Origin of the sequence: Neorhizobium huautlense (assembly GCF_002968575.1) — a bacterium.
Classification (GTDB): domain Bacteria; phylum Pseudomonadota; class Alphaproteobacteria; order Rhizobiales; family Rhizobiaceae; genus Neorhizobium; species Neorhizobium huautlense.
Genome location: NZ_PVBM01000008.1, coordinates 173,015 through 230,517 on the forward strand (window position 1 = coordinate 173,015; position 57,503 = coordinate 230,517).

The 57,503-nt window shown below is 59.7% G+C and carries 55 protein-coding genes (2 of these 55 running past the window's edge); 28 read left to right on the forward strand and 27 right to left on the reverse strand.

Annotation, left to right across the window (positions count from 1 at the left end):
• From mnmG to hemE, 5 genes are all read right to left on the reverse strand, one after another.
• Positions 1–1,001 carry the 5' portion of a tRNA uridine-5-carboxymethylaminomethyl(34) synthesis enzyme MnmG gene (gene mnmG, locus C5L12_RS11630; protein WP_105372272.1) on the reverse strand. 880 nt of this gene lie to the left of the window's left edge, so 1,001 of the gene's 1,881 nt are visible here — the first part of the coding sequence; the start codon lies at positions 999–1,001; its stop codon lies off the left edge, out of view.
• 42 nt (positions 1,002–1,043) lie between these two features.
• The gene (gene mnmE, locus C5L12_RS11635; RefSeq protein ID WP_105372200.1) at positions 1,044–2,342 is read right to left on the reverse strand and encodes a tRNA uridine-5-carboxymethylaminomethyl(34) synthesis GTPase MnmE; all 1,299 of its coding nucleotides are present in this window, start codon (positions 2,340–2,342) and stop codon (positions 1,044–1,046) included.
• Between the two features lie 85 nt (positions 2,343–2,427).
• Entirely contained in the window at positions 2,428–3,693 is a 1,266-nt protein-coding gene (gene rho / locus C5L12_RS11640; protein WP_105372201.1) for a transcription termination factor Rho, read from the reverse strand.
• A 182-nt stretch (positions 3,694–3,875) separates the two neighbouring features.
• Positions 3,876–4,421 (reverse strand): protoporphyrinogen oxidase HemJ, encoded by a 546-nt coding sequence (gene hemJ, locus C5L12_RS11645; RefSeq protein WP_105372202.1) that lies wholly within the window; start codon positions 4,419–4,421, stop codon positions 3,876–3,878.
• Entirely contained in the window at positions 4,418–5,452 is a 1,035-nt protein-coding gene (gene hemE, locus C5L12_RS11650) for a uroporphyrinogen decarboxylase (RefSeq protein WP_105372203.1), read from the reverse strand. Before hemE ends, hemJ begins: the two co-directional genes overlap by 4 nt.
• Positions 5,453–5,855: 403 nt before the next feature.
• Between hemE and C5L12_RS11655 the strand changes: the two genes are divergently transcribed.
• From C5L12_RS11655 to dnaQ, 5 genes are read left to right on the forward strand one after another with little or no spacing between them, the layout of a single operon-like run.
• Positions 5,856–6,677, forward strand: a complete 822-nt coding sequence (locus tag C5L12_RS11655; protein ID WP_105372204.1) for a pyruvate, water dikinase regulatory protein — start codon at positions 5,856–5,858, stop codon at positions 6,675–6,677.
• Between the two features lie 32 nt (positions 6,678–6,709).
• The gene (locus tag C5L12_RS11660) at positions 6,710–7,303 is read left to right on the forward strand and encodes a Maf-like protein (RefSeq protein ID WP_105372205.1); all 594 of its coding nucleotides are present in this window, start codon (positions 6,710–6,712) and stop codon (positions 7,301–7,303) included.
• Entirely contained in the window at positions 7,296–8,156 is an 861-nt protein-coding gene (locus C5L12_RS11665; protein ID WP_105372206.1) for a shikimate dehydrogenase, read from the forward strand. Before C5L12_RS11660 ends, C5L12_RS11665 begins: the two co-directional genes overlap by 8 nt.
• The gene (coaE, locus tag C5L12_RS11670; RefSeq protein WP_105372207.1) at positions 8,153–8,755 is read left to right on the forward strand and encodes a dephospho-CoA kinase; all 603 of its coding nucleotides are present in this window, start codon (positions 8,153–8,155) and stop codon (positions 8,753–8,755) included. Before C5L12_RS11665 ends, coaE begins: the two co-directional genes overlap by 4 nt.
• Entirely contained in the window at positions 8,748–9,452 is a 705-nt protein-coding gene (dnaQ, locus tag C5L12_RS11675; protein ID WP_105372208.1) for a DNA polymerase III subunit epsilon, read from the forward strand. Before coaE ends, dnaQ begins: the two co-directional genes overlap by 8 nt.
• A 48-nt stretch (positions 9,453–9,500) precedes the next feature.
• Here the strand turns inward: dnaQ and secB are convergent, their stop codons facing one another.
• Together secB and C5L12_RS11685 are read right to left on the reverse strand one after the other, a co-directional pair.
• Positions 9,501–9,977 (reverse strand): protein-export chaperone SecB, encoded by a 477-nt coding sequence (gene secB, locus C5L12_RS11680; protein ID WP_105372209.1) that lies wholly within the window; start codon positions 9,975–9,977, stop codon positions 9,501–9,503.
• Between the two features lie 85 nt (positions 9,978–10,062).
• Complete coding sequence (locus C5L12_RS11685; RefSeq protein WP_105372210.1) at positions 10,063–10,584, reverse strand: FxsA family protein; 522 nt, start codon at positions 10,582–10,584, stop codon at positions 10,063–10,065.
• Positions 10,585–10,708: 124 nt separating this feature from the next.
• On the opposite strand from C5L12_RS11685, the gene C5L12_RS11690 reads away from it, so the two are divergent.
• From C5L12_RS11690 to gyrB, 5 genes are all read left to right on the forward strand, one after another.
• Positions 10,709–11,407: a Tim44/TimA family putative adaptor protein gene (locus tag C5L12_RS11690; protein WP_105372273.1), complete on the forward strand. Its 699-nt coding sequence runs from the start codon at positions 10,709–10,711 to the stop codon at positions 11,405–11,407.
• Positions 11,404–12,522, forward strand: coding sequence for a murein transglycosylase A (mltA, locus tag C5L12_RS11695; protein WP_105372211.1), 1,119 nt, complete (start codon positions 11,404–11,406; stop codon positions 12,520–12,522). The genes C5L12_RS11690 and mltA overlap by 4 nt, the downstream gene beginning before the upstream one ends.
• The gene (locus C5L12_RS11700) at positions 12,519–13,091 is read left to right on the forward strand and encodes a Smr/MutS family protein (RefSeq protein ID WP_105372212.1); all 573 of its coding nucleotides are present in this window, start codon (positions 12,519–12,521) and stop codon (positions 13,089–13,091) included. The genes mltA and C5L12_RS11700 overlap by 4 nt, the downstream gene beginning before the upstream one ends.
• Entirely contained in the window at positions 13,088–13,453 is a 366-nt protein-coding gene (locus tag C5L12_RS11705; protein ID WP_105372213.1) for a helix-turn-helix domain-containing protein, read from the forward strand. The genes C5L12_RS11700 and C5L12_RS11705 overlap by 4 nt, the downstream gene beginning before the upstream one ends.
• Positions 13,454–13,593: 140 nt before the next feature.
• A complete protein-coding gene (gyrB, locus tag C5L12_RS11710; RefSeq protein ID WP_105372214.1) occupies positions 13,594–16,029 on the forward strand; it encodes a DNA topoisomerase (ATP-hydrolyzing) subunit B in 2,436 nt (811 codons plus the stop codon).
• A 142-nt stretch (positions 16,030–16,171) separates the two neighbouring features.
• Here the strand turns inward: gyrB and C5L12_RS11715 are convergent, their stop codons facing one another.
• The gene (locus C5L12_RS11715) at positions 16,172–16,771 is read right to left on the reverse strand and encodes a nitroreductase family protein (protein WP_105372215.1); all 600 of its coding nucleotides are present in this window, start codon (positions 16,769–16,771) and stop codon (positions 16,172–16,174) included.
• A gap of 157 nt (positions 16,772–16,928) precedes the next feature.
• On the opposite strand from C5L12_RS11715, the gene C5L12_RS11720 reads away from it, so the two are divergent.
• The 9 genes from C5L12_RS11720 to C5L12_RS11760 all read left to right on the forward strand — a co-directional run bounded on the left by C5L12_RS11720 (position 16,929) and on the right by C5L12_RS11760 (position 26,347).
• Positions 16,929–17,771 carry a fumarylacetoacetate hydrolase family protein gene (locus tag C5L12_RS11720; protein ID WP_105372216.1) on the forward strand — a complete coding sequence of 281 codons (843 nt, stop codon included), beginning with the start codon at positions 16,929–16,931 and terminating at the stop codon, positions 17,769–17,771.
• 261 nt (positions 17,772–18,032) lie between these two features.
• Positions 18,033–19,316, forward strand: a complete 1,284-nt coding sequence (locus C5L12_RS11725; protein ID WP_105372274.1) for a polyhydroxyalkanoate depolymerase — start codon at positions 18,033–18,035, stop codon at positions 19,314–19,316.
• Between the two features lie 147 nt (positions 19,317–19,463).
• Positions 19,464–19,886 (forward strand): DUF2852 domain-containing protein, encoded by a 423-nt coding sequence (locus tag C5L12_RS11730; RefSeq protein WP_105372217.1) that lies wholly within the window; start codon positions 19,464–19,466, stop codon positions 19,884–19,886.
• A gap of 87 nt (positions 19,887–19,973) precedes the next feature.
• Complete coding sequence (locus C5L12_RS11735) at positions 19,974–20,735, forward strand: M48 family metallopeptidase (protein ID WP_105372218.1); 762 nt, start codon at positions 19,974–19,976, stop codon at positions 20,733–20,735.
• Between the two features lie 560 nt (positions 20,736–21,295).
• Positions 21,296–21,952 (forward strand): phosphoribosylanthranilate isomerase, encoded by a 657-nt coding sequence (locus tag C5L12_RS11740; RefSeq protein WP_105372219.1) that lies wholly within the window; start codon positions 21,296–21,298, stop codon positions 21,950–21,952.
• Positions 21,953–21,962: 10 nt separating this feature from the next.
• The gene (gene trpB / locus C5L12_RS11745) at positions 21,963–23,183 is read left to right on the forward strand and encodes a tryptophan synthase subunit beta (protein ID WP_105372220.1); all 1,221 of its coding nucleotides are present in this window, start codon (positions 21,963–21,965) and stop codon (positions 23,181–23,183) included.
• A 1-nt stretch (position 23,184) separates the two neighbouring features.
• Complete coding sequence (gene trpA / locus C5L12_RS11750) at positions 23,185–24,024, forward strand: tryptophan synthase subunit alpha (protein ID WP_105372221.1); 840 nt, start codon at positions 23,185–23,187, stop codon at positions 24,022–24,024.
• 41 nt (positions 24,025–24,065) lie between these two features.
• Positions 24,066–24,962: an acetyl-CoA carboxylase, carboxyltransferase subunit beta gene (gene accD / locus C5L12_RS11755; RefSeq protein ID WP_105372222.1), complete on the forward strand. Its 897-nt coding sequence runs from the start codon at positions 24,066–24,068 to the stop codon at positions 24,960–24,962.
• 41 nt (positions 24,963–25,003) lie between these two features.
• The gene (locus C5L12_RS11760; protein ID WP_425350779.1) at positions 25,004–26,347 is read left to right on the forward strand and encodes a bifunctional folylpolyglutamate synthase/dihydrofolate synthase; all 1,344 of its coding nucleotides are present in this window, start codon (positions 25,004–25,006) and stop codon (positions 26,345–26,347) included.
• 84 nt (positions 26,348–26,431) lie between these two features.
• Here the strand turns inward: C5L12_RS11760 and trxA are convergent, their stop codons facing one another.
• The 12 genes from trxA to C5L12_RS11820 all read right to left on the reverse strand — a co-directional run bounded on the left by trxA (position 26,432) and on the right by C5L12_RS11820 (position 44,070).
• Positions 26,432–26,752, reverse strand: a complete 321-nt coding sequence (gene trxA, locus C5L12_RS11765) for a thioredoxin (RefSeq protein WP_105372224.1) — start codon at positions 26,750–26,752, stop codon at positions 26,432–26,434.
• Positions 26,753–26,824: 72 nt separating this feature from the next.
• On the reverse strand, positions 26,825–30,367 hold the full coding sequence (addA, locus tag C5L12_RS11770; protein ID WP_105372225.1) for a double-strand break repair helicase AddA: 3,543 nt from the start codon (positions 30,365–30,367) through the stop codon (positions 26,825–26,827).
• Positions 30,360–33,554, reverse strand: a complete 3,195-nt coding sequence (gene addB / locus C5L12_RS11775; RefSeq protein ID WP_105372226.1) for a double-strand break repair protein AddB — start codon at positions 33,552–33,554, stop codon at positions 30,360–30,362. Before addB ends, addA begins: the two co-directional genes overlap by 8 nt.
• A 9-nt stretch (positions 33,555–33,563) precedes the next feature.
• Entirely contained in the window at positions 33,564–34,298 is a 735-nt protein-coding gene (locus C5L12_RS11780; RefSeq protein ID WP_105372227.1) for a nucleotidyltransferase family protein, read from the reverse strand.
• A gap of 22 nt (positions 34,299–34,320) precedes the next feature.
• Complete coding sequence (tsaE, locus tag C5L12_RS11785; protein WP_105372228.1) at positions 34,321–35,832, reverse strand: tRNA (adenosine(37)-N6)-threonylcarbamoyltransferase complex ATPase subunit type 1 TsaE; 1,512 nt, start codon at positions 35,830–35,832, stop codon at positions 34,321–34,323.
• Complete coding sequence (locus C5L12_RS11790) at positions 35,829–38,414, reverse strand: PAS domain-containing sensor histidine kinase (protein WP_105372229.1); 2,586 nt, start codon at positions 38,412–38,414, stop codon at positions 35,829–35,831. Before C5L12_RS11790 ends, tsaE begins: the two co-directional genes overlap by 4 nt.
• Before the next feature lie 220 nt (positions 38,415–38,634).
• Positions 38,635–40,035 carry an adenosylhomocysteinase gene (gene ahcY, locus C5L12_RS11795; RefSeq protein WP_105372230.1) on the reverse strand — a complete coding sequence of 467 codons (1,401 nt, stop codon included), beginning with the start codon at positions 40,033–40,035 and terminating at the stop codon, positions 38,635–38,637.
• 165 nt (positions 40,036–40,200) lie between these two features.
• Complete coding sequence (locus C5L12_RS11800) at positions 40,201–40,479, reverse strand: HPr family phosphocarrier protein (protein WP_105372231.1); 279 nt, start codon at positions 40,477–40,479, stop codon at positions 40,201–40,203.
• A 14-nt stretch (positions 40,480–40,493) separates the two neighbouring features.
• Positions 40,494–40,895 carry a PTS sugar transporter subunit IIA gene (locus C5L12_RS11805; protein WP_105372232.1) on the reverse strand — a complete coding sequence of 134 codons (402 nt, stop codon included), beginning with the start codon at positions 40,893–40,895 and terminating at the stop codon, positions 40,494–40,496.
• Positions 40,896–41,020: 125 nt separating this feature from the next.
• On the reverse strand, positions 41,021–41,485 hold the full coding sequence (locus C5L12_RS11810) for an HPr kinase/phosphorylase (protein ID WP_105372233.1): 465 nt from the start codon (positions 41,483–41,485) through the stop codon (positions 41,021–41,023).
• The gene (locus C5L12_RS11815) at positions 41,482–43,245 is read right to left on the reverse strand and encodes a sensor histidine kinase (RefSeq protein WP_245422861.1); all 1,764 of its coding nucleotides are present in this window, start codon (positions 43,243–43,245) and stop codon (positions 41,482–41,484) included. The genes C5L12_RS11810 and C5L12_RS11815 overlap by 4 nt, the downstream gene beginning before the upstream one ends.
• 102 nt (positions 43,246–43,347) lie before the next feature.
• The gene (locus tag C5L12_RS11820; RefSeq protein ID WP_105372275.1) at positions 43,348–44,070 is read right to left on the reverse strand and encodes a response regulator transcription factor; all 723 of its coding nucleotides are present in this window, start codon (positions 44,068–44,070) and stop codon (positions 43,348–43,350) included.
• 327 nt (positions 44,071–44,397) lie between these two features.
• Between C5L12_RS11820 and C5L12_RS11825 the strand changes: the two genes are divergently transcribed.
• The 3 genes from C5L12_RS11825 (at position 44,398) to C5L12_RS11835 (ending at position 47,159) form a co-directional block, all read left to right on the forward strand.
• Positions 44,398–46,008 (forward strand): phosphoenolpyruvate carboxykinase, encoded by a 1,611-nt coding sequence (locus C5L12_RS11825; RefSeq protein ID WP_105372235.1) that lies wholly within the window; start codon positions 44,398–44,400, stop codon positions 46,006–46,008.
• 103 nt (positions 46,009–46,111) lie between these two features.
• Positions 46,112–46,546, forward strand: coding sequence for an alternative ribosome rescue aminoacyl-tRNA hydrolase ArfB (arfB, locus tag C5L12_RS11830; RefSeq protein ID WP_105372236.1), 435 nt, complete (start codon positions 46,112–46,114; stop codon positions 46,544–46,546).
• Between the two features lies 1 nt (position 46,547).
• Entirely contained in the window at positions 46,548–47,159 is a 612-nt protein-coding gene (locus C5L12_RS11835; protein ID WP_105372237.1) for an alpha-ketoglutarate-dependent dioxygenase AlkB family protein, read from the forward strand.
• A 27-nt stretch (positions 47,160–47,186) separates the two neighbouring features.
• Here C5L12_RS11835 and coaA read toward each other — a convergent pair whose 3' ends face one another.
• From coaA to hisB, 7 genes are read right to left on the reverse strand one after another with little or no spacing between them, the layout of a single operon-like run.
• Entirely contained in the window at positions 47,187–48,176 is a 990-nt protein-coding gene (gene coaA, locus C5L12_RS11840; protein ID WP_105372238.1) for a type I pantothenate kinase, read from the reverse strand.
• Positions 48,173–48,496 carry a phosphoribosyl-ATP diphosphatase gene (locus tag C5L12_RS11845; RefSeq protein ID WP_105372239.1) on the reverse strand — a complete coding sequence of 108 codons (324 nt, stop codon included), beginning with the start codon at positions 48,494–48,496 and terminating at the stop codon, positions 48,173–48,175. The genes coaA and C5L12_RS11845 overlap by 4 nt, the downstream gene beginning before the upstream one ends.
• 14 nt (positions 48,497–48,510) lie before the next feature.
• On the reverse strand, positions 48,511–49,287 hold the full coding sequence (gene hisF / locus C5L12_RS11850) for an imidazole glycerol phosphate synthase subunit HisF (protein ID WP_105372240.1): 777 nt from the start codon (positions 49,285–49,287) through the stop codon (positions 48,511–48,513).
• A complete protein-coding gene (gene hisA / locus C5L12_RS11855; protein ID WP_105372241.1) occupies positions 49,284–50,027 on the reverse strand; it encodes a 1-(5-phosphoribosyl)-5-[(5-phosphoribosylamino)methylideneamino]imidazole-4-carboxamide isomerase in 744 nt (247 codons plus the stop codon). Before hisA ends, hisF begins: the two co-directional genes overlap by 4 nt.
• Positions 50,028–50,055: 28 nt before the next feature.
• Complete coding sequence (gene hisH, locus C5L12_RS11860) at positions 50,056–50,706, reverse strand: imidazole glycerol phosphate synthase subunit HisH (protein WP_105372242.1); 651 nt, start codon at positions 50,704–50,706, stop codon at positions 50,056–50,058.
• Positions 50,706–51,188 (reverse strand): DUF2628 domain-containing protein, encoded by a 483-nt coding sequence (locus tag C5L12_RS11865; RefSeq protein WP_157949037.1) that lies wholly within the window; start codon positions 51,186–51,188, stop codon positions 50,706–50,708. Before C5L12_RS11865 ends, hisH begins: the two co-directional genes overlap by 1 nt.
• 19 nt (positions 51,189–51,207) lie before the next feature.
• Complete coding sequence (hisB, locus tag C5L12_RS11870) at positions 51,208–51,816, reverse strand: imidazoleglycerol-phosphate dehydratase HisB (protein ID WP_105372244.1); 609 nt, start codon at positions 51,814–51,816, stop codon at positions 51,208–51,210.
• Positions 51,817–51,995: 179 nt separating this feature from the next.
• Between hisB and hslV the strand changes: the two genes are divergently transcribed.
• The 6 genes from hslV to C5L12_RS11900 form a co-directional block, all read left to right on the forward strand.
• Positions 51,996–52,523, forward strand: coding sequence for an ATP-dependent protease subunit HslV (hslV, locus tag C5L12_RS11875; RefSeq protein WP_105372245.1), 528 nt, complete (start codon positions 51,996–51,998; stop codon positions 52,521–52,523).
• Positions 52,510–53,034 carry a GNAT family N-acetyltransferase gene (locus C5L12_RS11880; RefSeq protein WP_105372246.1) on the forward strand — a complete coding sequence of 175 codons (525 nt, stop codon included), beginning with the start codon at positions 52,510–52,512 and terminating at the stop codon, positions 53,032–53,034. Before hslV ends, C5L12_RS11880 begins: the two co-directional genes overlap by 14 nt.
• Positions 53,031–54,338 (forward strand): ATP-dependent protease ATPase subunit HslU, encoded by a 1,308-nt coding sequence (gene hslU / locus C5L12_RS11885; RefSeq protein WP_105372247.1) that lies wholly within the window; start codon positions 53,031–53,033, stop codon positions 54,336–54,338. The genes C5L12_RS11880 and hslU overlap by 4 nt, the downstream gene beginning before the upstream one ends.
• A gap of 208 nt (positions 54,339–54,546) precedes the next feature.
• On the forward strand, positions 54,547–55,482 hold the full coding sequence (locus C5L12_RS11890; protein ID WP_170109084.1) for a DUF1402 family protein: 936 nt from the start codon (positions 54,547–54,549) through the stop codon (positions 55,480–55,482).
• 43 nt (positions 55,483–55,525) lie between these two features.
• Positions 55,526–56,944 (forward strand): cytochrome P450, encoded by a 1,419-nt coding sequence (locus tag C5L12_RS11895; protein WP_105372249.1) that lies wholly within the window; start codon positions 55,526–55,528, stop codon positions 56,942–56,944.
• Between the two features lie 51 nt (positions 56,945–56,995).
• Positions 56,996–57,503, forward strand: partial view of a hydantoinase/oxoprolinase N-terminal domain-containing protein gene (locus C5L12_RS11900; RefSeq protein WP_105372250.1) — the start only. Its footprint extends 1,496 nt past the window's final position; the window shows 508 of its 2,004 coding nt (coding positions 1–508); its start codon is at positions 56,996–56,998; the stop codon falls past the right edge of the window.

Below are 57,503 nucleotides of genomic sequence, written 5' to 3' on the forward strand. Positions count from 1 at the left end.
AGAACGGCGACCTTTTCCAACCCCGGGATGGTACGAATAAACGCATCCTGGACGTCGGCGGGAAGCGAGGTGGAAATGCCATTGGGATAAACAGCGAAATCGTCGAGCCCCTCCGGTTCCAAAAAAATCTGGTGACCGTCTCTCTCTCCGAAGCGGACAATCTTATCTTCGATCGACGGACAGTAGCGCGGCCCCACACCCTCGATCTGCCCTGAATACATCGCTGAGCGATGGATGTTGTCCGAGATTATCTTGTGGGTGGCTTCTGTCGTGCGGGTAACACCGCAGGCGATTTGCTGGGTTGTAATCCGGTCGGTCATGAACGAGAACGGGACGGGCTCCTCGTCGGCCTCCTGGCGACCGATACCGCCCCAATCGATTGTTCGTCCGTCGAGGCGGGCAGGGGTGCCCGTCTTCAACCGCCCGAGCCGTAACCCGCATCTCTGAAGAGTTGCCGAAAGACCGAGCGAAGGCTCTTCTCCGGCCCGACCGGCGGGGATCTTTTGATCTCCGATGTGAATCAGACCCCGGAGGAAGGTACCGGTCGTCAGTACAACCGTTCCGCATCCGAATCGGCGTCCATCCTTCATCTCCACCGCGGTTACTCGACCCTCCGCGGTCTGGATGTCGAAGGCGTCACCCTCAATGACGTCAAGGTTGGGATGGTTCAGGATTTCTCTCTGCATCGCAAGGCGGTAAAGCTTGCGATCAGCCTGAGTTCTCGGCCCGCGTACCGCCGGTCCTTTTTTCCGATTGAGCAGACGGAATTGTATGCCTGCCTCGTCAGCAACGCGACCCATCAGACCATCAAGGGCATCAACCTCCCGGACAAGGTGCCCCTTTCCCAACCCGCCGATGGCCGGATTGCAGGACATGACGCCGATCGTCTCTATCTTGTGGGTGATCAGCGCCGTTCTGGCGCCCATCCGCGCGGAAGCACTTGCCGCTTCGCAGCCCGCATGTCCCCCGCCGATAACCACCACGTCAAATGTCGCGTCCATTTCCATCACTCCACGAACACGCCACCGGGCGTTTCACGTGAATCACTTGCCGATGCAGAATTGCGAAAAGATGATATCCAAAAGCTGCTCGACATCCACATGGCCGGTTATTCGGCCAAGAGAGGAGGCTGCGGCGCGCAGGCTTTCAGCTCGGACGTCAAGCTCACTGCCGTTTAACGCTTCCTCCAGGAAATTGGAAGCCTCTTTAAGATGACGGCTATGCCTCAGGCGGTTCGGGACCAGAGAACCGGACCATAATTGTTGCAGGGTAGCAAGCAAATGCGCCCGTAGCGCCTCAAGTCCTTCCCCGGTGCGGCTGGAAATACAGAGGTCATAGGCGGACGAGGCGCCATGGCTGTCGACCTTGGTGCCGATCCGCAGCACGTTGGGCATCCCAAGAGGCATAGACTGTTGCGGTTCCGAATCGATCTCTTCGAGGTGCAGGATCAAGTCCGCCTGCTCAATGGCAGTCAAAGCCCGCCTAACTCCTTCCAGCTCGACGCGATCGTCGGTAGACCGCAAACCGGCCGTATCGAAAAATCGCACGAGATAGCCGTCTAGGTCGATATCCACATGCAGGATGTCTCGCGTGGTGCCGGCAATCTCCGTTACAATTGCAACGTCCCGCTTGGCCAAGGCATTCAGCAGACTGGACTTGCCGGCATTGGGCGGCCCAGCGATCACCACCTTATATCCGTCTCGGATAACCTCCCCCGCCCTGGCGGCGGCGATATGCTCCCTGAGCTCCAGAAGAAGATCTGCCATGTCCGACCACACCCCGTCAGAAACCGATCCTGGAACGTCGTCCTCGTCAGCAAAATCCAGTTCGGCTTCGATCAGCGCCCGCGCCCGGGTCAGCCTTTCGGCCCATTGATTGTAAAGCGCCGATTGGCCGCCCAGACTTTGTTCTACCGCCAGCCGGCGCTGCATCTCCGTTTCGGCGGCGATCAGATCGGCGAGGCCCTCTACCTCCACCAGATCCAGCTTGCCGTTCTCAAATGCCCTTCTTGAGAATTCTCCTGCCTCGGCCAGCCGCAGACCGAGCCGTTCGAGCTCCTCGTAAACGGCTGCAATAACGGCGCGACTGCCATGCAGCTGAAACTCGACACAATCTTCTCCCGTAAACGAATTGGGTGCTGGGAACAGAAGCACAAACGCTTGGTCGATAACCAAGCCGTCGGGGCTCCGAATTGTTCTTAAAACTGCCCGGCGGGCTTGCGGCAAATCTCCCGCCAGAACGCGCGCCGCATCGAAGGATCCAGGGCCACTGAGCCGCAGGACTGCGACACCCGCCGGCAACACACCGCTGGAAAGTGCAAAGATCGTATCGGATGAGATCATGGCATTGCCTTAACAAACCAGATCCGAAAAATCAAAAAGCGCCCAGACGAGCCGAGCGCTTCCTGTAATTGAATCCGGCTAACGATCAGGTGTTCATCGAATCGAAGAAATCGGCGTTGTTCTTCGTCTGTTTCAACTTGTCGATCAGGAATTCGATGGCGTCCGTCGTTCCCATCGGCGCAAGGATACGACGAAGCACGAAGATCTTCTGCAGGTCCTGGCGCGGCACAAGCAGGTCTTCTTTCCGGGTACCGGACTTGAGGATATCCATCGACGGGAAGATGCGTTTGTCGGCCACCTTTCGGTCAAGGACGATTTCCGAGTTGCCGGTGCCCTTGAACTCTTCAAAGATGACTTCGTCCATGCGGCTTCCGGTATCGATCAGAGCGGTTGCGATGATCGTCAACGAACCGCCTTCCTCGATGTTGCGGGCTGCGCCGAAAAAGCGTTTCGGACGCTGCAGCGCATTGGCGTCGACACCGCCTGTCAGAACCTTGCCGGACGAGGGAACGACAGTGTTGTAGGCGCGGCCGAGGCGGGTAATGGAATCGAGCAGGATCACGACGTCGCGGCCGTGTTCGACAAGACGTTTCGCTTTTTCGATGACCATTTCGGCGACCTGAACGTGCCGAACCGCCGGTTCATCGAAAGTCGAGGAAACAACCTCTCCTTTCACCGAACGCTGCATGTCCGTCACTTCCTCCGGCCGCTCGTCGATCAGAAGAACGATCAGGTAACATTCCGGATGATTGGCGGTGATCGAATGGGCGATGTTCTGCAGCAGAACGGTCTTGCCGGTCCGCGGAGGAGCGACGATAAGGCCGCGCTGACCCTTTCCGAGTGGAGCGACCAGATCGATGACCCGCGCGGACAAGTCCTTGGAGGTTGGGATATCGAGTTCCATCTTGAAGCGCTCGTTGGGATAGAGCGGCGTCAGATTGTCGAAATGGACCTTGTGGCGAATTTTTTCCGGATCGTCGAAATTGATCGTATTGACCTTCAGCAGAGCGAAATAGCGCTCGCCTTCCTTCGGGCCGCGGATCGGCCCTTCGACGGTGTCGCCGCTTTTCAGGGAGAAACGGCGGATCTGGGACGGGGAGATGTAGATATCGTCGGGACCCGGCAGGTAGTTGGCGTTCGCCGACCGCAAGAAGCCGAACCCGTCCTGCAAGACCTCGACCACCCCCTCGCCGATGATTTCGACGTCCTGGCTCGCCAGAACCTTGAGGATTGCGAACATCAGCTCCTGCTTGCGCATCGTGCTGGCATTCTCGACCTCAAGTGATTCGGCAAAGGTCAGCAAATCCGTAGGGGATTTGCTCTTGAGTTCTTGAAGCTTCATTTCAGCCATGAAGGGGGACCATATTGAGGATTTCAGGGAGATTGTAGGCGTGTCGGTGAAATTCGCTACCGCGGAAAATGATCCGGGGACGACGGGAAATTACACGCATGCCACGAGATGAGATGGGGGGAAAATAGCGATTCACGTGGAACGCCGCAAGAGGCTTCGCCAAATCTCGTCAAAGAAAGCGATCAGAAAGGTTTTACGATCACCAAAATGACGATTCCGATCATCAGCAAGGTCGGCAACTCGTTCATCATTCGCCAGTAACGCGGCGACCTTCTCGGACCGTCTGCGGCAAACGCCCTCACCGCTCGGCTGAACAGCACATGCACCGCCGTGAGAAGAACCACCAGGGTGATTTTCCCGTGCAGCCACCCGCCCCGGAGCTGATAGACATCCCAGGCGAGGTAAAGACCGAGTACCCATGTGATCATCATCGCCGGGTTCATGATGATCCTCAGAAGCCGCTGCTCCATGATCTTGAATGTTTCCGATTGTGCCGAGCTCGGCTCAGCGTCGCTGTGATAGATGAACAGCCTTGGCATGTAGAGAAGCCCGGCCATCCACGAGATCACGGCGATCACATGAAAAGCCTTGACGTAGAGGATGAAGTCATCCGGCCTGGCGAGATAGACTGCCCCAAGGATTGCGATGAATACGCCGAGAGCAACGACCGCCCTGAGAGCCGAGCGCCGTCCCGCCGGTTTTCCGGCCTGCAGCTCCTTCGGCCTCATGTTCTTGCCTCACGCACCCGCCTGATCAACCTCGTCACGTTTTCCGGATCAGCCTCCGGGGTGATGCCATGGCCGAGATTGAAGATCAGCGGCCCATGCCCGAGCTTGTCGAGAATAGCGTCGACCCCCTCATCGAGCGATTTACCACCCGCAACGACCCGCATCGGATCGAGATTGCCCTGGATCGGGCCTTCCTTCTGCAGCTCGGCCGCGAAGGAAAGCGGAACCGACCAATCGAGACCGATCGCGTCGGCCTTCGTCTTCTGGCGGTAGTGAAGCAGGTTGAGGCCCGCCCCTTTGGCGAATGCGATGATCTTTGCCTGCGGCCGACGGGCGCGGACGATTTCGATCATCCGCGCCACTGGTTTTACCGCAAAATCCTCGAACTCACGCTCGCCGAGCACACCCGCCCAGGAATCGAAAATCTGAACCGCATCGGCACCGGCATCGATCTGGGCGATCAGATATTCCGCTGAGATTTCCGCCAGGAAAGACAGGAGTTTTTCGAAAGCTTCGATATGCCGGTAGCCGAAAAGCCGTGCCGGCGCCTGGTCCGGCGTCCCATGTCCGGCGATCATGTAGGTCGCCACCGTCCAGGGCGCGCCGCAGAAACCCAGCAGCGCCGTTTCTTCCGGCAATTCCTGCCGCAGGCGACGTACCGTTTCGATCACGGGCGCCAGATGATCCAGCACGCTCTCCCCGTTAAGCTTTCCGATGCCGGAAACGTCGATGGGATCCATCTGCGGCCCTTCGCCCTGCACGAAACGAACGTTCCGTTTCAGCGCATCGGGAATCACGAGAATGTCTGAGAACAGGATAGCCGCGTCGAAGCCGTAGCGTCGGATCGGCTGCAAGGTTACCTCGACAGCGAAATCCGGCGTGTAACAGAGATCAAGGAAACTCCCTGCCTTAGCTCGGGTTTCCCGGTACTCCGGCAGATAACGTCCCGCCTGTCTCATGAGCCAGATTGGTGGCGGAGCAACGGTTTGGCCGTTCAGCACCTCGACGATCTTCCGGTATGGGCCGGTCAATGGGGTCTCCCTAAAATAAAAGAAATGAATCTAGAATAGGTTTCTATTTCTTAGAGTCGGTGAGTAGCAAGGATTAAAGTCAAACCACCGGCAACGCGACCATCGGCCGCCTTTTGCAAAGTTCGGGAGAGAAAAACGCGGTCACTGCGAGGTTTTTAGAGATAAGTCGATTCCTCAAGTTGCATCAAAGCGTTATGGTAGTGCTGGAGCGAATGCAGTTTGTGGATAAGCTGTGGAGCGAAAAGGTGCTTGATGCCCTTGTCCACAGAGTGCACAAGCATCCTCGATCTACATCCGCAGAACCAGCGAATGTGGAAAACTCGGAGGTTTTCCCAAGCCCGGAGCTTTGGCCCGGCCGAGTCGATCGTCTCTCCCGGGTTGTCAACAAAGGGTAAAGATTAGCGTGGAGAACCGAAAAAATTTCTTCCATCTGCATCTGATATCTGACTCGACCGGAGAGACTCTCATCTCCGCGGGCCGCGCGGCCGCCGCCCAATTTCAGTCCTCGCTTGCGGTTGAACATGTCTACCCGCTGATCCGCAACCGTAAGCAGCTGCTGGCGGTGCTCGAAGCCGTCGACCAGGAACCGGGTATCGTGCTCTATACGATTGTCGATCACGAGCTGGCCGGATTGATCGATGAACGGTGTCGGGACATGGGACTGCCCTCGGTTAATGTTCTGGAGCCGGTCATGATCACCTTCCAGGCCTATCTGGGCGCGCCGTCGCGCCGTCGCGTCGGTGCCCAGCACGCTCTGAATGCCGATTATTTCAAACGCATCGAAGCCCTCAACTTCACGATGGATCATGATGACGGCCAGATGCCGGAGAGTTATGATGAAGCAGACGTGGTGTTGATCGGGATCAGCCGCACCTCGAAGACGCCAACCAGCATCTACCTCGCTAATCGCGGCATCAAGACTGCCAATATCCCGATCGTTCAAGGCGTGGACCTGCCGGAAAGCCTCTATCGCGCCGCCCGGCCGCTGATTGTCGGTTTGATAGCGACGACGGATCGGATCAGTCAGGTGCGCGAGAACCGTGATCTGGGCGCCACGCAGGGTTTCGACCGACACCATTATACCGACCGGGCCAGCATCAACGAGGAACTGAAATATGCGCGGGCGCTTTGCGCCCGTCATAACTGGCCGGTCATCGACGTAACGCGGAGATCCATCGAAGAGACGGCGGCGGCGATCGTTGCGCTGCGCCCGAAGCTGCGTTAAGCGAAACCGCCTGCGGTTTCTGGGAGATATTCGTGACGTCGCCTCTCGTACTTGCCTCCTCCAGCCCTTTTCGTCGAATGCTGATGGAAAATGCCGGCCTGACCTTTGAAAGTCAGGCGGCGGATATCGACGAGCGGAAGATTGAAGCCAGCCTGGAAGGAGCAAGTCCTGATAAGGTCGCACTCACTCTTGCGAGAGCAAAGGCCCTGGAGGTCAGTCAGCGGCATTCGGGTGCGCTGGTGATCGGGTCGGACCAGACCATGTCGGTCGGCAATCGTGTTTTTCACAAACCGAAATCGCTTGGCGAAGCGAAGGAGAACCTTCTGTCGCTGTCGGGCAAGACCCACCGGCTGAACAGCGCCATCGCCATTGTCAGGGATCACGGCGTCTTGTGGGAGCACGTCTCCCACGCCGACCTGACGGTGCGCCCGCTGACGGAAGCCTTTGTTGACCGATATCTGGCGCGGGTGGGCGAAAAGGCATTTTCCAGCGTCGGGGCCTATCAGCTGGAAGGCGAGGGAATTCAACTTTTCTCTGAGATAGAAGGCGACTATTTCACCATCCTGGGTCTGCCGATGTTGCCGCTCCTCGATAAGCTGCGGGAGCTTGCTGCAATCGATGGCTGATTCACGTGAAACATTCTTGGTTAACGCCTTCGTCACCGGCTGGCCGGTCAAGCATTCCCGCTCGCCGATGATCCACAATCACTGGCTGAAGCAATTAGGCATCGCCGGCTCCTATCGGGCGGAGGCGGTGACGGAAGCGGACTTCCCAGCTTTTATCCGCTCTTTGAGGGATGGCAGTTCCGGTTATCGCGGCGGCAATGTCACCATTCCGCATAAAGAACTTGCTTTTAAGCTCGCAGACAGGCCGGATGAACTGGCCGAAGAACTTGGAGCATCCAACACGCTGTGGATGGAGGAGGCAATCCTCCATGCGACGAACACAGATGGTTACGGCTTCACCGCCAATCTCGATGATCGTCACCTTGGCTGGGACCGAGCCGATCGGGCGGTGATCTTCGGCGCGGGCGGAGCGAGCAGGGCGGTCATTCAGGCGGTCCGCGACCGCGGCATTGGCGAGATTCATGTGGTCAATCGCACATTGCCCCGAGCCAAAGAGCTCGCAGATCGCTTTGGCGCCAAGGTACATGCTCATCCGCTGGAAGCCCTGAACGAGGTGATGACGGGCGCGGGATTGTTCGTCAACACCACCTCGCTTGGTATGGACGGCAGTCCGGCACCTGACGTGAATTTTTCCCCTCTCCGTAGCGGTGCCGTGGTGACAGACATCGTTTACATACCGCTGAAGACTCCTTTGCTGACTCAGGCAGAAGAGCAGGGGTTCCCGATTGTCGATGGCCTTGGAATGCTTCTGCATCAGGCGGTGCCGGGTTTCGAGAAGTGGTTCGGCCGCCGGCCGACTGTCGATGCGGCGCTTCGAGATATAGTGATTGCCGATATGGAAAGACACGGATGATCGTCGTCGGCCTCACCGGCTCCATTGGCATGGGCAAGTCCACGACCGCAAAAATGTTTGCGGAGGAGGGTGTGCCGGTGAATGATTCCGATGCCGTTGTGCACGACCTTTACCGCGGCGATGCCGTGGCACCCATCGGTATTGCTTTTCCAGGTAGCGTCAGGGACGGCGCTGTCGATCGACAGGAGCTGTCGCGCCAGCTTTCTGCCGCACCAGAAAAATTCCAGATCCTCGAAGCGATCGTCCATCCGCTGGTCCGCCAGCGTGAAATCGCCTTTCTCGAGCGGCATCGGCAGTCGGAGACGGATATTGTTGTCCTAGATATTCCGCTGCTTTTTGAGGTGAAAGGTGCAGATCGGGTGGATGTGGTAGTGGTTGTCACCTGTGATCCACAGATCCAGCGGGCGAGGGTACTTGCGCGCCCCGGCATGACCGAGGAAAAATTGGCGATGATTCTCTCCCGCCAGCTGCCTGATTCAGAGAAACGAGAAAAAGCCGATTTCCTGATCGATACCGGCCTCGGTCTCGAGAGAGCGAAAGCAAGGGTGCGGGAAATCATCGCCTCTTTAAGATCCGGAAAGATGAGCGAGCATGCGTGAGATTATCTTCGATACGGAAACCACCGGCCTCGAGACCCGATTCGATCGCGTGATCGAAATCGGCGGCATCGAGCTGATCAACAATTTTCCGACAGGCAAGACGCTGCATCTTTACATCAATCCTGGCGACCGCAAGGTTCATCCGGATGCATTGGCGGTGCATGGCATCACCGATGAGTTCCTGAAGGACAAGCCAGGTTTTGCAGATATTGCCCACCAGATCGTCGAATTTTTCGACGGTGCCAAATGGATTGCCCACAATGCCAACTTCGATATCGGCTTCATCAACGCAGAATTCGAAAGGATAGGACTGCCCCCGGTGCAGACCGACCGGGTAGTCGACACGCTCGCCCTGGCTCGCCGCAAGCATCCAATGGGTCCGAATTCGCTGGATGCGCTATGCCGCCGTTATGGCATCGACAACGCCCATCGTACCAAGCACGGCGCCCTCCTCGACTCCGAGCTTCTGGCGGAAGTCTATATCGAGATGACGGGCGGGCGTCAGGCTGCCCTCGGCCTGATGGGTACCGAGCGGTCAACGACCGTCATCGAGGTGGACGAAATCGTAGTGACTGCTGTCGGCCGGCCACGGCCTTTGCCGAACAGATTGACGGAAGCAGAGGTCGAGGCGCATGCCGCAATGGTGGCCTCGCTCAAGGACAAGGCACTCTGGCTCAAATACAAGCCTGCCGAATAAAAAAACCGGGTTTTAGCCCGGTTTCTTTTTGATGATATGACGCTTGAATCAACTGTTCAGGGCCTGGACCTTCGAGCGAGCCTGCTCTTCAGCCATACGTTGGGTGAACATCTGGGCGAAATCGATCGGATCGATCATCAGCGGCGGGAAGCCGCCGTTACGCGTGACGTCGGCGACGATCTGGCGGGCGAAGGGGAAAAGCAGCCGCGGGCACTCGATGAAGAGAAGCGGCAGCATATGTTCCTGAGGAAAGCCGGTAATGCGGAAGACGCCGCCGTACACGAGCTCCGCCGCAAAAACCACCTTGTCGCCATCCTTGGCTTCGGCGTTCAGCGTCAGCACTACATCGAAATCGGCCTCAGAAAGCGGATTGGCATTGACATTGACATTGATCGTAATGCCGGGAGCCTTGTCGCGGGCCTGCAGCGAACGTGGCGCGCCGGGATTCTCGAACGAGAGATCCTTGGTATATTGCGCCAGAATGTTGATGGACGGCTGGGCGGCCTGGTTGTTTTCGTCTGCCATTGGGACTTCCTCGAGGCTCTGGAACGTTGAGGCCCTCTAACATTTCGGAATATGCCTTACAACCCTGGCAAACTTCCAGGCCCGTTCAAGGTTCCCGACTTTTGGGTCCGGCCCAAGGGGAGGTCGAACCGGAATTCGCAGAATTGTCGTCTCGATGAAAATCTTCCTCGTCGAGATCGACGACTGGACCTGGTTTCTGGCCGGCCGGTCCAGTTCGGCTACCCTCGTAGTGGCTGGTCGTGCGTGTGCGGATCACGACGATGCGCCTGCCGACCAGGGACCACAGAAAGCTGCGCACGAAGGGGATGAAGAGCGCGAGCCCGATAAGATCAGTCAGGAAGCCCGGCAGCAAAAGCAGGATACCAGCGACGACGATCATCGCACCGTCGACCAAGGTGCGTCCGGGCATCCGGCCGTCGCGGCTTTCGGCCGAAATCTGTTTCAGGATCTGCATGCCCTGGCTGCGAAGCAGGATGGCGCCGAGGATCGCCGTGCCGACCACGAGGCCTAGTGTCGCCCACAGTCCGAGTGCTCGGCCGACGAGGACAAAACCCGCAATTTCGGCCAATGGCCACAGAAGAAGAATTGGCAGCAGAAAGAAACGCATGATGTTCCCTGTTTTAATCTCGCCCCGCGCGTGTCGATACTGACGCCTTCGCTATTTGAATGATGGGCGGATGCGGACTATATGAGAAGCTGTACCAACGATTTAAACGGCATTGCGGGTCAATATGGGTTCCAACGACTTTATAACACTCTTTTTCCTCGTCGCCGCTGTGCTGATCTTCCTTCAGCTGCGCAGTGTGCTCGGCCGGCGGACGGGAAACGAGAAACCGCCGTTCGATCCTTACAGCCCGCGGGATGTGGCGAAGAATCCGGGCGGAGACGACAGCAAGGTTGTGACCTTGCCGCGCCGCGATGCTCCCGATGACGAGCAGCGTTATCTGGACATTGATGCCGTTGCCAAGCCTGACACGCCGCTCAATGCCTCCCTTCGGGAGATTTTGAGGGCGGATCCGTCCTTCCGCCCGCGCGATTTCCTCAATGGTGCGCGCATGGCCTATGAGATGATCGTGATGGCGTTTGCCGATAGCGACCGTAAGACCCTTAAAGGTCTGCTCTCGAAGGAAGTCTATGAAGGTTTCGATGCAGCGATCTCCGAACGCGAGGCGAGGGGGGAAGTGGTAAAATCCACATTTGTCGGCATCGACAAATCGGACATAACCCACGCCGTCATCAAGGATTCCGAAACGCAGATTACGGTCCGTATCATCAGCCAGCTGATCTCCGCTACCTACGACAAGGCGGGTACCTTGATTGATGGTGACCAGGAAACCGTGGCCGAGGTGACCGATATCTGGACTTTTGCCCGCGACATCCGCTCCCGCGACCCGAATTGGAAGCTGGTCGCTACCGAATCCGAGCAATGACAGGCGGTTCTGCTGGGTTTGCGCTGCGGCGGGTTGCCTTCACGGATCTGCCGGGATGGGAGGACGAGGACCCCCGTGCGCTTTTTCCCGGAATGAGGTCCTGTCTTGAGCATGTCCTCAAGGTCAAGCCATATCGTACCGGCTCGCTTGGCCTGACGGCCGGGGATCTGACGGTCCTTCTTGAAAAGGCGAGCGAGAGCCCTTCCAATGCGGCGTCGGCGCGTGCTTTTTTTGAAGCCCATTGCATCCCGTTTCAGATCGCCCGGCAAGACGGGCGGCGGGGTTTCGTAACGGCCTTTTACGAGCCGGAAGTGGAAGTCTCCGAGACATCCGACGGGACATGGCGCTATCCTTTCTACTACCGCCCTCCGGATCTGATCGATCTTGATGACTCCAACCGGCCGGCGGAAATGGACTCCGGCTACATGTTTGGACGTCAATCCGGAACCGGGATTGTCGCTTACCCGGACCGCGGCGAGATAGACCGTGGTTTTCTCGCGGGGCGAGGCCTCGAGATCGCTTTTGCCAGATCGAAGGTGGATGTCTTTTTCGCGCATGTGCAGGGAGCGGCGCGCCTGAGATATCCCGATGGAAGAGTGAGGCGCATCACATATGCCGCAAAGGCGGGCCATCCGTTTTCACCGATCGGAAAGCTTCTGATCGACCGGGGAGAAATCGACCCGGCTACGGTTTCGATGCAGAGCATCCGAAGTTGGCTTGAACGGAATCCGGCTAAGGTCGATGAGGTCCTGTGGCACAATCGCTCCTACATCTTCTTTCGGGAGGCGGATGTTTCCGATCCGTCGTTAGGACCGGTGGCGGCGGCTAAGGTGCCGCTGATCGCCCGCCGATCGCTGGCGGTCGACCGGCAGATACACACCTTCGGTTTTCCCTTCTTCATACGCTCCGAGACGCTGACCCATCTGGATGGTGGCAAGCCCTTTAGCCGCCTGATGTTGGCTCTCGATACCGGCTCCGCAATCGTCGGCCCTTCGCGCGGCGACATTTTTACCGGCTCCGGGTTCGAGGCAGGCGAGTTGGCGGGGACGGTTCGCAACGAAGCCGATTTTTATATTCTCCTGCCAAGGCATCTGGCGGACAGGTTCGGCGGATGAAGGGTGGCCGCAAACTCGATCCGGAAGAGCGAATCCTTTGGGGCAAGGTGGCTAAGTCTGCGCGTGCCTTGCCGGGCCGGATGAAGGAAATCGTCGAGTTTGAAGAGCAGGAAGCGGCCAAACTAATGGCGGAACAACCTGTCCGACCGAAAGCCATGCCTTTGCCGGGAAGCCCGGTGGCCGAAACCGCAAAGAAGCCGAAACGCTCCGTCGGTCATCATCATCCGCTCGAAAAGCCGGTCAAGAAGAAGCTCGCCAAGGGGCGGCTCCCGATCGAGGCGCGGCTTGATCTTCATGGCCTTTTCCAGGACGAAGCCCATGACCTGCTGCTCGATTTCCTGCTTCGGGCTTATGAGCGGGGTCTTCGTCATGTGCTGGTTATCACCGGAAAAGGCAGCTCGATGGGTAGTGAAGGTGCTTTGCGCCGCGCCGTGCCCCTTTGGTTTTCAAAGGCCGAATTCCGGTTTCTGATATCGTCGTACGAGTGGGCCGCACGCCATCACGGCGGGGAAGGTGCGATGTATGTCCGTCTTGCCCGCAGCCGGGCTCATGGGGAAGAGCGCGAATGACGCCCTTCGGTCAGGCGCTTCGTGAACTACGCCGCCGAAGGGGTATCACCCAGCGGATGCTGGCTGAAGCGATCGGCGTTACGCCAGCCTATCTTTCTGCGCTTGAACACGGGCGGCGCGGCAAGCCGACCTTCGAGCTCCTGCAGAGAATTGCCGGGTATTTTAATATCATCTGGGATGAGGCAGAAGAACTGTTCGGGCTCGCAGCGGACTCTCATCCGAAGGTGGTTCTGGACACGTCAGGCATGCCGGCCTCCTACACCGCCTTTGCAAACCGGCTTGCGCAACGGATTCGCACTTTGGCCCCGGATGTGATAGAAGGAATGGACATGCTGTTGAAGAAAAACCCTCCTCTGGATTGACTTTCGGCGCCCATCCACGGCTTTCATGCCGTGTTCCCAAGGACCAACCTTTAGAAACCGCCCCGGTTTGCCTATATTTCGGGGGTGGAATAGCTGGTGATTCGCATGGCCAGCATCTCAAAACGATTGGAAGAAAATTGATGACCGATACACCCGTCAGCGAGAATGACGCGAGTGCCGAATATGGTGCCGATTCGATCAAGGTCCTGAAGGGTCTCGATGCTGTCCGCAAGCGTCCCGGCATGTATATCGGCGATACCGACGATGGCTCCGGGCTGCATCACATGGTGTATGAAGTCGTGGACAACGCGATTGACGAAGCCCTGGCCGGCCATGCCGATCTGGTGACCGTGGCGCTGAACCCTGACGGCTCGGTCACCGTGACGGACAACGGTCGCGGCATTCCGACCGACATCCACACCGGCGAGGGTGTGTCGGCTGCGGAAGTCATCATGACGCAGCTCCATGCCGGCGGAAAATTCGACCAGAACTCCTACAAGGTTTCCGGCGGTCTGCACGGGGTTGGTGTTTCCGTCGTCAATGCTCTGTCGGTCTGGCTGAAACTGCGCATCCGGCGCAACGGCAAGGTCCACGAGATCTCCTTCACGCATGGAGTCGCCGATGCGCCGCTGAAGGTTATCGGGGAGTATGAAGGCCGCTCCGGCACTGAGGTTACCTTCCTCGCAAGCCCGCAGACCTTCACCATGACGGAATACGATTACAATACCCTCGAGCATCGTCTTCGCGAGTTGGCATTCTTGAATTCGGGCGTGAGAATCCGGCTAACGGACAAGCGCAAGCCGGATATCCGTGAAGAAGAGATGCTCTATGACGGCGGTTTGGAAGCCTTCGTCCGTTATCTCGACCGCGCCAAGAAACCGCTGGTCGAAAAGCCTGTCGCCATCAAGGGCGAGAAGGACGGCATCACCGTCGAAGTCGCGATGTGGTGGAACGACAGCTACCACGAGAACGTGCTCTGCTTCACCAACAACATTCCGCAGCGCGATGGGGGCACCCATATGGCGGGTTTCCGCGGCGCGCTGACCCGCCAGGTCACGTCTTACGCCGACACCTCCGGTATCACCAAAAAAGAAAAGGTCACACTGCAGGGGGAAGACTGCCGTGAGGGCTTGACCGCGGTGCTTTCCGTCAAGGTCCCGGATCCTAAGTTTTCGTCGCAAACGAAAGACAAGCTTGTTTCCTCGGAAGTCCGGCCAGTGGTCGAAAGCCTCGTTAACGAGGCTCTTAGCACTTGGTTCGAGGAACATCCGACCGAAGCAAAGATCTTGGTCGGCAAGGTCGTCGAAGCCGCCGTCGCCCGCGAGGCGGCTCGCAAGGCGCGAGAACTCACCCGTCGCAAGGGTGTTCTCGACATTGCCTCGTTGCCGGGCAAGCTCGCCGATTGCTCCGAACGTGATCCGGCAAAGTCCGAACTTTTCCTCGTGGAAGGCGACTCGGCGGGCGGTTCGGCAAAGCAGGGCCGTTCGCGCGAAAACCAGGCGATCCTGCCCTTGCGCGGCAAGATCTTGAATGTGGAGCGCGCGCGTTTCGACAAGATGCTGTCGAGCCAGGAAATCGGTACGCTGATCACGGCGCTCGGCACGTCGATTGGCAAGGACGAGTTCAACGTCGACAAGCTGCGTTACCACAAGATCATCATCATGACGGACGCCGACGTCGACGGCGCTCATATCAGAACGCTTCTGCTCACCTTCTTCTTCCGGCAGATGCCGGATCTGATCGAACGCGGACATATCTATATCGCCCAGCCGCCGCTTTATAAGGTGACGCGCGGCAAATCGGTCCAGTATCTGAAGGACGAGAAGGCGCTTGAGGAATATCTGATTGGCATGGGTCTGGAGGACGCGACCTTGACGCTCGGCTCCGGAGAGGTAAGGGCTGGTCAGGATCTGCGTGAAGTGATTCAAGATGCCCTTCGCCTTCGCTCCCTGGTCGAAGGGTTGCACTCCCGTTACAGCCGTTCGATCATCGAGCAGGCGGCGATCGCCGGCGCGTTGAATCCGGAGCTGACGGATAACCCCGAACGCGCCCGGCAGACGGCCGATGAAGTGGCCCGGCGGCTTGACATGATCGCCGAAGAAACGGAGCGGGGCTGGTCCGGCCATGTGACGACGGAAGGCGGCTTGCGCTTTGAGCGCATGGTGCGCGGCGTCAAGGAGGTCGCGGTCGTCGATGTTGCCCTGATTGGCTCGGCGGATGCCCGCCATATCGATCAGATGACGGCGCGCCTGCAGGAAATCTACCGCACGCCGCCGGTGCTCAGCCGCAAGGAAGGGGCGCAGGAGATTCCGGGTCCGCGTGCACTTCTGGATTCGATCTTCGCCTCCGGCCGCAAGGGCCTCTCCATGCAGCGTTACAAGGGACTCGGTGAAATGAATGCCGAGCAGCTTTGGGAAACGACGCTCGATCCGAACGTCCGTTCTCTGCTGCAGGTGAAGGTCAATGATGCGACGGACGCCGACGGTCTCTTCTCGCGTTTGATGGGCGACGAGGTCGAGCCGCGCCGCGAATTCATCCAGGAGAACGCGCTCAGCGTCGCCAACCTCGACATCTGACGTTTCGGCACCGGACGACAATAAAAGCGGCGGGTCGCAATGCCCGCCGCTTTTTCTATGTCCAGAGTAAAAATGTTTCACGTGAATCTTTCCTGTGGATAGGGATTCACGTGAAACAATTCTTAAATCTCGGTGCCAAGCCTCATGGTTCCCCCGCGAACCTGCCTTCGAAGGCAATTTCGGAAACGGGCTTCCGCTTGCTCGGGAATTCCCGTTCGGCAAGATCGTCGGGAAGCGTGCTCCGATCGGCAATCCGGCCGATCGCCGCCGCCGCCTCCACTCGATAGCCTTCCGGAATGCCGAGCGCCTCGATCGCCCTTTCCTTGTCGAAACCTTCCATGCCGTGAGCGTGATAACCAAGCTTCATCGTCTGGCAGATGACGGAAAACCAGGCAGCGCCGGTATCGTAGGAATGGGTATAGGCGGGCTTTCGTTCGCCGTCTTTGGAAACCCGATATGTTTTCGAGACGACGAACACGAGTGCGGCGGCATTCTTTGCCCAGCGCTGGTTGCCGGGGACAAGGATGTCCACCAGAATGGGGAACGAAGCAGTCCTGCGAAGTGCATAGATGAATCGCCACGGCTGGTTGTTGCCGGAGGACGGTGCCCAGTGGGCGGCATCCAGGATCGTCAGCATCGTCTCCTGGCTGATCGTCTCCTCCGTAAAGGCCCGCGGCGACCACCGATCCAGGAAAAAGGCATCGATGGGAAACTCGGATTGTCGGGAATTGCTGTTGGTCATGAACTTCCCTTGGCGGGTTGGCAAAAAATATCACAGACATCTACATAGTCGACAGCCGGCCGAGGGCAACAGGTCACTTTCCCGCGGAAACGGACGTGACAAGCAGTGGCTCTTGATCCATAAACGCGCCTTGTCTGACAACCGGAGGAGAGATTCCTTGAAACTGATGCGCGTTGGTGAGCCGGGCCAGGAGAAGCCGGCCGTGGTCGATAGCAATGGTAAGATTCGCGATCTTTCCGGCCACGTGGCCGATATAGCGGGTTCGGCGATATCGCCGGAGGGACTTGCTAAGATTGCGGCGATCGATCCGGAAAGTCTGCCCGAGCTTCAGCCGAGCCGCATCGGCGCCTGCGTCGCCGGCACTGGCAAGTTCATCTGCATCGGCCTCAACTATTCCGATCATGCCGCCGAAACCGGTGCGACCGTTCCGCCGGAGCCGGTCATCTTCATGAAGGCGACTTCCGCGATCTGCGGACCGAATGACGACGTCTTCATTCCGCGGGGTTCGGAAAAGACCGACTGGGAAGTCGAGCTCGGCGTTGTGATCGGGAAGACCGCCAAATACGTCTCCGAAGCCGATGCCATGGATTACGTCGCCGGTTATTGCGTCAGCCACGACGTTTCCGAACGCGCGTTCCAGACGGAGCGCGCTGGCCAGTGGACAAAGGGTAAGTCCTGCGACACCTTCGGCCCTGTCGGCCCCTGGCTGGTCACCAAGGACGAGATCGCGGATCCGCAGAACCTCGGCATGTGGCTGAAGGTCAATGGCGAAACCATGCAGAACGGTTCTTCCAGAACCATGGTCTATGGCGTCGGCTATCTCGTTTCCTATCTCAGCCAGTTCATGTCGCTGCATCCGGGCGACATCATTTCTACAGGAACGCCTCCGGGCGTCGGCCTCGGCATGAAGCCTCCGCGGTTCCTAAAGGCCGGAGACGTCGTCGAGCTTGGCATCGAAGGCCTTGGCAGCCAGCGCCAGACCTTTGTCGCCGATGTATAAGTGATTGACGGACTCCCATCCTTGCCTGTGGGAGTCCGTATCTGCCCGGCCATCACGGAACCTTAAGGCTTGCGTGCCATTCTATAGAGCACAGATGATTTGTGTTCCGCTCGTTCCGCCCTCAGGCATGTCCAGCCGGTTCTCTCCCAGATGTTGCATCGCAATAGAAAAGTGCTAGCCTGTTCCCCCATAAATAACGAACCGATTGGTTCGATGCCCCTGCCGAATACCCTGTCGGAAATCAAGAAAGGTGGCACCTCGATGTTCTATCAGCTCTATGAGATGAACCACGCCGTCATGGCGCCCTTCCGCGCCGCTGCGGATGCCATGCGCTTTTTCTATGCCAATCCCCTCAACCCCTTCTCGCAGACCACCATGGCCCGAACCGTCGCGGCAGGTTTGGAAGTTTTTGAGCGGGTGACCCGTCGTTACGGTAAGCCGGTTTTCGGACACGCCGAAACCACGATTGACGGAAAGCCTGTTGCGGTGACCGAGGAGGTCGTCTGGGCAAAGCCTTTTTGCAATCTTCTGCATTTCAAACGCCACGTGGCGGGCGACAGGGGGCAGGATCAAAAGATTCTGGTGGTTGCGCCGATGTCCGGCCACTATGCCACGCTTCTGCGGGGTACTGTCGAAGCGCTTCTCCCCCATGCCGATGTCTATATTACCGACTGGATCGACGCCCGGATGGTGCCCTTGTCCGAGGGACGGTTCGATCTGGACGACTATATCGATTACATCATCGAGATGTTGCATGTCATCGGACCTGGTACGCATGTGATCGGGGTGTGTCAGCCCTCGGTGCCGGTCCTGGCGGCGGTGGCCGTCATGGAGTCCCAGCAGGATTCGATGATCCCCGCGTCGATGACCTTGATGGGCGGGCCGATCGACACCCGCATCAATCCGACGGCTGTCAATGATCTCGCGCAGCAGAAGCCGCTCGAATGGTTCCGCGAAAACGTCATCATGAACGTGCCGTGGCCGCAGCCGGGCTTCATGCGCCGTGTCTATCCAGGCTTCCTTCAGCTTTCCGGCTTCATGTCGATGAACCTTGACCGGCACCTCGTCGCGCACAAGGAATTTTATGAACACCTTGTCAAGAACGACGGCGAGTCGGCTGAAAAGCATCGGGATTTCTATGACGAATATCTGGCCGTTATGGATCTCACCGAAGAATTTTATCTTCAGACGGTAGACACGGTCTTCATCAAGCATTCGCTGCCGAAGGGCGAGATGATGCATCGCCGCATCCCCGTCGATACGTCGGCCATCCGCAATGTGGCGCTGCTGACGATCGAGGGAGAAAACGACGATATCTCCGGTCTCGGCCAGACGCAGGCGGCACAGACCATCTGCGCGAACATCCCGGAGGACATGCGCCAGCATTACATGCAGCCGGATGTCGGTCACTACGGCGTGTTCAACGGGTCGCGGTTCCGTCGCGAGATCGCGCCCCGGATCGTTGCGTTCACCCAAAAGCACGCCCGCACACCATCCAGGACGACGCCGTTCAAACGGATCATCAAGGGCGGCAAGGCCGGCTGAGACCGTCTCGTTCCAATTTCCGGCATATATTTCAGCATCTTCTTGAATTTAATGATTCCCCTTCTTGAAGGGGGGTCATACGCTCACCAAATCGAATTCAGTCGGGCTGGCATGCGGCCACCCGCTGAAAACCTTAGGGTGTGACCTATGAACCAGTCAGCATTGATTCGTCCGGAGTGGACGCCGGCCACCATCGCTCTCATGGTGCTCGGTTTTGTGGTCTTCTGGCCGTTGGGCCTCGCCATGCTTGCCTATATCCTCTTCGGAGACAGGCTTCGCGGCTTCAAGCGCGACGCAAACGATCGCGCCGATCGCATGTTCGCCGGCTGCCGCCGGGCGAAGTCTCGTTACAACACGCATTTCTCGACGGGCAACGTCGCGTTCGACGATTGGCGCAAGGCTGAGCTCGACCGCCTCGAAGAAGAGCGCCGTAAGCTGGACGAGATGCGCGAGGAATTCGATTCCTACGTCCGCGAGCTTCGCCGAGCCAAGGACCAGGACGAGTTCGACCGCTTCATGCGCGAGCGCAAGAATCGGCCTTCCGGTGAGAACCCGGTCGTCGACCTGTAACTCCTGCTTGGATTCACGTGAAACAGAATGGAGCCGGCGTCGAAAACGCCGGCTTTTTTAGGGAAGGGAATCGGTTAGAAAGAAAGAATGTTCGCGCTTCTGAAAAAGCCCCCCCGCACAAAATCGAGACCCCTCGAAACGGTGAAGCGCACCCTGGATGTCGGCGATCGCGCAATGCCGCTGACGATCAGGGAAAATCGTCGGGCCACCCGCATCACGCTCCGGATCGAGCCGGGCGGTCGGGCTCTCAATCTCACGGTACCACTTGGGTTGCGGCGGCACGAGATCGAGGATTTTCTTGACCGTCATCAGGGATGGCTGCTGACACGGCTTGCGAAGTTTTCCACCGAAAACCCCATTCGCCCGGGCGGCTGCGTTCCATTTCGTGGCGTGTCTCACCGCATCGAGCATACTGGCTCCCTGAGAGGGATAACCGAGGCTCTGGTACTGGACGGTCAACCGGTATTAAAGGTGAGCGGACTTGAGGGTCACATAGGCCGACGGCTTTCGGCCTTTTTCAAGAAGGAGGCGCGCAAGGATCTGGAGGTTCTTGTTGCTCGCCATGCTGCCGCGATCCGCAAGCCGGTTCGGTCGATCACCATGAAGGATACCCGCAGCCGCTGGGGCTCCTGCTCCTGGGATGGAAACCTGAGTTTTTCCTGGCGCATCGTCATGGCCCCGCCACTGGTTATCGACTATCTCGCAGCCCATGAGGTGGCGCATCTGAAGGAGATGAACCACGGTCCGAAGTTCTGGGCGCTCTGCAAGGAACTCTGCCCGCGGATGGAAGAGGCCCGCAAATGGCTGAAGCAGCATGGGTCGCAGCTCCATGCAATCGATTTTGATTGATCGCCACGGGCCACATCTTCTCTTTATCTCAGCGGGAGAGGGGCAAAATACGGCTCCTGGTGCCGGATTTTTCAATAGCTTAACAAAAATCCCATCCCCGCCCCATGGGCTCCGCCTACAATTTCCCTGTCCCGCTTCGGCTACACCGGCCGGCATAACCGGCGAGGCGGGACCGGTGATCTGGCGAACCGCCCTTATGCAAGCGGATCGTCAGGGGCTGCGCAGAAAATGGTTCCCCTCTCGCCGGAACCGGCGGGGCGTGCGTGTGTCGCACACAAACCGGCCCTGATAAACATCATCGACAAACGGGCCGCCGCAGAGGAACCGGAGTTGCGCGGAAAAACACACCGAACGGGGCACGTCGCGTGTCACCTATAAATTTACTTACGAGGCACACGACGTGTCCCGGCCGATCCTCGCCTCAAGGCCGAGGATGACGAAAGACCAAACGCTCGTCCTCCCGGGCGAGCCCCGCAAGACCCGAAGATCGCCAAGGGGCCAATCCGTCTTGGCACGATTTGCCTCGACTTCGGCAAGATTTCGTGTCACTCCCGCACCTCATGAAACCTGATATCAAGATCTGCGGATTGAAGACCCCAGAGGCTGTCGATCGCGCCGTGGCGCGGGGCGCCACGCATATCGGTTTTATCTTTTTTCCCAAAAGCCCGCGTAATATTGCGCCGGAGGTTGCTGGCGAGCTGGCGGACCGTGTCCGGGGGCGCGTGAAGATCGTCGCCGTCACGGTGAATGCCGACGACGAGGAGCTGGACGACATCGTTTCACTGCTCCGTCCGGATATCCTGCAGTTGCACGGCAACGAAAGCCCGGAACGCGTCCTGCACTTGAAGGCGCTCTACGGCCTGCCGGTCATGAAGGTTTTTTCGGTCAGGGAGGCCGGCGATCTCGACCGTATCGACGCTTATATCGGCGTCGCTGACCGTTTCCTGTTCGATGCCAAGGCCCCGGCGGGATCCGAACTTCCGGGCGGCAACGGCGTTTCCTTTGACTGGAGTGTGATGGCTTCGCTTGACGAAAGCGTGGATTACATGCTTTCCGGGGGATTGAACAAGGATAATGTCGCTGCCGCGCTCGCGTCCACCCGCGCAACCGGTATCGATATGTCGTCCGGTGTGGAAAGTGCGCCGGGCGTCAAGGACCTTGGCATGATCGATGCGGTCTTCGATGCTATCGCAGCAGCGCGGCAGAAGATCGCCTAAGGAGTTGAGAGTGAACCAGACGCCACAACCCAATTCGTTTCGTTCCGGCCCTGACGAGGACGGCCGTTTCGGCATTTTCGGCGGACGCTTCGTCGCCGAAACGCTGATGCCGCTGATCCTGGATCTGCAGGGCGAATGGGAGAAGGCAAAGACCGATCCTGCCTTTCAGAAGGAGCTGGCGGATCTCGGCGCTCACTATATCGGCCGTCCAAGCCCGCTTTATTTCGCCGAGCGCCTGACCGAGCATCTCGGCGGGGCGAAGATCTATTTCAAGCGCGAAGAACTGAACCATACCGGTTCGCACAAGATCAACAATTGCATCGGCCAGATCCTGCTCGCCAAGCGCATGGGCAAGACCCGGATCATCGCGGAAACCGGTGCCGGCCAGCATGGCGTGGCTTCCGCGACGGTAGCGGCCCGCTTCGGCTTTCCTTGCGTCGTCTATATGGGCGCAACCGACGTGGAGCGTCAGGCGCCGAACGTCTTCCGCATGAAGCTCCTTGGTGCGGAAGTAAAGCCGGTGACGGCCGGCAACGGCACGCTGAAGGACGCCATGAACGAGGCGCTGCGTGATTGGGTCACAAATGTCGACGACACCTACTACCTGATCGGCACGGCCGCCGGCCCGCATCCTTACCCGGAAATGGTTCGCGACTTCCAATCTGTCATCGGCGTGGAAGCCCGGGAGCAGATTCTAGAAGCGGAAGGCAGGCTTCCGGATGTCGTCATCGCCGCCGTTGGCGGCGGCTCCAATGCAATCGGCATCTTCCATCCCTTCCTGGACGATCAGGAAGTCAAGATCGTCGGCGTCGAAGCAGGCGGCCGCGGGCTTCAGGGCGAAGAACATTGCGCTTCCATCACCGCCGGCACGCCGGGCGTGTTGCATGGTAATCGCACCTATCTGCTGCAGAATGAAGACGGGCAGATCCTCGAAGGCCACTCCATTTCGGCAGGTCTCGATTATCCGGGCATTGGCCCTGAGCACAGCTGGCTGCATTCCATCGGCCGGGTGGAATACGTGCCGATCATGGACCAGGAAGCTCTGGACGCATTCCAGCTTCTGACGCGGCTCGAAGGCATCATTCCGGCACTGGAGCCGAGCCACGCCCTCGCAGAAGTCATCAAGCGCGCGCCGAAAATGGGCAAGGAAGAGATCATCCTGATGAACCTCTCCGGCCGGGGCGACAAGGATATCTTCACCGTCGGCAAGATTCTCGGAATGGAACTCTGACATGACAGCTCGTATGGACAACCGTTTCGCGGCTCTGAAAGCCGAGGGCCGTCCCGCTCTGATCACCTATTTCATGGGCGGCGATCCGGATTTCGAAACGTCGCTGAACATCATGAAGGCTTTGCCGGGGGCGGGCGCCGATGTCATCGAGCTCGGCATGCCGTTCTCGGATCCGATGGCCGATGGCCCGGCGATCCAGATGGCCGGCCAGCGGGCGCTCAAAGGCGGGCAGACGCTTTCAAAGACGTTGGAACTGGCGCGGAAATTCCGCGAAGGGGACAACGAGACGCCGATCGTGATGATGGGCTATTACAATCCCATCTATGTCTACGGCGTCGACAAGTTTCTCGATGACGCAATCTCGGCCGGGATCGATGGCCTGATCGTCGTCGATCTGCCCCCGGAAATGGACGATGAACTTTGTATCCCGGCTCTTGCCAAGGGCATCAACTTCATCCGGCTCGCAACACCCACCACCGATGACAAGCGTCTGCCGGCGGTCCTCAAGAACACGTCCGGTTTTGTCTATTACGTCTCGATGAACGGCATCACCGGTTCGGCTCTGCCGGACCCGTCGCTGGTTTCGGGCGCCGTCAAGCGCATCAAGGGCCACACAAAGCTGCCCGTCTGCGTCGGCTTCGGCGTGAAGACGGCCGATCACGCCAAGGCGATTGGCGCTGCGGCCGACGGCGTTGTGGTCGGCTCGGCAATCGTCGCGCAGATTGCGGGCAGCCTGACGAAGGACGGCGCGGCAGGTCCGGATACAGTCGCAGCTGTTTCGACCCTGGTTCGCGGCCTGGCGACCGGCGTACGCGCCGCCCGCCTTGTTGCCGCCGAATAGTTTACCCACATTAGGCAAGATTCCAACGGGAGTACGCCCAAGTGAACTGGATCACCAATTATGTCCGGCCACGTATCAATTCCATGCTTGGCCGCCCAAACCGGGACGTTCCGGAAAACCTCTGGATCAAATGCCCGGAAACCGGCGAAATGGTCTTCCACAAGGATCTGGAAGAGAACAAGTGGGTCATTCCCGCATCCGGTTATCACATGAAGATGCCAGCCAAGGCGCGACTGAAGGATCTGTTTGACGGCGGCCACTTCGAATCGCTGCCGCAGCCGAAGGTCGCTCAGGACCCGTTGAAGTTCCGCGATTCCAAACGTTATGCTGATCGCCTCAAGGACAGCCGGGTAAAGACTGAGCAGGAGGATACCATCCTGGCCGGCGTCGGGCAGGTGCAGGGTCTGAAGCTCGTCGCCGTCGTTCACGAGTTTAATTTCATCGGCGGTTCGCTCGGCATGGCGGCCGGCGAGGCGATCGTCAGGGCCTGCGAACGGGCGGTGTCGGAAAAGTGCCCGCTGGTCATCTTCCCGGCCTCCGGCGGCGCTCGCATGCAGGAAGGCATCCTGTCGCTGATGCAGCTTCCACGCACCACCGTTGCGGTCAACATGCTGAAGGAAGCGGGCCTGCCCTATGTCGTCGTGCTGACCAATCCAACGACCGGCGGCGTCACCGCTTCCTATGCAATGCTGGGCGACGTCCACATTGCCGAGCCGGGTGCCGAGATCGGTTTTGCCGGCAAGCGGGTGATCGAGCAGACGCTGCGTGAGAAGCTGCCGGAAGGTTTCCAGACTTCGGAATATCTGCTTGAACACGGCATGGTCGATATGGTGGTAAAGCGTCACGACATCCCGTCGACGCTGGCAAGGATCCTGAAAATGCTGACGAAGCAGCCGATCCAGCAGGCGATTGCAGCACCGGTTGCGGCCAGCGCCTGACCGATTGACGTGTCGAGAGCCGGAGCGGCGGGATGAGCACGATGAACGAGCCCGTTGTCAGCGCGGCTGAACAGGAAATCGACGAGCTGATGGCCCTTCATCCGAAGGGTTTCGACCTTTCGCTTGATCGGATCACACGGCTTCTCGAAGTCCTCGGCAATCCGCATAAGAAATTGCCGCCGGTCATCCATGTGGCCGGCACCAACGGCAAGGGGTCCGCGACGGCCTTCTGCCGGGCGCTGCTCGAGGCGGGCGGCTATGCAACGCATGTTCATACTTCCCCACATCTCGTGAATTGGCACGAACGTTACCGGATCGGCGTCAGGGGTGGGCGAGGCCAGCTGGTCGATGATGCCATGTTAGCGGATGTGCTGCGACGTATTGCTGCCGCAAACGACGGCCAGACCATTACGGTCTTTGAAATTCTGACGGCGGCTACCTTTCTGCTCTTCTCCGAGCAGCCGGCCGATGCGGTCATCCTCGAAGTCGGCTTGGGGGGCCGTTTCGATGCCACCAATGTCATTTCCGATCCGGCCGTCTCCGTCATCATGCCGATCTCGCTGGATCATCAGGCCTATCTTGGTGATCGCGTGGAACTGATCGCTGCGGAAAAGGCGGGCATCATGAAGCGCGGCCGGCCGGTCGTCATAGGGCACCAGGAATTTGAGGCAGCCCACGATACGCTGATTTCCACCGCGGAGCGGCTGGGCTGTCCGATGTCTGTCTACGGTCAGGATTTTTCCGCCCACGAGGAATTCGGCCGCCTGATTTACCAGGACGAATTTGGCCTTGCTGATCTGCCGCTGCCAAGACTTCCCGGTCGGCACCAATATGCCAATGCCGCAGCGGCGATCCGAGCCGTCAAGGCGGCAGGCTTTCCGGTGACCGAAGCCATGATGGAAACGGCGATGGTAACCGTCGAGTGGCCGGCCCGGCTGCAGCGGATTACCGAAGGCAAGCTTCTGGCTCATGCGCCGGAAGGCGCGGAAATCTGGCTGGACGGCGGACACAATCCCGGTGCCGGCGAGGTGGTTGCCGAAGCTATGGCCGCCTTCGAGGAGCGCCAGCCTCGGCCGCTCTATATCATCGCCGGGATGATCAATACCAAGGATCCTGTCGGATATTTCCGGGCGTTCGCAGACATTGCCGAACATGTCTTCACCGTCCGCATCAGGGGCAGTGAGTCGGCACTCGATCCCGTGGTACTGGCCCATGCCGCCTTCGATGCAGGGCTGGTCGCGGAACCGGCGGGCTCGACGGAGGAAGCCTTGCGGGAAATTACGGAAAGGCAGCTGCCCGGAGCCCCGCCGCCCCGTATCCTTATCGGCGGATCGCTTTATTTCGCCGGCAACGTGCTTGCCGACAATGGCACTCCGCCGAAATAAGGGTCCTTTTCCGGAGTCGGAAACAGCAAAAAACCCGGCTGCAGGGGACAACCGGGTTTTTCGAGGTCATGCTGGGTAAAAAGCTTAGGCGGCGCTGGAGATCCAAGCCGAAAGGGCAGTCTTCGGAGCGGCCCCGACCTTGATGTCGGCCACTTCACCGTCCTTGAACATGGCGAGCGTCGGGATCGAGCGCACGCCGAACTGGGCTGCCAGTTCCGGGTTTTCGTCGATGTTCAGCTTTGCGACCTTCACCTTGCCCGCCAGCTCAGTGGCGATTTCCTCGAGGCTCGGAGCGATCATTTTGCAGGGGCCGCACCATTCGGCCCAAAAATCCACGACGACCGGCTCGGCCGAATTCAGGACTTCGGACTGGAAATTGCTGTTATCGACTTTCACGGTAGCCATAGGGCTCTCCTTCACGATTCTCTGTTGGTCTAAATGTGAGACGGGCATTCAAAGTTTTCAATGGCCGTGATCTCACTTTGTTTTGAGTTCCGCAAGCGAACGTGAGATGAGTTCCGGCGGTAGGGTGATAACGGCAGCTGTTTCAGTATAAACGAGGACGCAGTCGAAGTCTTTTGCCGGATAAAGCGGCTTCAGGATTTCCCGGTATATAGCAAGCTGGGCGCGATGGGCAAAGGGCACGTCGTCAGGCGTCTTTGGCGGAACGCGATTGGTCTTGTAGTCGAGAATGATCACCCGATCCTCGGTTACGACCAGCCTGTCTATGCGCCCGGAAATGGCATAGTCCTTTCCCTCCAGAGCCAGCGTCCCCATGATCGAGACCTCGGCCTGGCTCTTTTCGGAAAAGATTGGCCGGAGCTCGGCCTGCGAAAGCACCGACATGACGCTGGCGACGAGATTGTCTCGCTCGGCTTTCGGCCAGAAGGGTGCGGCCCGCTCCGCATAGCGCCGGGCGGCGGCCTCCCGCTCGGCCTCGGGAAACTCCGTCAGCATCTGCAGCATGCGGTGTACGAGCCGGCCCTTCTGTAGCGCCAGACCCGCACTTTTTTCCTCGCCGAACAGCGGTGACGTGAGGATCAGATCGTCGGCATCGTCATCGATCATGGCACCGGCGCCCGACGGGCTCAATGGCCGAGGCAAAAGCGTCTGCGGCGGTAGCGCCCGGGAGAGGGCGGCAGGCAGAGCGCTTCTGTCTCCTGACGCCGGGACCCTTTCCTGAGTTTTCTCGATCCTGCCGGCAGTTCTAGGCAGCCGCCATTGAAAGCCGCTCCATTCCCCGTCCGCACCGGAGAACTGCACCGGCTTGCAGCGGTTTTCGTCGGCTGAGAGCGCCCTGGCAATCATGGCCTGCCAGGTGTCGGGATTATCGATCTTGCCGCGGTAGCCGCAGACGATCAGCCGGTCTGCGGCTCGGGTCATGCCAACGTACAGAAGCCGGCGGTATTCTTCCTCGGTCGACCGTCTTATCCGCTCGTCATCGGCCGCCGTGAAGGCATTGGCAAGCCCCTTCCCCGGAACCCAGGCCGGCACTTCCTCACCCGCAATCCTCAGCAATCTGAACTTTGGCACATGGGAGGAAATGAACGCTTTCGAACCGCTGTCTACGAGAAAAACGACCGGTGCTTCTAGCCCCTTGGACGCATGCACGGTCATAATTCTAACCTCGTTTCGTCCGCCGTCCTGCTCGCGTTTCACCTCGGGAGATTCCAGCTCCAGGGTGGAAACGAGGGCTTGCAGCCCAGGCAGACCGTTGGTTTCGTGATCCAAGGCGAAGGTTAGAAACTCGTCGAGGATGTCGCCGGCTTCGGTGCCGAACCGGCCAAGGAATTTACGCCGGCCGCCATACTGGCCGAGAATCCGTGCAAAGAGATCATGCGGGCTGACCTCCCGCGAAAGCGTCAGGAGATGCTGCAGCCGGTCCGCTGCATTGCGGAACCGCAAAGGCTGTTCTTCCGCCAGGCGGTTGAGTTGTGTCCAGGCGCTCGTATTTGCCGGCCGGAGCGCTGCAACCTCGAAGATATCTTCTTCTGAAAGATTGAAGAGCGGGCTTTTCAGCAGAGCGGCGAGCGACAGATCGTCCTGAGGAAGCAGCAGGAAACGCCCGAGCGCCAGCAGGTCCTGCACGGCGATGTGGCTGGTCAGCCGCAACCGATCCGCACCGGCGACAGGAATGTTGTCGCGCCGTTTCAACGCCCGGGTGAGCGCGTTGACGAAAGCGTCGCGCTTGCGGACCAGGAGGAGGATATCGCCAGGCTCGATCGGTCGCTCGATGCCCTTCTCGATAATGGTTTCGCTGCCGATCATTTCGCCGATCCTGTTGGCGATCCGGTTTGCAAGAATGGCGGACGGGGCCTTATCGGGCGTCGAGTCGAAAGGCGCGGTCCAATCCTCCTCCTGCTCGGAGGCTTCCGGCATCACGACGTCCCAGAAGTCGACGGCCCCGGGTTGACCGATCCGGTTGGAGCGGTGCTGAACGGGCTCGCCCAGCGCGCTGAGACCCCTCGAATTTTCTTCCAGCGAAAACACCTGGTCGACGGCGGCCAGCACGTCGGCGGTGGAGCGGAAGGAGAGGGGAAGCCGTACCGGATGGAACGGTTGACCGCTTCCCGTCACCCGCCTTTCGGTTTCGCTGCGCTCCTCGGCAAAACGTTCCGGCCGCGCGCCCTGGAAAGAATAGATAGATTGTTTCTCGTCCCCAACGGCGAAGATCGTGCGCCGGGCCGCCCGCGCACTGGCGCCGGAATAGAAATCTTCGGCAAGCGATTTGATGACCGTCCACTGGATGGGACTGGTATCCTGCGCCTCGTCGACAAGGATGTGGTCGATGCCCTGATCGAGCTTGTAATGCACCCAGGCACCGACGCCCTCGCGGGTGAGGAGGTCGGCGGTGCGAGCAATCAGATCTTCGAAATCGAGCAGGCTGCGGCGCTTTTTGAGATCCTCATAATCTTCGTTGAGCCGCCGGGCGAGCGCCAGTGCCGCCTTGGTGGCTTCGAACATGCGGACGAGGCGCAGCCGGTCGCGGCAGGCGACGACATGCATCCGGGCGGCATCGATCGCCTGGGCGAGTTCCGGCGCGGTCGTGACCATGGCTTTGGCGACCAGCGAGCTGTCCGCCTTCGGCTTGCCTTCGCGTGTCAGGAAAATCTGGTCGAGATATTGAGCCCGCTTGAAGACATCGGGCTCTTTTTGGACCATCCGAAGCCCGTAGGCCACCTCCGTTACCTTTTGCCCCCCTTTCTGGTCGGCCAGGGCCAGATAGAGGTCGAGCGTCAGGCCTGAAAGAGCTGGCAGCGGCCAATAGCCGGCTGCGATGCTCTCTTCGGTATCCGCCGGCTGAAGCCCGAAGGCGCGTTTCAATTCAACGCCGACGCCACCGTGGCGCTCCGCCCGCGCGACGAAGCGGCGGATCGCGGTGCGGTTCGAAATAATGTCGGACAGCAAGGTCTCGAGGCCGAATTCGTCACCGAGATCGAGTACATGCGCGAACGCTTCCGCAAGTTCCGGGTCCTCTTCCGCGGACGTGGCGGTCAGCAGGGAGCGGCGGGCTTCCGCCAGCAGCGCGGATGCTGCGCGGTCGTCGAGAACCGAAAAGTGGCCGGCAACATTGGCTTCAAGCGGGAACTGGTGGAGCAGCGCCTCGCAAAAGGCGTGGATCGTCTGGATCTTCAGGCCGCCCGGCGTCTCCAGCGCCTTTGCAAACAGCCGCCGTGCTTCGGCAAGTTTAAACGAATCCGGCTCCTGTCCTTCGATGGCTGCGATTCTTTTCCGCAATTCGTCGTCGGAGAGCACCGTCCACTCGGACAACCTCTGAAAGACGCGGTTCGACATTTCCGACGCCGCAGCCTTCGTGTAGGTGAGGCAGAGGATGGAAGAGGGCCGGCATCCGGAAAGCAGAAGCCGGATGACACGCTGGGTCAGAACATGGGTCTTGCCGGAGCCGGCATTGGCCGATACCCAAGCGGAACTGACAGGATCGGAAGCCAGCGACTGCTGCACTGTCGTCCAGTCGATCCACCGCAGCGGATCGTCGTCCTCGGGAAGGTGGTCATTCATCCGTTTCGGCCTCCCCGTCGTCATCCGCGGTGGACCATTCCGCCACACGGGCAAGGTGGTCGTATTCGCCGCCGAAATCGCCTTGCATGAACGGGATCAGCCGGGATGCGAAGCCGGCTTGACCGGTGCGCAACGCAACGACGAAACGAGTAAGCTGCTCAAGCGATTCCTGGGCGAGATCCAGGGCTGATTTGGGCTGGCGTTTCGCCGTTGCGTTTGCATCCTCGTTGTTGACCTTTTCCGACTTGAAACGGTCTCCGGGCCGCAGGCGGACATAGACGAGGTCCTTCGGCTGCAGCGGCCCCGCGTCACGGAATGCCCCCGCCATCAGGGCGGCTGCTTCGAGCGCCAGCTGGGGGTCGAGCAACGCCCGTGCCTGCGAGACGGACGGGCTGAGGCCGGTTTTGTAGTCGATGAGATCGGCCTGGCCGGAGCCCGTGATGTCGATGCGGTCGGCAATGCCGGTGACGCGTATGCCGGCAGGCTCCAGCTCCCAGCCGGCGCCGACTTCCGTCAAGGTCTTGCGGACGTCCGGAGCGCGGCCGGTTTCCCAATCGAGGAACGCCCGGGCGACGTGCCGGAAACGCGGCCGCCAGACCTGATCGATATGCGGCGGCAATTGTGCGGCGTCGAAGAGCTCCTCGGTGATTCGCTTCATCGCTTCGCTTGCTGCCGGCGATCCGGGTTGGTGGCCTTCGCGGGTATGGCGATCGATGATGGCGTGATAGAGCGTGCCGCGTTCCGAGGCGCCTGGATCTTGATTGAATGGTGCAAGCGGATCGAGCTGCAAGACGCGGCGGGCGTAGACGGAATAGGGGTCGCGGCGCAGCCGGCCCACTTCGCTGAAGGAATATTTCGTCGGCTGCAGCTCGGCCGGCGGTTTCGGAGCAGGGCGCTTGGCTTGATCCTGCCTCTCGCCTGCATCGATGACCGCGGCCCAGTCGCGGTATTGCTGGCCGCGGGCTTTCAACTCGTCAGCGAAGGACTTGCCGCCGAGCGCAACCAGCCTCTGCAGCCAGCGCGAGGCCACGGTCGGGGTGGAACCCTGGCGCAACGAACGCGACAGGATGAGGTGGCGGGTTCCGCAGGCCATTTCGAAGTCGTGAGCCAGCTGTCCTATGCGCCGCTCAGGCGGCTCAAGGCCCATATCCGTCTTCATCGTCCGGGAAAGGAAGGGGTTGTTCACCGTCTGGCCGGGCCAGGAGCCCTCGTTCAGCCCGCCGAGGATCATCGTGTCGACGCTCTGCAGGCGGGCTTCCAGCGTGCCGAAGATGAAGACACGCGGATGGCTGAGGGTGCGTGGCTTTACCGCTTCCCCCGTCGTCAGCGCCATCACGATATCGACCCATTGCGGCCCGTCAGCCTCCATCTGGCCGTCCGTGTCGATGACCTCCGACAGGAGGCTCGCCAGCCGCTCTCCCGCTTCGCTTGACCAGAGGGCAGCGAGATTTCCCTTTTCGTCTATGCAGATCGCCTCCAGCGCCCGACCGGTTCGCTCCGCCCAGTCGGAAAGGAGAAGCCGGGTCGTCAGCCCGCGACCATCGGGACGTCTGCGAAGCAGCGCGCCGGCAAGCGGTTCCACCGCTTTGGATAGGCGGCGGGCCAGATCACGGGCCTGGTCTGCCGCTTCTCGGGTCAAAGAGAGCCGCCAACGGGGCGGGTGCCTGTCGTCCAGCTGATCGGCGAGCTGCTTTTCAAGCAACGGCTCCAGAGCGGATATGTCCATGTCGCCCACGCCTCCGCGCAGCGCCAGAACCTCCAAGGCTTCGACGGCGGTGCGCAGGTTGCCCGACGGGAGGCCGAGACGCAGGAGGGGGTGCTTCAGAAGTCCGACGATGGCCACCGGATCTCCCGGCCGCAGCGTCGCTTCCAGCAGGAGCTGGGTGATCGTGCCTTGCGGCGTGCCGGAAAGGGGCGAACCGGCCGAATCGTCTGCGATGACGCCGAAGCGTGCGAGTTCGGCGGTGACCCGGCGGGCAAGCATCCGGTCGGGCGTGATCAGCGCAGCCTGGCTGTCTCCGCCGTTTCTGCCGGGTTCCTCGAGCGCCAGACGCAGTGCAATCGCGATCGCGACGGCTTCTTCGCGTTCGTTGGCGGCCTCAATGAGGGATACTTCGGCGAATGCCCGCCCGAGTTGGTGAGGGTCAGCCGCTTCCCGCCAGCTATTCCAGCGATCGGTTGCCTTGGCGGGGACGAGGGCCCGCGAGATTGCGATTGCCCGGAATATCAGTTCGTCCGGCACCTCACCCAGGATGCGGACATCGTCCCGCGTGACGCCGAGCTTCTGCAGCAGCCGCCATAGGCCGAATTGCGGGTGGCTGCGGCTTGCGGGTTCGGACAAGCCGTCGATGGCGTGTTCGCCGATCGTCGCCCATTGATCCGCCGGCATGGAAAGATCGAGACCGGGCAGGACCACGGTTCCGTTCGGCAGCCGGGAAATGGCTGCGATCAGATCGGCCGCGGCCGGCACGGAACCTGTGGAGCCCGCCACGATAACAGGCCCTTTGTGATCGCGTGTAGCGATCCTTTTAGCCTCGCCACGCAGGATTGCTGCCTGATGTCTTGCCGGCGAAGAACGTTTGAGTTCCTCCAGGCGCGCCGGCCAAAAGGCGCTGGCGATCGACAGGAACTCCGCAGTCAGCTGCCACCAGAGCGCATGTTCACCCGTGTTCAGGTTCTTCAAGTCAGACCAGTCGCGCTCCTCGGTCTCGACCGCGGTGATGAGCTCGGAAAGCGCCCGGGCAAGCCAGATTGCATCGGCGGGGCTTGCGGGGGCCACAAGCGGCGATTCCGAATGTATGTCGAGCACGATCTTCGGAAGCTGGTTGCGCCAGGCAAGGATCAGCCGCCCGAGTTCCAGGAGGCTAGCGGTGCCGCCGATCGGCAACGCCAGATCCATTTCCTCCGGTGCCGCAAGGTCGAAATAGCCGCTGTCGTCGTCCGTTTCCCCAAGTGGACGAATGACCGGCAGGATCGTCGAGCGACCGCCGAGAAGATCGACGAATTCCGAGCGCAACACGCGGGCGGAACGCCGCGTCGGCACGAAGATCGTTACATTTGCGAGCGAAAGCGGTTCGGAAGGATCGTAACGGAACGTCTCATCGAGGCGCCCTTCACAAAGGGCAGTGGCCAGCGTTTTCAGAAACGGCGCGCCCGGCGGGATGGAAAACACGCGTTTCTGCCGCATATCCACGGCTCAGGCTCCCGCTGAATGGCGGGTAATGACCGCCTCGGCGGCAGGCAGGGCTTCCGGTGTGCCGACGGTAATCCATTCTCCCTCCATCATCATGCCGAACAGGCGGCCTTTTTCGATCGCCCGGTCGAAATAGATGTTGAGATTGAAGGCATCCGCCGGCGCCTCATCGAGGAGGGAGGAATGCATGACGATCGCGCCGGCATAAACGACTGGGTTATCGCCGCCATCGGCATAACGAAAGAGGCGCCCATCCGGGTCGAGCTGAAAATCCTTCTTGCCGTTGTGGCCGGTGGTCCGTTCGAGGGGGACGCAGAGGAGCGCCAAATCCATCGCATTCGGATCGAAAAATTCCGCAAGGCGCTGAAGGTTCGTCTTTGCGCCTGGTTTTTCGCCGATCCAGAAAAGATCGGCATTCATGACGTAGAGGAGACCCGGATCTAGCAGTTTGATTCCCTTGGCGAGACCTCCGCCGGAATTCATCAACGCCGCACGTTCATCCGAGATCACGATTTGCAGACGGGGATAAGCTGCAAGATGTGCCTCCATCATGCCGGCAAAATGGTGGACGTTGACGGCCGCGCGCCTGACGCCGGCATCCGCCAGAGCGTCGAGCGCATAATCGATCATCGGCTTGCCGGAGACGGGCACCAGCGGCTTTGGCATCGTATCGGTGATTGGCCGCAAACGGGTGCCGAGGCCCGCGGCAAGCACCATGGCCTGTTGGATGATGGTCATGCCTGCTGTTTTAGAGCCGTGGCTATGATTCGGGTAGCTCTATTCCGACCTTCTTGCACCATTCCCGCAGAGGCGTCAGGGTTTCGTGCTTCAAAGCGGTTGCAAGGTAACCAAGCGTGCGGGGCATGTGCTTCATGTAGCCGGGTTTGCCATCCCGCTCCATGAGCCGCACCCAGAGGCCCGCGAGCTTGCAATTGCGTTGCGCTGCCATGATCGCCCAGGCTTTGTGGAAAGCCGGTTCGTCGAAGGCGCCGAGCGAGCGTCGTAGGGTCACGTAGTCGACCATCATCTGGTCGGCGAGCGGTTTTGGTATCTCGACCCGCGCATCCTGCACGATCGATGCGAGGTCATAAGCCGTAGGCCCGATCATCGCATCCTGAAAATCGATCAGCCCGACGCGGTGCACGCCCGACTCGTTTGGGCGCCAGATGATATTGGGCGAATGAAAATCGCGCAGCAGAAGGTTCTTTTCAGCGTTTTCCAGTTCTCCGATCAGGCCAGCCCAGATTGCGAGATAGTCCTGCCGCTCTTCTTCGGTCGACGGCGCGCCGCGTTTCCATGGCAGATGCCAATCGATGAGCAGCCGGGCTTCCATCATCATCGCCGTCGGATCAAAATCCGGGATGTGGTGGATATGGCTTTCGCCGACGGGCAGGTCCTGCCGCATCTCGTGACTGTGCAGAAAAGCAAGACATACGACGCTTTCGCGGTAGCGCTCCGCGATCGGCCGACCGTTCGCGTCCAGGACGCCTTCGCTGCCGAGGTTCTCGATCAGCAGAATGCCCTGGTCATAGTCGACATGCAGGACCTCAGGCGCAGCCAGCCCCAGTTCGCGCAGATACTGGGCGATGGCGACGAAAGGATAGGCGTCCTCGGCCAGATGCGCCACCTTGGGATAGGGCTTGCCGTCGAGTACGGCCGGACCTGCCGGCGGCTTCGGCCAGTCCATCAGGATCAGTGTTTCGCCAGCCGATGTCGTGATCTTCTCGTAAGCCCGCATCGAGGCGTCGCCGGTCAGGAAACGGCGCCGAGCGTTATCATGACCATGTTTGCTCAAAAACGCGCGGATCGCCAGAACCCGGCGGACGCGTTTCATCTGGGCTTCCGGTCCCGTAATCGTTGCTTGTCGCCCGCCTTCATGATGTTCGAGGCGCAGGGAGATACGTGCGGAGGGCAACAGGTCGTCGGCGATTTCAGGCCACTCGACAAGGCAGATTCCGTTTGCGAGCGCTTCTTCGAAACCGAGCTCATCCAGCTCGGAGGCGTGACCGAGCCTGTAGAGGTCGAAATGGGCCGCCGGAATCCGCAGGTCGTAGCTCTGCACGAGCGTGAAGGTCGGGCTTGGGACTTCCAGCTCGTCATCGTCGGCCAATGCCCGCAGCAAAGCGCGGGCAAGTGTGGATTTGCCGGCGCCGAGATCGCCGGAAAGAGCCAGCCAGTCGCCTTGCCTGAGCGCAAGTGCCAAATCTTCCCCCAGCCGAATCGTGTCGGCTTCGTTGGCAAGAAGAAGCGTTAAATCCGTGGCGCCCGTCATTCGGCGGCGACGGAATGTGTCTTGCCGGCGGCGCTCGGAACGCGGCAGGTGACGGTCGTCCCCTGGCCCGGCTGGCTGTCGATCGTGACGTCACCGTGATGCAGATTGACGAAGCTTTCGACGATCGACAAGCCGAGGCCCGCGCCGCTGCGCTTGCCACCCTTGGCGCTGGAGGAGAAGCGGTTAAAGACGTTCTTCAGTATCTCTTCCGGGATGCCGGGGCCTCTGTCGGTCACGGAGAAGAATACGTCATTGGGGGTGCGCCAGCAATTGAGGGTGATGGCTGACCCTTCCGGCGCAAAATTCGTGGCATTTGTGAGCAGCTTTATGAGGATCTGCTTCAGCCGTTGCTGGTCCGCGACGATCGTGCCCAGGCCGGCCGGCGCGGTGATGGCAAGCGTAACTCCGTTTTCGTGCAGCCGATCGGCAATCTGCATCGCCACGTCATCGAGCAGATCGTCGATGGCCAGTTCCGAATAATGGAGCTGCATGATGCCTGCATCGACGGTCGCAAGGTCTAGAATGTCGTTGACGATCGTCAGCAGGACCGAGGACGACGTCGAGATGTGGTCGATATATTCCGATTGCCGCTCGTTGAGAGGACCGATGCCCGGCGTCTTCAGGAGATCCGTAAAGCCGATGATGTTGGTGAGCGGCGAGCGAAGCTCGTAGGATACGTGCTGCACGAAATCGTTCTTGATCTCGTCGGCCTTCCGCAACGCTTCGTTCTTCTCCTTCAGCGCCCGTTCGGCCCGCGCACTTGCCGTCATATCGACAAAGGTGAACATGGTCTGGGCGTTCGGCAGCGGTGTCACGGCATAGTCGAGGACCAGGCCCGAATAGAGCTCGAAGGTTCCCTGAAGCGAGGGCCGTTCGTCATCGAAATTGGTCAGCATCTGGCCAAACCGGCGCCAGCCGTCCGGCTTGTCGTAGGACGGCGCGCAGGCCGCCTCGATCGCCTTGATGTGAGTGTTCGGCTTGGCTTCGTCGGCCGTGATACCCCACAGCGCCCGGAAGGCCGGGTTGGAGAGACGGATGCGCCCGTCCGGACCGAAGACGGCAACGCCTTCGGAGAGGTGGTCGATGGTTTCGCCCTGAACCTTGACCAATGTATTGTACCGGGTTTCGAGGCTCACCTGCTCGGTCAGATTTTCAAAGACCCATGTGGCGCCGCCCTGCGGATGCGCCGTGGCAATCACACGCAGCGTCTGGCCATTCGGCAGATGCCAGAGGTCCGTCTGCGTGTCCGGCGAGCGGTACACGGAAAGCGCGGTTTCCTTCCAGCTCCGCCAGTTGAGCTGCTCCGGCAATTTGCCTTCGCTGCGCAATTTGTCCAGCAATTCGCTATTGTCCGGCCGCGAATCCAGGAAGGGAAGGCTTAGGCCCCAGAGCTGGGCAAAGGCCTGATTATAGAACTGCAGCCGGCGGTCCCCATCGAAAATCGCAACCGGGGTCGCGAGGTGATCAAGAGTTTCCGCATGACTTCTCAGCGTTCGCTTCAGTTCCTCGCGCACCGCTTCCGCCTCGGACACGTCGATAGCCATGCCCGCGGAACCGCCCGGCACGACGACGTCCACAACATCGAACATGGTCCGGTTGCCATGCACCACCGTCGAAATCCGGTCATGGAAAGGTGAGGCCGGCGTCGCGGCCGCCTTGATCTTTTCGCGGGCGATCGTGCCGAGGAATTCGCGTCCCTCTTCGATTGCCTGATCTGGCGTGGGCGCTTCGACGGCGTCGCCATAGGCGTGGTTGACCCAGCTGAGTTTACCTTGATGGTCTCGCCGCCATACCGGTTGTTCGATCGCATCGAGCAGCGAGTGGAATAGGGAAATCGAGCCGGCAAGCCGTTCGCGTTCGATTTTCAGTTCGGCAAGCTCAGCGCGCAAGTTATTAAGTGCGATAAAGCGCACAAAAGCCTTGCCACCCGAAACGCGGCCCTGAACCTCGAGAATCTCGTCCCGGTTGGTCTCGACGATCATATCGAAGGTGCGTGCTTCGCTGCGAAGAAGCTCAATCGACTTTTCGAGTTCGCCTGCAGATAAGCTGCGAAGCCAGCGGCCGAACGCCAGGAAGTCGCGATCCTGCTGTGGAGCGCCGGTCTCCGCTGGCAGCTGGCCGAGGAACTCGGGCTTCGATGCTCCGCCCTCCCAGATGACGATGCGTCGGTTCTTGTCGGCGATCAGGGCCTCATATTTCGAAATGCGTTGTTGTGCATCCGAAAGCGCGCTGCGCATTTCCTGCGTCTCGGCCTCCATATTGCCCCGTTGACGCACCAGCCAGACAGCGGAAAGAAGCGCGGCGCCAAGCGCGCCGAGGACGACCGATGAAACCACTACTTCGGTTGAGGAAAAGAGGCGGGTCGCCTCCGCCGTTGCGGACTGCTGCGCAAGAGCAGCTGTCGCAAGTCCAGAAAGAGCGGTTCCCGAAAGAATGGCGCTGCCGAAGCGGGCGAGACGATTGAATCCGCCCGCCGCCGCTCCGTCATCCGGATCTCCGGATACGGATTGCGAGCCCGGAGAACCAACTCCGTCGCAAGAGGGATCGGCCTGCTTGAACAGGCTCGTTATTTTTACCGACATAACCGGTCTGTCTCCGTCCAATTGCCGCTCATCGACAAGACATACCATTTCGTGCCTTGCCCGGAGCCGACGACCTGAAGTCGAGGGCCGGCATGGCACGAATCATTGATAAAAGGATACTTGTTAAGGGAATCGCCGGGAAGGGATGCGGCCAAAAAAGAGGCCGCAGCCTATTGTCAAGGCTGCGGCCGCTACATGTTGTGGATTAACCGGCTACCGATTAATAGCGGTAGTGTTCCGCCTTGAACGGCCCTTGAGTCGACACGCCGATATAGGCAGCCTGTTCCTCGGAAAGTTCGGTCAGCTTCACGCCGAGCTTATCGAGGTGCAGGCGCGCGACCTTCTCATCGAGGTGCTTCGGCAGGATATAGACCTGGTTCTGGTACTGACCCTGGTTGGTGAAGAGCTCGATCTGCGCCAAAGTCTGGTTGGTGAAGGACGCGGACATCACGAAGGACGGGTGACCCGTCGCGTTGCCGAGATTCAGGAGGCGGCCTTCCGACAGCAGGATGATGCGGTTGCCCTTCGGGAACTCGATCAGGTCGACTTGCGGCTTGACGTTGGTCCACTTGAGGTTACGGAGTGCTGCGACCTGGATCTCGTTGTCGAAGTGACCGATATTGCCGACGATCGCCATGTCCTTCATCGCGCGCATGTGCTCGATGCGGATGACGTCCTTGTTGCCGGTGGTGGTGATGAAGATGTCTGCCGTCGAAACCACATCCTCGAGCACCACGACTTCGAAGCCGTCCATGGCTGCCTGCAGCGCGCAGATCGGATCGACTTCCGTGACCTTGACGCGGGCGCCGGCTCCGGCGAGCGAAGCGGCGGAACCCTTGCCCACGTCGCCGTAACCGCAGACGACGGCAACCTTGCCGGCCATCATCACGTCGGTACCGCGACGAATGCCGTCGACCAGCGACTCCTTGCAGCCGTATTTGTTGTCGAACTTCGACTTGGTGACGGAATCGTTGACGTTGATCGCCGGGAAGGGCAGCAGGCCCTTCTTGGAAAGTTCGTAAAGGCGGTGAACGCCGGTCGTCGTCTCTTCCGTCACGCCCTTGATGGCGTCGCGCTGCTTGGTGAACCAGCCCGGTGAAGCCTTCAGGCGCTTCTTGATCTGTGCGAAGAGGATTTCCTCTTCTTCCGAACCCGGGTTCGACAACACGTCCTCTCCGGCTTCGGCGCGGGCGCCAAGCAGGATATACATGGTGGCGTCGCCGCCGTCGTCGAGGATCATGTTCGAGAAGCCACCATCGGCCCACTGGAAGATCTTGTCGGTATATTCCCAGTATTCGGTCAACGACTCGCCCTTGACGGCGAAGACTGGGATGCCGGCTGCCGCGATCGCGGCTGCAGCGTGATCCTGCGTCGAAAAGATATTGCAGGATGCCCAGCGGATTTCAGCGCCAAGTTCTTTCAAGGTCTCGATCAACACCGCCGTCTGGATGGTCATGTGCAGCGACCCGGTGATGCGCGCGCCCTTCAACGGCTTCGATTCGCCGAATTCTGCGCGGCAGGACATCAAGCCTGGCATTTCAGTTTCGGCAATGTCGAGTTCCTTGCGGCCGTAGGCGGCAAGATTGATATCCGCGACGACGTAATCCTTTTCAGTGCTCATGAAGCTCTCCAGGTGTTCGATAACGCTTGCCTCGCGTGCAGGACGCGCGACAGATCGCCCAGGCAGGCGAAGGCTGCCAGCGGTTTAGCAGGCTTACGGTCACGAGGCAACCAGGATATAAAGAGGTCTTTATATCTTTATATCAGGGCGAAATGACGAGAAAGGTTAGGCTTCTTCGCCGAATTTGTTCGCTACGAGTTGTCCGAGCGCTTCCAGCGCCTCAAGGGCCTGTTTGCCGGCAGCGGCAACCTCGATGGTGCAGCCGGTGCTTGCGGCGAGCATCATCAGCCCCATGATCGATGTTCCGCCGACCGTCGTGCCGTCCTTGGAGACGGTGATCTGCGCATCGAAGCTTTCGACCATCTGCACAAATTTAGCGGATGCGCGGGCGTGCAGGCCGCGCTTGTTGACGATCAGGAATTCGCGGGAGAGGGAGGACGACATCCGGGCGTTGGTTCTCATTTGCCGCTGAGGACACGGCTTGCGACATTGATATATTTTCGGCCGGCCTCCGACGCTTCGGCGAGGGCCTTGTCCATGTTGTTGTCGCTGCGCACCCCGGCAAGCTTGATGAGCATGGGCAGATTCATGCCGGCGATAACTTCCGTCTTGCCGCTTTCCATGACGGAAATGGAGAGGTTGGAAGGGGTGCCGCCGAACATGTCGGTAAGGATGATGACGCCATGGCTGTCATTTGCCTTGCTCACGGCATCGACAATGTCCTGCCGGCGTTGGTCCATGTCGTCTTCGGGGCCGATCGATACGGTTTCGATGAATTTCTGAGGTCCGACGACATGCTCGACTGCATGACGAAATTCCTCAGCCAGCTTGCCATGAGTGACAAGCACAAGTCCGATCATGAAAACTGCCCCCTGCTATGGAAACTCGCGGCATTATCGCATCGCAATAAAGCCGTCCAGCGGTGGGAAGCCATCTTCTCCATGTAGAATCGAAGTTCAAGTTAAAAAATCAGGCAGCCGGACAATCAAAAGGGGATTTCACCGTGGAGATCGGAGGCAAACGCTGCGAGAACCGCAAGCGGATCAGGCGTTCCTTGCCATATCCTGATGAGCGGAAGCTCTCCGATGCCGGCAATGGAGAAACGTTCGTTTTCGGGTGGGAGCCGCTCGCTTTCCGGATGGGGGATGACTGCGACGGCGAGATCGAGTACGGCGGCCGCAATGCTCTCGACCTTTGCAATGCCGCTGCCGCGTAATTCGATAAGCTCCGCGATCGGGTCGGGACGGCTTGCGACGAGCTGCTCACCGTGGCGAGAGACGAAAACCTGGTCATCGGCGATCAAAGCCGCAAAGGCACCCTGTCTTCGGGCTGCGGCGATGCAGGCGAAGGCGAGCGTGGATTTGCCGCTGCCGGAAGGCCCCGTGAACAAAATTCCGCGCGTGCCCAGAACTACGGCCGTGGCATGGATGTTGAGCGTGCCTCCGTTCATTGCGTTTCGCCGGCCGGCAGCGAGAGGACGAACCGCGCACCGGACGTGGCGCCGGTTTTCGAGTCGTGCAGGTTCTCAGCCTTCAGCGTACCGCCATGGGCTTCCGCGATCTGGCGGCTGATCGAAAGACCAAGGCCGGAATTCTGGCCGAAGCTTTCGCCTTCCGGCCGGTCGGTGTAAAAGCGCTCGAAAATACGGTCAATATCTTCCGCCTGAATACCAGGGCCATTGTCATCGACGGTGATGGTGACGCTGTCCTTGATACGCGACAGGCGGATCGAAATGCGTCCCCCTTTCTCCGGTACGAAGGAGCGGGCATTTTCGATGAGATTGGTAACAATCTGCCCGAGGCGGAGATCGTGGCCGTTGACGAGATAGGCCGATTTGTTGCCACCCTTGCGGTCGACCGCTAGGTCGATCTCTACCGGCTTGCGTCCGGTTCGTATCTGGCGCGAGATATCGACCAGATTGCCGAGCAGGTTTTCCATGTTGACCGATGCGGCATCGGAACGGGCAAGCTCCGCATCAAGCCGCGAGGCGTCGGAAATGTCGCTGATGAGGCGATCGAGGCGGCGCACGTCGTGGAAGATAATCTCCGTCAGCCGCTGCTTCGACTCCTCCGACTTGGCAAGAGGCAGGGTTTCCACCGCACTCCGCAGCGACGTGAGTGGATTCTTGAGTTCATGGCTGACGTCCGCGGCAAAACTCTCGATCGCATCGATCCGATCATAAAGCGCGTTGGTCATTTCGCGCAGGGCGATCGAAAGATTGCCGATTTCGTCCTGCCGATAGGCAAAATCCGGGATCTCCTCGCGTTGCTTGGCTCCACGCCGGACGCGGATGGCTGCTGCCGCGAGCCGCCGCAGCGGATTGGCGATGGTCGATGACAGGAGCAGCGACAGCAGGATGTTGACCAGTGTCGCGACGCCGAAGACCCGCATGATCGCCAGCCGCTCGGCGTGCACGATCTTGTCGATGTCGCCCGCCTGGGTCGAGAGCAGAAGTACGCCAAGGACAGCCCGGAAACGCTGGACGGGGACCGCGACGGATACGATCAACTCGCCGCGGTCGGTGACGCGCACCAGCGCTCCGCGCACGCCCGTCAGCGCATTCATCACTTCCGGATAAATCGAGCCGTCACCGCCCGGAGCTTCCTTGTAGACCGGCAAATTGCCCGGCTGCAGAAGGCGGTTGAAAAGGCTGCCGAACCATTCGCTCCAGGTCTGCGTCTCGTTTTCGACCGGTGGCAGGTCAAATCGCAGGACTTGGCCGCGCGAATAGAGATGGCGGGAATCGAGCAGCAGATTGGCGTCGGCGTCGAAGATGCGGGCGCGCGTGCGGGTCGGCGAAATGAGACGCCGCAGGACCGGGGCCACCCGTTCCGGATCGATCGGAAAATCCAGATCCTCGTCGTTCGGCACCGGCGTAATGCTCTGGCCGGCCTGAAGTTCGAGAAGCTTTTGCGGATCGATGGTGATCGAGTTGGTGTCGACGGACGCGGAGGCCGAGATCGCCCCCGCAATGATCTCGCCTTGGGTCAGAAGGCTTTCCACCCGGGCGTCGATCAGTCCCTCGCGGAACTGGTTGAGGTAAAGGATGCCCGCGACGAGAACAACCGTCGCGGCGATGTTGAAGAACAGGATGCGGCGCGTGAGGCTGGAAAAGACGGCGTGGCCGAACACCCGGCGGATGAGCGTGAAAGGCCGCGACCAGAAACGCCGAGGCGCGCGGCGCGCCTCGACCTTCTCCGTTCTGGCCATTTCATTGTCGAATGTCTGATCTGCCACTGCAGTCCTTCCACCGGACCAATTATCTCTGGTCCGGCCGTGGCCTCAAGTTATCATGCCGCAAGGAAGCCTGTTTCAAGCCGCCTCGCGGAACCGGTAACCTACGCCGTAGAGCGTTTCGATCATATCAAAGTCGTTGTCGACCATCTTGAATTTCTTGCGCAGCCGCTTGATGTGGCTGTCGATCGTGCGATCGTCCACATAGACCTGCTCGTCATAAGCCGCATCCATCAGCGCGTCGCGGCTCTTCACCACGCCTGGCCGCTGCGCCAAGGAATGCAGAATCAGAAACTCTGTCACCGTCAGTGTCACCGGTTCACCCTTCCAGGTGCATGTGTGACGCTCCTGATCCATGAGGAGCTGGCCCCGCTCCAGCGTGCGCGCGGCCTGCTGATCCGATGCCACCTTTCCGCTTCCGACAGCCTGCGCTTCGCGGCTGCCCGCGCGGCGCAAGATCGCCTTCACCCGTTCCACCAGAAGACGCTGTGAGAACGGTTTGGTGATGAAATCGTCGGCGCCCATCTTCAGTCCGAACAGCTCGTCGATCTCCTCGTCCTTGGACGTCAGGAAGATGACGGGCAGGTCCGACTTCTGACGAAGTCGCCGCAACAGTTCCATTCCGTCCATGCGCGGCATCTTGATATCGAAGATTGCCAGCTGCGGCGGGCGGGCGATCAGCCCGTCGAGCGCAGAGGCGCCGTCCGTATAGGTTTCGACCTTGTATCCTTCCGCCTCCAGTGCAATCGACACCGAAGTCAGGATATTGCGGTCGTCGTCCACGAGCGCGATTGTCTGCATGCTCTCCGTCTCCGTCACCATTTATGCGCATCTCCCGGAATCGCCCCAGCCCGGGGGCTTCAGCCGATGCGCTTCTTGAGTATAAAGGTGGAACAAATTGTGGCAAAGATAAAGGGGCCGGTTGGGATCCCAGAATTGTATCGGCAATTCCGTGTGCGGATAAAGCAGGATTAAAACTGTTATTAAACCGATTTAAAGAGGAATAAATTTTCTTAAATCGATTAATTAATTGATTTTGCTAAACAATTTTAGAGGGCACCCTTGCTCTTTGGAAAATCCCTCATTAATTCTGAGGCACGTTCAACGGCAGATAAAGGAAAAGCGCGTATGGAGGAGTTCGGACTTTACAATCCCGCCAATGGGATAACGACCCTTGGTTTTCGTGACCTGTCGCGTGTCAACTATAACTTCTCCGAGACAGAGCTTTACGAGGAAGCCATCCGTCGAGAAGAGGCCGATCTGACCGTGGATGGAGCTTTAAGGGCGGTGACAGGTCAGCACACCGGTCGCTCACCGAAGGATAAGTTCGTCGTTCGCGATGCAAACACCGAGGACGCCATCTGGTGGGACAATAACAAACCGATGACTCCCGAGCGTTTCAACGTGCTCTACCAGGACATGGTGGCGCATGCTGCTGGTAAAGCTCTCTTCGTGCAGGATCTTATCGGCGGGGCAGACCCGGAAAACGCGCTTCCGACCCGTGTGATCACGGAATTGGCTTGGCACGCGCTGTTCATTCGCAATCTTCTGATACGACCGAACCGAGCTTCTCTTGAAACCTTTACCCAGAAGCTCACGATCATCAATCTGCCGAGCTTCAAAGCCGATCCGGCGCGTCACGGTTGCCGAACGGAAACTGTTATTGCCTGTGACCTGACCAGGGGTATCGTTCTGATCGGCGGCACGTCCTACGCAGGCGAAAACAAGAAGTCCGTCTTCACCGTGCTGAACTACCTTCTGCCGGCCAAAGGCGTCATGCCGATGCATTGCTCCGCAAACGTCGGCAAGGACGGTGACTCGGCTGTATTTTTCGGCCTGTCGGGTACCGGCAAGACGACCCTTTCCGCCGATCCCAGCCGCACTCTGATCGGCGACGACGAACATGGCTGGGGCGAAAATGGAATCTTCAATTTTGAAGGCGGCTGCTATGCCAAGGCTATCAAGTTGTCGGCCGAGGCCGAGCCGGAAATCTATGCCGCGACGCGGCGCTTCGGCGCAGTTCTGGAAAACGTCGTGCTCGATGAGAACCGCGTTCCCGATTTCGATGACAATTCGCTGACCGAAAACACCCGTAGCGCCTACCCGTTGCATTTCATCCCGAACGCATCGGAAACCGGGCTTGCGCCGCATCCGAAGACGATCATCATGTTGACGGCCGATGCCTTCGGCGTCATGCCACCGATCGCCAAGCTGACACCGGAACAGGCTATGTATCACTTCCTTTCCGGTTATACCGCCAAGGTCGCCGGTACGGAAAAAGGCGTGACAGAGCCGGAGGCCACCTTCTCGACCTGCTTCGGCGCTCCCTTCATGCCGCGCCATCCGGCCGAGTACGGCAATCTGCTCAAGGAGCTGATCGCCCGTCACGGGGTCAATTGCTGGCTGGTCAATACCGGTTGGACCGGCGGCGCTTACGGCGTCGGTCGCCGTATGCCGATCAAGGCAACCCGCGCCCTGTTGACCGCCGCTCTCAACGGCAGCCTCAACAGCGCCGAGTTCCGCACGGATGCCAATTTCGGTTTTGCGGTGCCCGTTGCCGTCGAGGGTGTCGACAACTCTATTCTCGACCCGCGCTCGACCTGGGCCGACGGCTTGGCTTACGACGTTCAGGCGCAGAAGCTGGTTTCGATGTTCATTTCGAACTTCGAGAAGTTCGAGGATCACGTCGACAGCAAGGTGCGTGACGCGGCACCTGGATTTCTTGTCGCCGCCGAATAAGCTCAAGCAATGATTCACGTGGAACCGCCGGCTGCTCAGCTGGCGGTTTTCTTTTTGCCGGCTTTGTGGGAAAGATGCGGCCAAACGCAAAGACCCGTCGACCATGGCCAGCAATCCTCTCGTTATCAACAGCCGCATTACCATCGCCGGATGGGAGCTGACCGAACAGTTCGTGCTTGCGGGCGGGCCAGGCGGACAGAACGTCAACAAGGTTTCGACCGCCGTTCAGCTGTTCTTCGATATCGCCAATTCCCCCTCGCTGCCTGAGCGCATCAAGGCGAATGCCCTCAAGCTTGCCGGGAAACGGGTGTCGAAGGACGGCGTGCTGATGATAGAAGCAAGCCGCTCCCGCAGCCAGGAGCGCAACCGCGAAGAGGCGCGTGAGCGGCTGAAAGATCTGATCCTGGAGGCCGCCAAACCGCCCCCGCCGCCAAGGAAGGCGACCAAACCGACCAAAGGTTCGGTCGAGCGCCGGCTGAAGGAGAAATCCGGCCGCTCGGAGGTGAAGAAAATGCGGGGCCGTCCGCACGGAGATTGACTTGGCAACGGTATCGAACGGTATCCGCCACCTGCCGGATCACCTGGACCGCCCGGCGCAGGAACGCCTGGTCGAGAGGATTCGCGCCATTGTAACGGAAGCGCCGCTCTATGTGCCGGAAATGCCCGGCACGGGAAAACCCATGTCGGTGCGCATGACGAATTGCGGGTCGCTCGGCTGGGTGACCGACAAGGATAAAGGCTATCGGTATCAACCGTTTCATCCGGCAACCGGTAAGCCATGGCCTGCCATTCCGGAAGAATTGATGGACCTGTGGGAGCGGCTCGCGGACTATCCGAAGCCGCCGGAAGCCTGTCTCGTGAACTTCTATTCGGACGAGGCCAGGATGGGACTGCACCAGGATCGGGACGAGACCGATCTGGCAGCGCCGGTTCTTTCGGTCTCACTTGGCAACAGCTGTCTGTTCCGTGTCGGCGGCTTGAGTCGCAAGGACCCGACGCGCTCCTTCCGGCTGGCGAGCGGCGATATCGTCATCCTGGGCGGAGAAGGGCGGTTGGTCTTCCACGGCGTCGATCGCATCTATCCCGGCACGTCTACGCTTCTGAAGAACGGCGGCCGGATCAATCTGACCCTTCGCCGAGTCAACATCTAAAATTATCGATAGCCGCCGATCCATCGCCTACAATTTGCGGAGCGACACCGTTTCCACGAGGTGATTGCGCCCCTTACGCAGGATGAGGTCGGCGCGAGGACGCGTCGGCAGGATGTTCTGCCGCAGGTTCTTGAGATTGATGTTTTCCCAAAGCCCCTCGGCGACGGCGCGTGCTGCGTCCGCGTCAATGGCAGCGTATTTCTTGAAGAAGGAAGTCGGATCGCGGAAGGCGGTCTGGCGCAGTTTCATGAAGCGCTGGACGTACCAGGTATGAATCTGCTCCTCGTCCGCGTCGATATAGATCGAAAAATCGAAGAAATCCGAAACGATCGGCACGATCTTTCCATCGGCGGGCAACGCCCGCGACTGCAGGACATTGATGCCTTCGAAGATCAATATGTCCGGCCGGTCGACGAGAGTGAATTCGTTGGGCAGCACGTCATAGGTGAGGTGCGAATAGCGCGGCGCCTTGACGTTGGGCTCGCCTGCCTTGATCGCCGAAAGAAAGCGCAGGATGGCGCCCACGTCGTAGCTTTCCGGAAAACCCTTGCGCTCCATCAGGTTCTCGCGCTGCAGCACGGCATTGGGATGGAGAAAACCGTCTGTGGTGATCAGATCCACCTTCGGGCTCGACGGCCATCTGGCGAGCAATTCCTGCAGGATACGCGCTGTCGTCGATTTGCCGACGGCCACCGACCCGGCGATTCCAATGATGAAAGGCGTCTTGGTGACGTCCGAGAGGCTCAGGAAGCGGTTTCTCTGCTGGAATAGAAGCTGAGAAGCTTCGACATGCGAAGACAGCAGGCGCGAGAGCGAGAGATAAATCCGCCGCACCTCGTCGAGATCGATCGGGTCGTCGAGGGATCTAAGCCGCCCTACCTCGTCCGCCGTCAGCGTCAGGGGCGTATCGGCGCGGAACCTCGCCCATTCGTCAGCCGTGAATCGATGATAGGGCGAGTAATATTCGACAATCGCGTCCGGATCGGACGTTTCGGCGGATTGAGGTGCTATATTCATGATGTCGGCCGGCCCGCCTTTTCCTGGATCCCGGATTGACCGGTCCGCCGTTGAAGCTCTTCCAGGATATCCTGTAGCGGGATGCCGGCAATATTCAATACGACCATAAGGTGATAGAGGAGGTCCGCGCTTTCGCCGACCAGATCCTTCCGGTCCTGTGAGACTGCCGCAATGACCGTCTCGACGGCCTCTTCGCCAAGCTTCTTGGCGGCCTTCATCTGCCCGGCCGCCACGAGCTTTGCCGTCCAGGATTCATCGGGCGAGGCTTTGGCGCGCTGCGCCACGATCCGTTCGAGGTCACCAAGAGAAAATTCACTCACACTGTCTCTCCCGGTCAGTCGAGCCGCATCGCAACGCCATGCTCGGCCATATAATGCTTCGCTTGACCCACCGTATAGGTACCGAAATGGAAAATCGATGCGGCGAGCACGGCGGTGGCGTGGCCTTCCTTGATGCCTGCGACCAGATCGTCGAGATTGCCGACACCGCCGGATGCGACGACGGGCGCTCGGACGCTATCGGCAATCGTGCGCGTCAGTTGTAGGTCGTAGCCGCTTTTCGTGCCGTCGCGGTCCATGGAGGTCACAAGCAGTTCGCCCGCGCCCCGCTCCACCATCTTGATCGCAAATTCGACCGCATCGATGCCTGTCGGATTGCGCCCGCCATGGGTGAAGATCTCCCATCGGGCGGTTTCATCAGCAGCCGATACCTTCTTGGCATCGATCGAGACGACGATGCACTGGTTGCCGAACTTGTCGGCCGCCTCTGCCACGAAATCCGGATTGTTGACGGCGGCCGAATTGATCGAGACCTTGTCCGCTCCGGCCAGCAGCAGCTTGCGGATGTCGGAAGTGGCCCGCACCCCGCCGCCGACGGTGAGCGGCATGAAACAATGCTCTGCCGTGCGGGCAACCACGTCAAAGATGGTTTCGCGATTGTCCGAAGAGGCGGTGATGTCGAGGAAGCACAATTCGTCGGCGCCGGCAGCATCATAGGCTTTTGCGGCCTCCACCGGATCTCCGGCATCGATGAGATCGACGAAGTTCACGCCTTTCACGACGCGGCCGTCCTTAACATCCAGGCAAGGAATAACGCGGGCCTTCAAGGTCATGCGGCACGTCCTTTCTGGGCGCGGATCAGCGCCAATGCCTGCGCGGGATCGATACGGCCGTCGTAAAGCGCGCGGCCGGAAATTGCACCTTCGAGCCGCGCCGCATCCGGTTCCAGCATGCGGGCGATATCGTCAAGAGAAGCAAGCCCGCCGGACGCGATCACTGGGATGGAAACGGCATTCGCAAGCTCAAGCGTCGAAGCCCAGTTGATACCGGTCAGAATGCCGTCGCGATCGATATCCGTGTAGATGATGGCGGAAACGCCGGCTCCCTCGAACTTCCGGGCAAGCTCGATGACGCCGAGTTCCGAAGCCTCGGCCCAGCCTTCGACGGCGACCTTGCCGCCCTTGGCATCGATGCCGACGGCGACCTTGCCGGGAAACTTCTTGCAGGCCTCGATCACCAGCCTCGGGTCGCGCACGGCAACGGTTCCGAGGATGACGCGGGCAAGTCCGCGCGAAAGCCAGGCTTCGATATGATCGAGTGTCCGAATGCCGCCGCCGAGCTGAACGGGATTCTTCGTGGCTTTCAAGATTGCATCGACGGCGGCGCCGTTGACGCTCTCGCCGGCGAAGGCACCATTCAGGTCAACCACGTGCAGCCATTCGAAGCCTTGGTCCTCGAAGGCCTTGGCCTGTGCTGCGGGGTCGGGATTGTAGACGGTGGCCTGCGCCATGTCGCCGAGCTTCAGGCGGACGCACTGGCCGTCTTTCAAGTCTATTGCGGGAAATAGGATCATGGGTGTTCAGTCCTGGCAGTACGCGAGCTCAAGGCTTCCAGCGCAGAAAATTGGAGATCAGGGCGAGGCCCAGTGTCTGGCTCTTTTCCGGATGGAACTGAGAGCCCACGACATTGTCGCGCCCGACAAAGGCCGTCATGGCGCCGCCATACTCGGTGGTGGCGATCACGTCGTGCCGGTGTTTTGCCGCCAGATGGTACGAATGCACGAAATAGGCGTGCAGCCCGGCGGGACCTGTCGGAATGCCTTCGAAGAGCGGGTGGGGGTGATGCAGGTCGAGCGTGTTCCAGCCGATCTGCGGGATTTTCAGGTGAGGGTCGTTGGGGGTCATCTCGACAACGTCTCCCTCGATCCAGCCGAACCCTTCGGTGATCGTCTTCTCCAGCCCACGCGAAGACATAAGCTGCATGCCGACGCAGATGCCGAGAAAGGGGCGCCCTTTATGTTCGACGACGTCTATGATGGCGTCCCGCATGCCCGGAACCGCATCAAGCCCCGCGCGGCAATCGGCATAGGCGCCAACGCCCGGCAATACGATCCGGTCGGCTGTCGCGACGGCATCCGCCTTGTCGGTGAGGTCGATCACGGCCTCGATGCCCGCCTCGCGGGCGGCCCGCTCGAAGGCCTTGGCCGCAGAACGCAGATTGCCCGACCCGTAGTCTATGATTGCGACGCGCATCAGCGTCCTCCTTGATAGTCGAAAAGGCCGATACCTGGCCCTTGCCAACCGGACGTGGACGGCTTTGCCTGCTTCGTCCATGCGCTCGGGGCCGGCAGTTGTTGTTCGTCGGGTTGCGGCAGATGGGAAAAATAGATCTCTTCCGCTGTCGCCAGATCGGGCGCGGTAATCACCGTTTCCACCGTCCAGCCGCGTCTGATCAACGCTTCGGAGCGATAATGTCGACCTTCCAGCGCGACGAGCAAGTTGATCGCGAAGGCGCACAGGAAGCCTCCAAGCTCGAAACCGGGCAAGCTCGTCAGAAGGCCGCTGCCGATCTGGCCGAAGAGTACCACGATCCCGGCGAGCCAGAGCCTGTGCCAGATGAGCCAGATCCATGGAAAGAACAGCGCCGTCCAGGAAAATCCGTCCGGCAGTACGAGCGTCGAGCGGTGGTCCCTATCCGGGCCTCCAGGTGGTGTCAGAACGAGATAGCTTCTCAAGGAGTTTCTCCCGGAGCGGCTAGACCAGCATTCCCTTTGTGGAGGGGACGCGATTGGCCTGCCGCGGATCGATTTCGGTTGCCGCGCGGAGCACCCGCGCCACGGCTTTGAAGCAGGTCTCGGCGATATGGTGGTTGTTCGCGCCGTAGTGGTTCATCACATGCAGTGTGATGCCGGCATTCTGGGCGAAGGCCTGGAAGAATTCCCGCACGAGTTCTGTATCGAATGTGCCGATCTTCGGCGCGCTGAAAGCGACATTCCAGACCAGGAAAGGCCGGCCGGAGACATCGATGGCGGCCTTGGTCATGGTTTCGTCCATAGCAAGGTCGATCGAAGCATACCGCTGAATGCCCCGCCTGTCGCCGAGCGCCTTCGAAAGTGCCTGCCCGAGCGCGATTCCGGTATCTTCTACCGTATGATGATCATCGATATGCAGGTCGCCCTTCACGTCGATATCCATGTCGATAAGCGAATGTCGTGACAACTGGTCGAGCATATGATCGAAAAAACCGACGCCCGTGGAAACCTTTGCCGCCCCGGTGCCGTCGAGATTGACGGAAACGGAAACGGAAGTCTCGTTGGTCTTGCGGGAAATGGTTCCTGCACGCCGGATCGTGGTTTCGCCCATCGGGGTCTGCTCCATGCACTAGATGAGGCTCCTTATCAGGCAGAAAGCCAAATATCCAGCAAAAGCCGGACATCCCCGTCCGCAAGATTGCATTCCGCGGCGCCCAACTTACATAGGGTTCAACGAGGCTTTTCGTGCCTCCAACTAATGCCCCCACCAAGGGGCTCAACGGGTGCTGAATGACAACAATTATCACTGTACGGAAAGGCGGCAAGGTGATCATGGCCGGTGACGGCCAGGTGAGCCTCGGCCAGACCGTGATGAAGGGCAATGCCCGCAAGGTGCGCCGTATCGGCAAGGGCGAAGTGATTGCCGGTTTTGCCGGCGCCACGGCGGATGCCTTTACCCTGCTCGACCGGCTGGAAAAGAAGCTCGAGCAATATCCGGGTCAGCTCATGCGCGCGGCCGTCGAACTTGCCAAGGATTGGCGCACGGACAAGTATCTGCGCAATCTCGAAGCGATGATGCTGGTCGCCGACAAATCCACCACGCTTGCCGTGACCGGCAATGGCGACGTGCTGGAACCCGAACATGGCGTGACGGCGATCGGCTCCGGCGGGAATTTTGCTTACGCCGCCGCGCGCGCCCTAATGGATACGGACAAGTCGGCGGAAGAGATTGCCCGGCAGGCGCTCGATATCGCCGCCGATATCTGCGTCTACACCAATCACAACCTTGTTGTGGAATCGTTGGATGCCGAAAACTGACGGCGCGCGCCGCTATCATTTTCGCGATGTCGTGAGCGAGGACTTTCCCATGCTGGCGAAGTGGCTCGCCGAACCGCATGTGGCGGAATGGTGGGGCGAGGTCGGTGAGGAGCTGGCAAGCATCAAACACTCGATGTTGAGTATCGAAACCAGGCCGATGATCGCAGAGTTGGACGGCCAGCCGATCGCTTACCTTCAGTACTACGATCCGCATCTGGAAGAGGGGCATCCCTACCAGGATCAGCCGAAAGGCACGCTTGGCATAGATATCTCGATTGGGACGCCGGATCTCATTGGAAAAGGGCATGGCAGTGCGATCGTTCGCCAGCTTGTGGATGAACTTTTCGCAGCCGGCGCCAAACGGATCGTCATCGACCCCGACCCGGAAAATATCCGCGCGATCCGCGCCTATGAAAAGGCAGGTTTCCGCTACATCGACACCAGGACATCCATCTATGGTCCGGCGCATTTCATGGCGCTGGATGCACCGGAAGAAACGGATTTGAAATGACTACTTTTTCACCCAGGGAAATCGTCTCTGAACTCGACCGCTACATCATCGGTCAGCATGACGCCAAACGCGCCGTCGCGATTGCGCTCCGCAATCGCTGGCGCCGCCAGCAGCTCGATGAGAGCCTGCGCGACGAGGTGATGCCGAAGAACATCCTGATGATCGGCCCGACCGGCGTCGGCAAGACGGAAATATCCCGCCGCTTGGCCAAACTTGCCGGAGCGCCGTTCATCAAGGTCGAAGCTACCAAGTTCACCGAGGTCGGTTATGTCGGTCGCGACGTCGAGCAGATCATTCGCGATCTCGTGGAAGTCGGCATCGGCCTGGTGCGGGAGAAGAAGCGCGCGGAAGTGCAGGCCAAGGCCCATATGAGCGCGGAAGAAAGAGTGCTCGATGCGCTTGTGGGTGCGACCGCGTCTCCGGCGACGCGCGACAGTTTCCGCAAGAGACTGCGCAACGGAGAGATGGACGACAAGGAGATCGAGATCGAAATCTCCGATACAGGCTCAGGAATGCCCGGCTTCGAAATTCCAGGCATGCCGGGCGCCAATATCGGCGTGCTCAACCTGTCCGAAATGTTCGGCAAGGCGATGGGCGGCCGTACCAAGAAGGTGCGTACGACGGTCGCGAAGTCCTATGGCGAACTGATCCGGGATGAATCCGACAAGCTGATCGACAACGAGGTCATCCAGCGGGAAGCTGTCCGTTCCGTGGAAAACGACGGCATCGTCTTCCTTGACGAGATCGACAAGATTGCTGCCCGTGACGGGGGGCTCGGAGCCGGCGTTTCCCGTGAGGGCGTCCAGCGCGACCTGCTCCCCCTTGTGGAAGGCACGACCGTTTCGACCAAATACGGGCCGGTGAAGACGGATCATGTTCTCTTCATTGCTTCCGGCGCCTTTCATGTGGCGAAGCCTTCGGACCTGCTGCCGGAACTGCAGGGCCGCCTGCCCATCCGCGTGGAACTGAGGCCACTGACGAAGGAAGATTTCCGCAGGATTTTGACCGAAACGGAGGCAAGCCTGATCCGCCAGTACAAGGCGCTTATGGGCACGGAAGAACTGGCGCTCGATTTCACCGAGGATGCGATAGACGCATTGGCGGATGTCGCCGTACATCTCAACTCCTCTGTGGAAAACATCGGCGCCCGCCGTCTCCAGACGGTAATGGAGCGGGTTCTTGACGAAATCTCGTTCAACGCTCCGGACCAGGGAGGTACGTCGGTGATGATCGATGCGGAATATGTCCGCAAGCATGTCGGTGATCTTGCTGCCGATACCGATCTGTCCCGTTACATTCTATAGTGTCGCAACGTGGCAGCCGGGCAACGTCCGGCTGCTTTTATGCAGACTGACGGGATTTTGAATGGTCGCGTCTCGACAGGCCGGTGATGATTCACGTAAGGGGGACGTGTTTTCTGGAAATGCGGTTCCCCTTGAAGCGAGCCGATGGAATGGCTTTAAGCATCCCGTGCCGGAAGCCGGCATAGACGAAATCCTGGGACACGAAATCTTGAGACGCATTCTTCTGGCATTGGTTCTTGCCGTCGCTCTACCGGCGGCTTCCTCCGTTTTTGCCACCGGTCTGACGGTGGTGCCGGAGGGAAATCGCCATGCCGAGCAACCGAAGGTGCCGGGTGCGTCGGTGCGCCGGACCCGCGCTGGCAAGACCACCTTCGACGAAAAATACGAAAAGATTCGCGACCTGCTCGCCTCTGACAAGAAGCTGGTTGCCAAAATCAAGGCGACCGCTGCCGACTATGGCATCGACGCGATCCACATGATCGGCGCGATAGTCGGCGAACACACCTACAATGTCGACGCCTATGACCGGCTCCAGACCTATTATGTCAAGGCAGCGGCTTATGCCGGCAACAGTTTCCGGTTCGGCTACGGCGACGAGTCGATCCAGGAGTTTCTCGCTCGGCCGGAATTCGAAAAATGTGACGACTTTTCCGATTCCTACCGCCTGTGGACCTGCCGCGAGACTGTCTGGGAGCGGAGTTTCCGGGGCCGCACTGTGACGGGCGTGTCCTATCCAGACAACCGTTTCAGCGCCGTCTTCTTCCAGCCCTTTTATGCCGGCCAGACCTTCGGCCTCGGCCAGGTCAATCCGTTGACGGCCTTGATGTTGTCGGACATGGTTGCAAGGACATCCGGCTATCCGAAGCTGGATGAAAACAAAGCTGCGAGCGTCTATGATGCAATCATGGATCCGGACAAATCGCTTGCCTATATGGCCGCCAGCATCCGCCGCGCCATCGACGACTATAAGACTATTGCGGGCATCGACATCTCCCGCAACCCCGGCGTCACCGCGACCCTTTACAATACCGGCGGATCGGCCGAACGCGCCGCAGCGCTGAAGAACCGCGGCGGTCTGCCCGAGGAGAATTATTATGGCTGGCTAGTCAACGACAAGCTGGCCGAGTTGAAATCTCTTCTCTGAGGGCTGATATTCTTCCTCAGGAAACCTTTGAGGAGGGCCATCGATGGACATGCGCCCCGAACCTTTCGTACCGCCGGCGCCCGTACCGCGTAATCGGCTGCTCAACCCCGCCGAAGTGATCTGGATCGCTCTGCGCAATCCCTTGGAGCTTTGGGGCCAGGCTTCCTATACCCTGCCTTGGATTGAGACGAAGTTCTTCAAGGAGAGGACCCTGATCGTCAATCATCCCGGTCTTATCCGCCACATCATGGTCGACAACTCCGCAAACTACGAGATGTCGGAAATCCGCCAGCTGGTCTTGCGCCCGATCCTGAAGGACGGATTGCTGACCGCCGAGGGAGAGGTCTGGAAGCGCTCGCGCAGAGCCATGGCGCCTGTCTTCACCCCCAGGCATTCCAAAGGCTTCGCGGGCCAGATGCTGGCCGAAGCGCTGGAATTCACCAGGAAATATCAGGACGCCGGCGCTGGCGGGAAGGTCTTCGACATCTCCGTCGAAATGACCGATCTCACCTATGCCATCCTGTCCGAGACGCTTTTCTCCGGCGAAATTGCCGGGGGCAAGGACTCGGTATCGGAGGACGTCGACCAGCTCCTGCATCGAATGGGGCGTATCGACCCCATGGACATGATGCGTGCACCGCCCTGGGTGCCCCGGCTGACCCGTATCGGCGGACGGCGAGTGCTGGAAAAATTCCGGGCCATTGTGGCGGAGACCATGGCGCTTCGTCGCGAGCGGATGCGCAAAGACCCCAACACGGTACCGCAAGACTTCCTGACGCTTCTTCTGCAGCTGGAAGGTCCCGAAGGCCTGACCCGGGACGAGATTGAGGACAATATCCTGACGTTTATCGGCGCTGGCCACGAAACGACGGCCCGGGCGCTTGCCTGGACACTCTATTGCGTGGCGCAATCGCCCTATATCCGCGAGCGTATGGAAGAGGAAATCGATCGGGTTCTGGCGACGGGAGCAGAGCCGGTCGAGTGGCTGGATCTGATGCCGTGGGTGCGGGCTGCCTTCGAAGAGGCGTTGAGGCTTTATCCGCCGGCACCTTCGCTGAACCGTGCTGCAATCGCACGCGATTCCTGGACGAGCCCGGAAGGGGAAACGATCGATATCGATGCCGGGGTTACGGTTCTCGTCATGCCATGGACACTGCATCGCCACGAGCTTCTCTGGGACAAGCCGCGCGCCTTCATGCCCGAGCGTTTCCTTCCCGAAAACCGCGGCAGCATCAACCGTTTCCAGTATCTGCCCTTCGGCGTCGGGCCAAGAACCTGCATCGGGGCGACCTTTGCGCTGCAGGAGGCGGTGATCGCACTCTCGGTGTTGATGCACCGCTATCGGTTCGACGTGACGCCGAAGACCAAGGTCTGGCCGGTGCAGAAGCTGACGACACAGCCCCCTAATGGAATGCCGATGCGAGTCAGTCTGCGACGCTCAACGTCTTCCTTGGTGAATTGATCTTTGCCAAGCATGCGATATTGATCGGAGAACGATCTTCAGGAATTTCGCGTGACCTCTCCCATTCTTTTAGGCATCGACACGGGCGGCACCTATACGGATGCCGTACTCTTCCGGGAAGGCGAGGGTGTCATCGCCAAGGCCAAGTCGCTGACGACACGGCACGATCTTGCTGATGGCATCGCCGGTGCCGTCGATGCAGTCCTTGCAAGGAGCGGGTATTCCGCGTCGGAAATCGGACTCGTCTCTCTTTCGACCACGCTCGCCACCAATGCGCTCGTCGAAGGGCAGGGCGGCCGCGCGGCATTGGTGATGATCGGCTTCGGACCGGAGGATGTCACCCGCGGCGGGCTGTCCGAAGCGCTTGGGAATGACCCGGTAATCCTTTTGCCGGGCGGCCACGATGTCCATGGAAACGAAACGCCGCTCGACATGAGCGAGCTGGACAAGGCGATGTCCGGGCTCGGTACCAGCGTCTCCTCCTTTGCTGTGGCCGGCTATTTCGCCGTCCGGAATCCGGCTCACGAAATCCGGGTGAGAGACCGCATTCGAGATCTTT

Coding starts and splice junctions, on each gene's coding strand:
- mnmE (WP_105372200.1), bottom strand. CDS start 2,342: ATGATCTCATCCGATACGATCTTTGCACTTTCCAGCGGTGTGTTGCCG.
- rho (WP_105372201.1), bottom strand. CDS start 3,693: ATGGCTGAAATGAAGCTTCAAGAACTCAAGAGCAAATCCCCTACGGAT.
- hemJ (WP_105372202.1), bottom strand. CDS start 4,421: ATGAGGCCGAAGGAGCTGCAGGCCGGAAAACCGGCGGGACGGCGCTCG.
- C5L12_RS11665 (WP_105372206.1), top strand. CDS start 7,296: ATGGCTGATTCACGTGAAACATTCTTGGTTAACGCCTTCGTCACCGGC.
- coaE (WP_105372207.1), top strand. CDS start 8,153: ATGATCGTCGTCGGCCTCACCGGCTCCATTGGCATGGGCAAGTCCACG.
- dnaQ (WP_105372208.1), top strand. CDS start 8,748: ATGCGTGAGATTATCTTCGATACGGAAACCACCGGCCTCGAGACCCGA.
- secB (WP_105372209.1), bottom strand. CDS start 9,977: ATGGCAGACGAAAACAACCAGGCCGCCCAGCCGTCCATCAACATTCTG.
- C5L12_RS11685 (WP_105372210.1), bottom strand. CDS start 10,584: ATGCGTTTCTTTCTGCTGCCAATTCTTCTTCTGTGGCCATTGGCCGAA.
- C5L12_RS11690 (WP_105372273.1), top strand. CDS start 10,709: ATGGGTTCCAACGACTTTATAACACTCTTTTTCCTCGTCGCCGCTGTG.
- mltA (WP_105372211.1), top strand. CDS start 11,404: ATGACAGGCGGTTCTGCTGGGTTTGCGCTGCGGCGGGTTGCCTTCACG.
- C5L12_RS11700 (WP_105372212.1), top strand. CDS start 12,519: ATGAAGGGTGGCCGCAAACTCGATCCGGAAGAGCGAATCCTTTGGGGC.
- C5L12_RS11705 (WP_105372213.1), top strand. CDS start 13,088: ATGACGCCCTTCGGTCAGGCGCTTCGTGAACTACGCCGCCGAAGGGGT.
- gyrB (WP_105372214.1), top strand. CDS start 13,594: ATGACCGATACACCCGTCAGCGAGAATGACGCGAGTGCCGAATATGGT.
- C5L12_RS11715 (WP_105372215.1), bottom strand. CDS start 16,771: ATGACCAACAGCAATTCCCGACAATCCGAGTTTCCCATCGATGCCTTT.
- C5L12_RS11725 (WP_105372274.1), top strand. CDS start 18,033: ATGTTCTATCAGCTCTATGAGATGAACCACGCCGTCATGGCGCCCTTC.
- C5L12_RS11730 (WP_105372217.1), top strand. CDS start 19,464: ATGAACCAGTCAGCATTGATTCGTCCGGAGTGGACGCCGGCCACCATC.
- C5L12_RS11735 (WP_105372218.1), top strand. CDS start 19,974: ATGTTCGCGCTTCTGAAAAAGCCCCCCCGCACAAAATCGAGACCCCTC.
- C5L12_RS11740 (WP_105372219.1), top strand. CDS start 21,296: ATGAAACCTGATATCAAGATCTGCGGATTGAAGACCCCAGAGGCTGTC.
- trpA (WP_105372221.1), top strand. CDS start 23,185: ATGACAGCTCGTATGGACAACCGTTTCGCGGCTCTGAAAGCCGAGGGC.
- C5L12_RS11760 (WP_425350779.1), top strand. CDS start 25,004: ATGAACGAGCCCGTTGTCAGCGCGGCTGAACAGGAAATCGACGAGCTG.
- trxA (WP_105372224.1), bottom strand. CDS start 26,752: ATGGCTACCGTGAAAGTCGATAACAGCAATTTCCAGTCCGAAGTCCTG.
- addA (WP_105372225.1), bottom strand. CDS start 30,367: ATGAATGACCACCTTCCCGAGGACGACGATCCGCTGCGGTGGATCGAC.
- addB (WP_105372226.1), bottom strand. CDS start 33,554: ATGCGGCAGAAACGCGTGTTTTCCATCCCGCCGGGCGCGCCGTTTCTG.
- C5L12_RS11780 (WP_105372227.1), bottom strand. CDS start 34,298: ATGACCATCATCCAACAGGCCATGGTGCTTGCCGCGGGCCTCGGCACC.
- tsaE (WP_105372228.1), bottom strand. CDS start 35,832: ATGACGGGCGCCACGGATTTAACGCTTCTTCTTGCCAACGAAGCCGAC.
- C5L12_RS11790 (WP_105372229.1), bottom strand. CDS start 38,414: ATGTCGGTAAAAATAACGAGCCTGTTCAAGCAGGCCGATCCCTCTTGC.
- ahcY (WP_105372230.1), bottom strand. CDS start 40,035: ATGAGCACTGAAAAGGATTACGTCGTCGCGGATATCAATCTTGCCGCC.
- C5L12_RS11800 (WP_105372231.1), bottom strand. CDS start 40,479: ATGTCGTCCTCCCTCTCCCGCGAATTCCTGATCGTCAACAAGCGCGGC.
- C5L12_RS11805 (WP_105372232.1), bottom strand. CDS start 40,895: ATGATCGGACTTGTGCTTGTCACTCATGGCAAGCTGGCTGAGGAATTT.
- C5L12_RS11810 (WP_105372233.1), bottom strand. CDS start 41,485: ATGAACGGAGGCACGCTCAACATCCATGCCACGGCCGTAGTTCTGGGC.
- C5L12_RS11815 (WP_245422861.1), bottom strand. CDS start 43,245: ATGGCCAGAACGGAGAAGGTCGAGGCGCGCCGCGCGCCTCGGCGTTTC.
- C5L12_RS11820 (WP_105372275.1), bottom strand. CDS start 44,070: ATGCAGACAATCGCGCTCGTGGACGACGACCGCAATATCCTGACTTCG.
- C5L12_RS11825 (WP_105372235.1), top strand. CDS start 44,398: ATGGAGGAGTTCGGACTTTACAATCCCGCCAATGGGATAACGACCCTT.
- arfB (WP_105372236.1), top strand. CDS start 46,112: ATGGCCAGCAATCCTCTCGTTATCAACAGCCGCATTACCATCGCCGGA.
- coaA (WP_105372238.1), bottom strand. CDS start 48,176: ATGAATATAGCACCTCAATCCGCCGAAACGTCCGATCCGGACGCGATT.
- hisF (WP_105372240.1), bottom strand. CDS start 49,287: ATGACCTTGAAGGCCCGCGTTATTCCTTGCCTGGATGTTAAGGACGGC.
- hisA (WP_105372241.1), bottom strand. CDS start 50,027: ATGATCCTATTTCCCGCAATAGACTTGAAAGACGGCCAGTGCGTCCGC.
- hisH (WP_105372242.1), bottom strand. CDS start 50,706: ATGCGCGTCGCAATCATAGACTACGGGTCGGGCAATCTGCGTTCTGCG.
- hisB (WP_105372244.1), bottom strand. CDS start 51,816: ATGGGCGAAACCACGATCCGGCGTGCAGGAACCATTTCCCGCAAGACC.
- hslV (WP_105372245.1), top strand. CDS start 51,996: ATGACAACAATTATCACTGTACGGAAAGGCGGCAAGGTGATCATGGCC.
- C5L12_RS11880 (WP_105372246.1), top strand. CDS start 52,510: ATGCCGAAAACTGACGGCGCGCGCCGCTATCATTTTCGCGATGTCGTG.
- hslU (WP_105372247.1), top strand. CDS start 53,031: ATGACTACTTTTTCACCCAGGGAAATCGTCTCTGAACTCGACCGCTAC.
- C5L12_RS11895 (WP_105372249.1), top strand. CDS start 55,526: ATGGACATGCGCCCCGAACCTTTCGTACCGCCGGCGCCCGTACCGCGT.